We start from the raw sequence: 57,671 nt of genomic DNA, 5'->3' as shown, positions 1-57,671 counted from the left end.
GCGCCCCTGGACGCCGTCCAGGAGCTTCGCGGGCCAAGCATGACCCACCCGGTCATCAAATGCACATGCGTTCGACGACCGCAAGTGAAATCCGACATTACGCCGGTTTTCGCCCGGTCCGAGCAAACTTGGCGGCTTCGCTTCCACGCCGCACGGACCTTCGTCTTGCACTTGCCTTGTTTGGGGAAAGCGCGCTGTTATACCCTGCTGCGGCACCCGCGGCAACCGCGCGAAATACCCGGCCAAACGCAGTGCCCGCGGGTCTATCCAGCGCCCCGGCCCTGCCTTAGTCCCTACCGTTGCCGGCATGAAGGAAACGTGATCGACCGCCTGCTCATCGCCCTGCTTCATGGCTACAAACGTTGGATCAGTCCGATGTTAGGCCAGCGCTGCCGTTTCTATCCCAGTTGCTCGTCGTACTCGATGCAGGCCATCGAGCGCTTCGGCGCGCTCAAGGGCAGCTGGCTCACGGTCCGGCGCATCGCGCGCTGCCATCCCCTGCACCCCGGCGGGCACGATCCGGTGCCGCCCCTGGAACCTGGAAAGCACTCATGTCATCGACACTGATCGTCAACGCCCGCCTGGTCAACGAAGGACGCGAGTACGACGGCGACCTGCGCATCGAGGACGGCCGCATCGCCCAGATCGGCAGCGGCCTGGCCGCGCGCGGCAACGAAACCGTGGTCGACGCCCGGGGCCGGCGCCTGCTGCCGGGCATGATCGACGACCAGGTTCACTTCCGTGAACCGGGCCTGGAGTACAAGGCCGACATGGCGACCGAGTCGGCCGCGGCGGTCGCCGGCGGCCTGACCACGTTCATGGACATGCCCAACACCAATCCCCCGACCCTGGATGCGCAGGCGCTGGAGGACAAATACCGCCGCGCCGCCGGCCGCGCCTGGGGCAACTACGGCTTCTACCTGGGCGCCAGCAACGACAACCTGGCCGCGATCCAGACCCTGGACCCGCGCACGGCGCCCGGTGTGAAAGTGTTCATGGGCGCTTCGACCGGCAACATGCTGGTCGACGACCCGGTCACCCTCGACGCGATCTTCCGCGACGTGCCGACGCCGATCATTACCCACTGCGAAGACACGCCGATGATCGACGCCGAACTGGCGCGCTACAAGGCACAGTACGGCGACGACATCCCGGCCCGCTTCCATCCCGACATCCGCTCGCGCGAGGCCTGCAAGAAATCCACCGAACTGGCGATCTCGCTGGCGCGCCGGCACGGCACCCGCCTGCACGTGCTGCACATCAGCACCGCCGACGAGCTGGCGCTGTTCGAAGCCGGCCCGATCGAAGGCAAGCGCATCACCGCCGAGACCTGCATCCATTTCCTGCGCTTCGACCGCGACGACTACGAGAAGCTCGGCCACCTGATCAAGTGCAATCCGGCGATCAAGGACCCGGCCGACCGCGAGGCGCTGATCCGCGCGGTCGCCGGCGACGTTATCGACGTGCTCGCCACCGACCACGCCCCGCACACCCTGGAAGAAAAAGCCCGCCCCTACACCGGCGCGCCGAGCGGCCTGCCCTTGGTGCAGTTCGCGCTCAATGCCGCGCTGGAACTGGTCCACGAAGGCCATTTGACCACCGCCCAGGTGGTCGACAAATTCGCCCACGCGCCGGCCAAACTGTTCGACGTCGACCGGCGCGGCTTCCTGCGCGAGGGCTATGCCGCCGACCTGGTGCTGATCGACGACACGCCCTACACGGTGCAGCGCGAGGACGTGCTGTCCAAGTGCGGTTGGTCGCCGTTCGAGGGCCGCACCTTCCATTCGCGCATCGCCTCGACCTGGGTCAATGGCGTGTTGGCCTGGGACGGCAGCGCCCTGGTCGGCGCACCGAACGGACAGCGCCTGGCGTTCAATCGATGAGGGCAGTGCTCGCGGGCTCGATGCTGGTCGCGGCGTGGCTGGCCCCGGTGGCCTTCGCCGGTGCGCAAACCGCGCCGGTCGCGGCGCCGGCGCGCGCGCCGGCCGACACCCGCATCGTGTTTCCGCCGGCGGTGCAGCAAGGCGCGCTGGTGATCGGCAAGGTCCCGGCCGGCAGCGTCGTGCGCTACGGCGAGCGCGTTCTGCGCACGACCGGCTACGGCACGGTGGTGTTCGGCGTCGGCCGCGAGGCCAGCGGGACGGTGGCCGTGCAGGTCGAGACCGCGCCGGGTCGCGCCGAAACCGTACGCATCGCGGTGACGCCGCGCGACTTCCCGACCGAATACATCCAGGGCGTGCCGCCCAAGACCGTCAACCCGCCGCCGGAGATCGCCGCGCGCATCGAGCGCGAGCAGGCCGAAGTCACCGCCGCGCGCGCGCGCGACGACGACCGCGCCGATTTCGCCCAGCCCTTCGTCTGGCCGGTGCGCGGCCGCATCAGCGGCCGTTTCGGCAACCAGCGCGTCTACAACGGCCAGAAAGGTTCCGGCCATTCCGGCATGGACATCGCCGCGCCGACCGGCACCGCGATCGCGGCGCCGGCCGCCGGCGTAGTCACCTTCGCCAAGCCCGGCCTGTACCTGACCGGCGGCACCGTGCTGCTCGACCATGGCCACGGCGTCAGCTCGAACTTCCTGCACCTGTCGCGCATCGACGTCAAAGTCGGCGACCGCGTCGCCCAGGGCCAGACCCTCGGCGCGGTCGGCGCGACCGGACGCGCGACCGGCCCGCACCTGCACTGGGGCATGAACTGGTTCGACGTGCGGGTCGACCCGCTGCTGGTGTTGGAACGCGGGCAAGCGACCCAGGCGGCGAAAGCGCCGACGCCGTAAGAGCTATCTGGCGCTCAAGTGGCGCCGGGCGCCGAATACAGGCGACCGAGCGGCTCGTAGGAAGGCGAGCGTTCCAGCTCGCACAGGCGCAGCCACTTCGGATTCGGTTGGCGCGGCCCCGCCGCGAGCAGGCCGGCGCCGGTCGAGATCAGACCGAGCCGCGAACGCGCCGCGGTCGTGGCGATGTAGAAATCGCCGTCGTCGACGCCCGCGTCGCCGTCGAACGACGGCAACAGGCGGCGTTCCTCGGGCAACCACGGTGCGATCTGCAGCCACAACGCCGGCCAATCGATCTGCGGAAACGGCGCAGCGCGCGCCGCCATCGGGGTCAGCTGCGGCGCCAGGCGCCCAGGCGGCTGCACCGGGTTCTCGGCGAAGCACCGATAGACGAATTCGCTCGCGGTCATCGCATCGGCGCCGGCGCGGGCGACGCGCTGCAAGGCTTCGTACAGCACCCGGCGCAAGGCCGGTTGCGGCGGCAGCTCGCGCTCGCGTACCGCCGCGAGCACGCCGAGCGCGCGCAAAGGGTCGCCGGCATAGTTCGGCCGGCGCAAGGACAAGGCATGCGCCAGCACGGCGATGCGGTCGTTGTCCTGCAAGTCCTCGCCCTGCCCCGACAAGGGGCGGCGCACGTCCACCGCGACCACATCGGCTGCGCCCAGGCGTTCGTCCAGGGCCGGCTCGACCACGCCGCCGGCGCCGAAATCGATCACGCAACCGGCGCGGCCGACCAACAGCACATGGTCGTAGTCGCTGTCGCCGAACCAGGTGGTCAACGTCGCCAGCTCGTTACGGCTGCGCATCAGCAGCAGATCGCCGGTGCGCAACTGCGCCGCCGAGACCGTGGCCGGGCTCGCGCCGTCCGGCGGGTTCATGACACGACCTCGCGTTCGGGCGCGACGCTGTGGCCGGTGACGCGGTCGCGCCCGGCCGACTTGCTCGCATACAAGGCGGCGTCGGCGCGTTCGAGCAACTGCTCCGGGGTTTCGCCGGTGCGCAGCTCGGCCACGCCGAGACTCAGGCTGACCGGCAACAGGCGGCCGTCGATCGACAGAGGGCTGCCGCTGACCGATTCGCGCAGATGCTCGGCGACCCGGATCGCGTCGCGCAGATAAGTGTCGGCCAACACCACCAGCACTTCGTCGCCACCGTAACGGCCGAACAGGTCGTAGGCGCGCAAACGATTGCGGGTGCGCAGCGAAACGATGCGCAGGGTTTCGTCGCCGACGCGGTGGCCGTGTTCGTCGTTGATGCGCTTGAAGTGGTCGATGTCGAAGAACACCACCGACAAGGGCCGGTGCGAACGGTGCGCGCTCTCCACCGCGCCGCGCAGGCTTTGCGAGATCGCCGCGCGCGTCATCGCCCCGGTCAGGCTGTCGTAGGTGGCCAGGCGATTGGCGGTGTCGCGGTCGCGCCGCAGTTGCTGCAGTTTCGAGGTCAGGCCGAGCAACAGGCCGAGCCCGCCGAAGGCCAGGCCGACCGGGAAGGAATATTCCAGCCAGGCGTACTCCGGCCACCACTCGTGATTGGCGCCGACCAGGACCACCAGCAGCACCATCAACGGCGACCACGCCAGCAGCAGGAAATACGCCTCGCGCTGGCGCCGCCAGATCGCCACCACGGTGCAGTACAGCACCAGCGCGATCACCAACAGCAGGTTGAGATTGCCGAACAGCGCGCTGTGCTTCCAGGTCCGGAACAAGGACACCAGCAGCAGCGCGCCGAGCGAGACGCTGCAGTAATCGAGGATGCGTGCGACCTTCGGCTGGGTCGTGCGCAGGCCGAGGAAGAAGATCAAGAAGCGAATGCTGGCGAGCACCGCCGCGGTATTGAGCACGACGTTGGTGCGCCCGTCCGGGGCGATCTCGTCGAGCCAGGGAATTGCGCGCATCTCGCCGCCGTCGGCGGTCAGGGTCAGGATCTGCAGGACCAGGGTCAGGCCGAGGTAGGCATAGCCGCGCTCGCGCAGACCAGCCCAGAAACCGAACGCGAGCACCGCCGCCACCCCCATCGCGGTCAGCACCACGCTGCGCAGGCCCACGTGCAGCATGTCCTCGCGCTGGACCTTCGCCAGCGGCTGGATCGTCACCTTGGACGGCAGCACGTCGACCGTCAGCACGCGCAGGTACAGCGAGTCGCCGCGGCGCAGGCCCTTCGGCAAGGGAAAGACGATGAAGCGGGTGGAATGGCTGAAGTCGGTGTCGGGCCCGTAGATCGAACGCCGCATCGGCACCGCGTCGCCCGGGCGCCACAGTTCGATCTCGCGGCGATAGGGCCGGCTGATCACCAACTGCGGCGCATCGGATTCGGCGACGTCCTGGTCGGCCGTCACCCGCCACCACACCGGCTGGCGCCGCGGCGCCGAAATCTGGTTGCCGGCGATGCTTACGAACTCGCGATCGAATTCGCCCCCGAGTATCCGCGCCGGCACCGGGTCCTGGCCCAGGCGGGACAGACTCAGCGACGGCGACGCATAGGAGGCGCGGCCCGGCGAAGCCAGGCCCAAGGATTGCGCCGACACGATCGTCGCCACCCACATTCCCAGCAGCACCAACAGGGTCTGCCAGGCTCGACGCGAGGGTTTCCCCATGCCCCTTCCGGTCACAAGTCTGGTGAACCGAGCATAGCCCATGGGCCTCGCGCTCCGGGGGAGGGGGCCGTCACGGTTTGGGCCTCGAATCTGTGCACTCGCACACGCCTCCATGCATTGCCGCAGCGATCCTGCCGCGGCCTGGAGGAGATGCTACACGTCCGTTACGTCGCCGCGATGCCGACTATCCGTAGGACATCGCCGCGTCGCAGCGTCAGTCGCGGGCGCCCTGCCCGGTGACCCGGGCGACGGCGTCGTGCGCGTGCAGGCTTTCGAAGTGGGCGATCTGCGCGTCGAAACGTTCGATGCGCTTGTCGTGCGACAAGGCGGCGGCGACACGGCGCGCGGCGTCTTCGCAGAACATCAGGTTTTCGGCGTTGAGACGGGCGAAGGCTTGCTCGTCCTCGCGCTTGACCGCGGTCTGCACCGGCGTGCCGAGGGCGTGTTCGATCGCGTCGATCAGGGCCACCAGCGGGACTTCGTCGAAAGCCGGACGCAGTTCGACGCGGACGTCGGCGCGGCTGCGCTGGGCGTGCGGTGTCGCCGCCAGGCCGCGTTCGGACGCCAGCCAATCGCTGACCACCGCGGTCGACAACGGATGGGCGGCGGCGAAGTCGTCGGCGAAGCGTTCGGCGTTGAGCTGGCGCGACAGCGCCGCCGAGGCCGGACAGGTGCTGGAGTACTCGACCGCGAAACGCAGGCCCAGGTGCAAGTGACCGTCGAGCAGGCGCGCGTCGATCTCGACCGGGTAGCGCTTCCAGCCGGCGTTGTGGCTGGCGAGCGCCGGACGCAGCAGCAACTGCTCGTAGCGCAGGACCAGGCGCGCGGCGCTGGAAATGCCGCCCTGGCCGTCGACCAGGCTCTGCAGCACGCGACGCAGGCCGGCCGGGGTCACCGTCTCGCTGGCGAAGGCGTTCTGCAGATGCAGGTACATGCGCGACATGTGGATGCCGCGCGCGTCGGCATCGCGCAGATTCACCGAGACGTCGACCGAGGCCGCGACCTGGATCGAACTGCCGTCGGCCGCGGCGATCCGCAGCGGCAAGGCGATGTTGGACATCCCGACCCAATCGAGCGGTCGCGCCGCGGCGGCGGCGTCGAAGGCGACATCGGGCAGGACGGGCTTGAGTGCGGAGGGGGTCTTGGGAGGATTCACGACGGCAGACATGGGGGCGCGTGGGGGGAACGCAACGCCGTCATTCTAGCCGCAGGGGGCCGGGCGCCCCCTGCCCGGCCCTGCAACGGTCAGTTGCGGGCGCCGCGCCAGGCCGCCAGCAAGGCCGTCCACGGCGACAGCGGCCGGGCCGCGTCGCCGCGTTGCAGGCGGGTATGGGCCAGGGCCGTCCACAAGCGCCGCGGCACGGTCGAGCCGCCGCGGGCCGGCCACTGGGCCAGCAGTTCGCGGCTCCATTCGGCCGCCGCGCCCTCGCCCGGACGCGCCATGCTGCGCGCGACCACGCTCAGCGGCACCGCCGCGTCGCCCTGCAGGACCAGTCGCGCTTCCAGCAGCGAGGACAGGATCGGTGCCACCGCCGCTTCGGCCAACTGCCCCGGTACCGGCCCGAACAGGGCCAGGTCGATGGCGCCGATGGCCTCGGCCAGCGGGGTCAAGGCCTCAAAGGCCTCGTTACGGTCGCCCGGGCGTTCGCGGCTGTCGCGCAGCGACGGCAGCATCACCGCCAGCGCCTTCCACGGCGCCGCTTGCCGCTGCAGGGCCAAACCGAGCGGGTGCCGGCGACGGCCCTGGCTCCAGCCCTGCAGTTCTTCGATCCACCAGCCGAGCTTGGCTTCGCCGGGCGCGGCATCGCTGCCGCCCCAGGCGGCGTCGGTCAGTTCCTGCTGCAGGCTCGCCCAGGCCACCGCGGTGCCGCGCTGGGCGCGCGGCACGAACACTTCGGCCACCGACCATTCCGGCCAGCGCGCACGCCACTTGCCGGTGAAGTCTTCCAGCGCATCGTCGCGTTCGGCGGAGGCCGCTGCGGTCATCGCGTCGCCGGCCATGCGCCTGGCTCGCTCAAACTCGAAGGCAGCTCGACCAGCACGTCGCCCTGCCAGGCGATCGGGTCGTCCTCGGCCAGGCGATAGCCCCACAGCGCCACCACCGAGGCCATGCCGGCGGCGCGCGCGGCGACGATGTCGCGCTCGTCGTCGCCGACGTAGATGCAATCGCCGGGGCGCATGCCGATCAATTCGGCGGCATGGGTCAGCGGCAGCGGATCGGGCTTGCGCACCGCCAGGGTGTCGCCGCCGATCAGCACCGCGCAGCGCGTCTGCCAACCGAGCAACGGGATCAGCTTGCGCGCGAGGTATTCGGGTTTGTTGGTGACGATGCCCCAGACGCAGCCGGCCGCTTCCAGCGCCGCCAGCATCGGCTCGACGCCCTCGAACGGTGCGCCGTGCAGGCCGAGTTCGTTTTCGTACAGGTCGAGGAATTCCTGCACCCAGCCGTCGCGCTGGCCGGCGTCGATATCGGGAAAGGCCGCGCCGATCATGGCCCGCGAACCCTTCGACACGTGCGGACGCAAAAGGTCGAGGCTGATCGGGTCGCGACCGCGATCGGCGCGCATGCGGTTGGCGACGGCCAGCATGTCCGGCGCGCTGTCGAGTAAGGTGCCGTCGAGATCGAACAGCACCGCCTTCGGAAAGGCGCGTGCGTCGGCCTGGCCGAGCGAAGCGGCGGTCATGCGTCGAGCTCCGGCTTCAGCGCACAAGCCAGGTAGTTGACGTCGGTGCGCGAGATCACCCGCGCCGCGTTGCGCCAGGGCTCGTACATCAGGCCGCTGACGTCCTCCATCCGCAGGCCGGCCTCGCGCAACCAGGCGGCGAGTTCGGACGGCTTGATGAAGTCGCGGTACTGGTGGGTGCCCTTGGGCAGCACCCGCGCCACGTATTCGGCGCCGACGATGGCCAGCGCGAACGCCGCCGGGGTGCGGTTGAGGGTCGACAGGAACAGGCGTCCGCCGGGCTTGAGCAGGCGCGCGCAGGCGCGCACGACCGCGGCCGGATCGGGCACGTGTTCGAGCATCTCCATGCAGGTGATCGCATCGAAGCGGCCCGGCATTTCCTCGGCCAGGCTCTCGGCCGGCTGCAAGCGGTAGTCGATGGCGACGCCGGTCTCCAGGCGATGCAGCTTGGCGACCTTGATTAGTTCCGGCGCCAGATCGATCGCGGTGACCTGCGCGCCGGCCGCGGCCAGGGCTTCGCTCAGCAGACCGCCGCCGCAACCGACGTCAAGCACCTGCGCATCGCGCAGATTCGCGCGCTGGGCGACGTAGCCCAGGCGCGCCGGGTTGAGTGCGTGCAAGGCCTTTTGCGGGCCTTCCGGGTCCCACCAGCGATTGGCCAGGGCGCCGAACTTGTCGAGTTCGGCCTGGCTGAAATTATCGTGCTCGGCCGCGGTGCTTGCGCCCTCGGACGTGTCGGAGGGAGTGTGCGGGGTCGAATTGGCTGCGCTCATGACTTCCTGCCCGTCATTGCTGCGGATCGTTGCGGAGCGTTCTCTTCGCGCAGAGCGCGGGAGGATCGGTCCGGCGTGGCGCGGGCCGTGCCCGCGGCGTGTGGATCGATAGTGTGAAGCAAGCGCCGCCGATGCGCCGTCGAGGCTGCGCAAGCGCACGGCGACAGCACCGGATGGCGATCGCGTCGCGTCGATCGCGCTCAGCGCCGGATCGTCGCGATGCGTTCGCGCCATTGCCGGGCGTTCGCGACCAGGGCCGCGGTGTCCATGTCGATCAGCTCGCGCTGGCGCAGCTTGCTGCGCCCGGCGATCCAGACGTCGCTGACCTGGTGACGGCCGGTCGCATAGATCAACTGCGAGACCACGTGGTGCACCGGCTGGGTTTCGAGCTGGCCGAGGTCGACGCAGACCAGGTCGGCCTGCTTGCCGATCTCGATCGAACCGATCTTGGCTTCGAAGCCGAGCGCCTTGGCGCCGCCGAGGGTGGCCGCGCGCAGCGACTTGAACGCGTCCAGGGCCGAGGCGTCGTTGGCAACGGCCTTGGCCAGGAACGCCGCGGTGCGGGTCTCGCCGAACATGTCGAGGTCGTTATTGCTGGCGCAGCCGTCGGTACCGATCGCCAGGTTGACCCCGGCCTGATCGAGCTTGCACGTCGGACAGAAACCCGAGGCCAGCTTGAGATTGGATTCCGGGCAATGCACCACGCTGACGCCGCGCTCGGCGCACAGGGCGATCTCGGCGTCGGTGAGCTGGGTCATGTGCACCGCGATCAGGCGGTCGGTGACCAGGCCGAGCCGGTCCAGGCGTGCCAACGGGCGCTGGCCGTGCAGCTTGATCGAGTCGGCGACTTCCTGCGCGGTCTCGTGGGTGTGCAGATGGATCGGCAGGTCGAGCTGGTCGGCGAGCATGCGAATGCGCTCGAAGTTCGCATCGCTCACCGTGTACGGCGCATGCGGCGCGAACGTAGTCGCGACCAGCGCATCGTCGCGCCACAGGTCGTGCACTTCGCCGGCGCGGTCGAAATATTCGTCGGAGCTCTTGGCCCAGGCGGTCGGGAAATCGATCACCGGCAGGCCGACCCGGGCGCGGAAACCGTGGCGCTTGTAGACCGCGGCCTGCACATCGGGAAAGAAATAGTTTTCGTTGGCGCAGGTGGTGCCGCCGCGCAGCATCTCGGCGATCGCCAGGGTGATGCCGTCCTCGACGAACTCCGGCCCGATCACCGCGCCTTCGACCGGCCAGATGTGGCCCTGCAGCCATTCCATCAGCGGCAGATCGTCGGCGATCCCGCGCAGCAGGGTCATCGGGTTGTGGGTATGGGCGTTGACCAGGCCCGGGATCAGCGCGGCCTCGGGCCGCGACACCGTCTGCGCGGCGGCGTAGCGCGTGCGCGCTTCGGCGCTCGGCAGCAGGCCGACGATGACGCCGTCCTTGATCGCCACGGCATGGTCTTCGAGCACCACCGCATGCGGTTCGACCGGCACCACCCAGCCCGCTTCGATCAACAGGTCGCAGGCGATGGGCAGATGTTCGTGGGTCATATGCGCTCGCTCGTGAGGCTGTGGGCACCGGCCCGGCAGGCTCCGGTGGTGGCCGCCAGGCCGGCGGCATGGCGCCGATCGGGGTCGCTGCGCGGCCCGCGGTTGCGGCTGTACCAGCACCGATTGTGGGCCGGCGGGGTTACATCATGCTTTCTTTGCCGATGACGACCGCAAGCGGCCGGCCCGGCGCCTGGCTGGCGCCGGAAGGCGCCGCGGCCAGACCGCGGCCGCCGCAGCGGCCACGGTTCGCAACAGGCTTACTTCGCGCGGCTGAAATACTCGCCCGAGCGCGTGTCGACCTTGATGATCTCGTCCTGGCTGACGAACAACGGCACGCGCACCACCGCGCCGGTTTCCAGGGTCGCCGGCTTGCCGCCGCCGCCCGAGGTGTCGCCGCGCACGCCCGGGTCGGTCTCGACGATCTTCAGTTCGACGAAGTTCGGCGGCTGGACCATGATCGGCACGCCGTTCCACAAGGTCACCACGCAGGCTTCCTCGCCCTTGAGCCACTTTTCCGCGCCGCCCATGCCGGACTTGTCGGCCTGGACCTGCTCGAAGCTTTCCTGGTTCATGAAGTGCCAGTACTCGCCGTCGCTGTAGAGGTACTGCATGTCAGTGTCGATGACGTCGGCGGCCTCGAGGTCGTCGGTCGCCTTCATGGTCATTTCGACCACGCGGCCGGTCTTGATATTGCGGTACTTCACGCGGGTGAAGGCCTGGCCCTTGCCCGGCTTGACGTACTCGGTATCGGTGATGACGCAAGGCTCGTTGTTGACGAGGATCTTCATCCCGTTCTTGACGTCGTTCATGCCATAGCTGGCCATGCTGAAACTCCTGCGAATAATGAGTGTGGCGTTGCGATTGGGTTCCGGTCACCCCCGCACCGGGCGGGTCGGCGGTGGCCGCGGCCGTCGTCCGGTGCGATCCCGGGCCGGCCTGCGACGGGCCCAGGGGTCCGCGAAACCGGGACCTGCCTGTGGCGGCGGAAGGCTAGAATGTCGGGCTGCGCCGGCCCATCCGCTGCGATTCACCGCGGCGGCGGGACCCGGGCGCCGTAATCGGAACCCTGAAGGCTAGCCCCGCATGATACCCGCTGCTCAAGCCTCCTTACAGCAGGCCCCCTCGCCCGCATCCGCAGCCGTCGGCCAGACCCCGCCGGTCGCCGGCGCGCGCTGGCAGGCGCTGTGGCGCGACGCCGTGCGCGACCCGCGCGAGCTGCTGGCCCTGCTCGGCCTGTCCGATGCGGCCCTGGCGCTGTCGGATGCCGCCGCCGCGCAGTTCCCGCTGCGGGTGCCGCGCGGCTTCGTCGCCCGCATGCGCCACGGCGACCCGAACGACCCCCTGCTGCGCCAGGTCCTGCCGCTGGACGAGGAAATGCGGCCGATGCCGGGTTTCAGCCTCGATGCGGTCGGCGACGGCGCGGCCAAGGCCGGGCACGGCGTGATCCGCAAGTACAACGGCCGCGCCCTGCTGATCGCCACCGGCAGTTGCGCGGTCCACTGCCGCTACTGCTTCCGCCGTCACTTTCCCTATGCCGAAGAAACCGCCGCGGCCGGGGGCTGGCGCGACGCGGTCGCCGCGATCGGCGCCGACGCCGGCATCGACGAGGTCATCCTGTCCGGGGGCGACCCCTGGTCGCTGGCCACGCCGAAGCTCGAAGAACTGACCGAGGCCCTGGCCCAGGTCCCCCAGCTCAAGCGCCTGCGCATCCACACCCGTCTGCCGGTGGTCCTGCCCGAGCGCGTCGACGCGGCGCTGCAGGCCTGGCTCGAACGCCTGCCGTGGCCGGTCGCGGTGGTGCTGCACGCCAACCACGCCAACGAATTCGACGCCGAGGTCGAGGCGGCCATGCGCCGCCTGCGAGCCAGCGGCGCGACCTTGCTCAATCAGGCGGTGTTGCTGCGCGGCGTCAACGACAGCGTCGAGGCCCTGGCCGCGCTGAGCGAGCGCAGCTACGCCGCCGGCGTGTTGCCCTACTACCTGCACCAGCTCGACCGGGTGCAGGGTTCGGCCCATTTCGAGGTCGCCGACGAGCGCGCCCGCGCCCTGCACCGGCAGCTGGCCGCGCGCCTGTCGGGCTACCTGGTGCCCAAGTTGGTGCGAGAAGTGGCAGGCGACCCGGGCAAGCGTCCGTTGTAAGGTTGTAATCTGGTTGGGGTTTGATTGGGGAACGCCGAGGAACCGTACGCGGACGCAGATGCGCCCGCGGCGTACGTCCGCGGCGCGATCGAACTCCTCAACGGGTCACAGATTCTCGACCTTGCATGGACGAGGCCGGCGCTTCATGTCATAAAACCGGCCCACGGAGGTGGTCAATGCAATTCGGCAAAGACATGGTGCTGCGCTTGTTGATCGTCGACGACAGCGTCGAGGCGGCGGAGGCCATCGTCAGCGGGCTACGCAACAGCGGCATCGCGGTACGGCCGACACGGCCGGAAAACGAACAGGAAGTCGCCGCACTGATCCTGCAACATCCACCGGACCTGGTGCTGGCGGCGCGCAACTCGCGCAACGTCTCGCTGGCCAAGTTGATGCAGAGCGTCGACGCCAGCGGCAAAGACCTGCCGGTGCTGGTGCTGTTGGAATCGATCGACGACGCCGCCCTGCTCGGCGCGTTGGAGATCGGTGCGCGCGGCGTGGTGCTGCGCTCGAACGTCGCCCACGTGCAGAACGCGGTGCGCGCCGAATGGGCCGACCTGGAAGCGCGCCGCTCGCTGCGGCGCCTCGAGGCCCAGGTGCGCGAGACCGAACGCCGTTGCGACGCGCTGATCGACTCCTCGCGCGATCCGATCGCCTACATCCACGAAGGCATGCACATCCGTGCCAATGCCGCGTACCTGGAAATCTTCGGTTTCGAGTCCTTCGACGACATCGAAGGCATGTCCCTGCTCGACCTGGTCGCGCCTTCCCAGGTCGACGGCTTCAAGCAATTGCTCAAGCAGCTCAGCAAGGGCGAACCGCCGCCGCCGAGCTACGAGACCCAGGCCCGCGCGCTCGACGGCAACGCCTTCCCGGCGGTCATGGAATTCACCGCGGCCACCTATGAGGGCGAACATTGCCTGCAGGTGGTGCTGCGCCGCCAGGAGATCGACCCCGAGCTCGCCCGCGAAGTGGAAGCGCTGCGCCAGCGCGACCAGGTCACCGGCCTGCTCAACCGCGCCACCTTCCTGCGCGCGCTCGAAGACGCGGTGTCGGATGCGGCGCAGAACTCGGCCCACCACGGCCTGCTGCTGCTCGAACCCGACCATTACAACCAGCTGCTGCAGGAAATCGGCCTGGACCAGGCCGACCAGCTCATCGCCGCCTGCGGCGAGCGCCTGCGCGCGGCGATCGGCCCGGACGACATCGCCGCGCGTTTCGGCGAGCACCAGTTCGCGGTGCTGACCCGGCACAGCGACCACATGCACACCTCCAACCTGGCCGAAGGCATCCGCGCAGCGTTCGCCGACCACGTGCTGGAGACCGACAGCCTGTCGCTGAGCGCCACCGCCAGCGTCGGCGGCGTGCAGATCGGCGAGAAGATCGCCAGCATCACCGCAGTGCTCGGCAAGGCCAGCCAGTGCCTGCAGTCGGCCAGCGACGTCGGCGGCAACCGCACCGAGTTGTTCGACCCGGGCGCAGCCGACCGCGCCGAGGAAGAACGCATCGCCGCCTGGGTCGGACGCATCCGCGACGCCCTCGACGCCGACCGCTTCGTCATGAACTACCAGCCGCTGATCAATCTGCACGGCGAGCCGATGGAAATGTACGAGGCCTATCTGCGCATGCAGAACAGCCCCTCGGGCGAAGTCGGCGGCGAACTGGTGCAGCCGCTGTCGTTCCTGCAGATCGCCGAAGAACACGGCCTGCTGTGGGAGATCGACCGTTGGGTGGTCGGCAAGGCCATCCAGGTCATCGGCGAACGCATGCGCCAGGGCCGCCGCACCACCTTGCTGGTCAAGATCACCCAGGCCTCGCTGCAGGACGAAAGCCTGATCCAGCACGTGGTCGAACAACTGGCCAAGTACGGCGCCGACGGCAAGCTGCTGGTGCTGCAATTGCCCGAGTCCAAGGTCTTCACCAACCTGCGCGCCGCGCAGGAACTGCAGTCGCGCATCTCCCAGTACGGCGTACGCGTCGGCCTGGAGCAGTTCGGCGCCGGCCTCAACTCGTTCCAGCTGCTCAACCATTTCGACGCCGCCTTCCTCAAGATCGACCGCGGCTACATGATCGACCTCACCTCCAACCCCGACCACCAGCAGCGCGTGCGCGAAATCGCCGAAAAGGCGCGCGAACTGGGCCGGCAGACCATCGCCGAATTCGTCCAGGACGCCGCCAGCATGAGCCTGCTGTTCGGCGCCGGCATCGACTACGCCCAGGGCCACTTCCTGGCCGCGGCCGGGCCGGACATGGATTACGACTTCCAGTAATTCGGGAATCGGGAATCGGGAATCGGGAATCGGGAATCGGGAATCGGGAATCGGGAATCGGGAATCGGGAATCGGGAATCGGGAAAGGCTGAAGAACCGACCTCTCCGCCGCAACAAAAAACCGCCGAAAGGCGGTTTTTTGTTGGTGGCATCAGCCAACAGCGCCCTGCCTTTGCCGTCCCCCCTTTGAAAAAGGGGGGCCAGGGGGGATTTGCTTCTGCTCTCAGCCGCGCAATTGCGGCCTATCGCACCGACGACCTCAACGCATCACCACACCCGACGAACGCTGCTCCGGCGCATTGCGCAGCGCCTCGATGCGCTCCTCCAGCGGCGGATGGCTGCGCATCAGGCGCGACAACCCATGCCCCACCGCGCCGCTGATGCCGAAGGCCTGCACCTGGTTCGGCAAGGTGCTCTGGCCGTAGGTCTGCGACAAACGCTGCAGCGCCGCGATCATCTTGTGGCGGCCGGCGAGCTGGGCGCCGCCGGCGTCGGCGCGGAACTCGCGGTAACGCGAGAACGCCATCGCGATCATGCTGGCGATCAGGCCGAACACCAAGTCCAGCACCATCACCACCACGAAATAGAAGATGCCCGGGCCGCGCGACTCGCGCTGGCCGCCGAGCATCGCGTCGATCCAACCGCCGACGATGCGCGCGGCGAACAGCACGAAGGTGTTCAGCACGCCCTGGATCAGGGCCATCGTCACCATGTCGCCGTTGGCGACGTGGCTGACCTCGTGGGCGAGCACCGCTTCGGCTTCATCGCGGCTCATCGCCCGTATCAGCCCGGTCGACACCGCGACCAAGGCTGCGTTGCGGTTGGCGCCGGTGGCGAAGGCGTTGATCTCCGGGGCGTCGTAGACCGCCACCTCGGGCATGCCGATGCCGGCCGCCTCGGCCTGGCGGCGCACGGTCGCGACCAGCCACTGCTCGGTCTCGGTGCGCGGCTGTTCGATCACCTGGGCGCCGGTGGTGCGTTTGGCGATCCACTTCGACATCAGCAGCGAGATCAGCGAGCCGCCAAAACCGAACACGGCCGCCATCACCAGGATGCCGCCGTTGTTGCCCAGGCGGATGCCGAAGACGTTCTGCAGCACCGACATGACGATGCCGAGCAGGATCAGCACGGCCAGGTTGGTGGCCAGGAAAAGGGCTATGCGTTTGAACATGGTCGTACGGCTCTGTCTTGCCGCGCACCGTGCGCGGCTTCAGTCGACGTCCCTGTCCAATGCGGCGTGGTCGCCGCCTGTTCCCAAATGCGCGGCGTGGTCGCCGCCTGTCCTCGTGTGCGGCGCGATCGCCGCACTGGTCAAATGTGGCGAAACCACCGTTAATTCAACGAGAATCCCGCCATAACCCGTCCCAGCCGGAGCGCTCGTTCATTGTCCGGACATCCTTCACCGACCGCTTCGCCTGAGCGGATGCAGACGCCGTACCGGGGCCGCTTCGCGCCCTCGCCGACCGGCGACCTGCATCCGGGTTCGCTGCTGGCCGCGTTCGGCAGTTGGCTGCTCGCGCGCCATCACCGCGGCACCTGGCTGGTCCGTATCGAAGACCTCGACCCGCCGCGCGAAGTTCCCGGCGCGGCCGAGCGGCAGCTACGCGCCTTGGCTGCGTTCGGCCTGCACAGCGACGAGCCGATCGTGCGCCAAAGCGCGCGCGGCGGCCTCTACCAAGCCGCACTCGACCGTCTGCTCGACGAGGGCCGCGCCTTCTTCTGCCATTGCAGCCGCAGCGACCTGGCGGCGAACCACGGCATCCATCGCCGCTGCGTCGCCCACGCACCGCGCCACGGTCGCGCTGCGCCGCAGGCGGCGGTGCGCCTGCGCGTCGCCGACGGCGCCGTAGCCGGCTTCGACGACGCCCTGCTCGGCGCGCAGTCGCAGGACGTCGCCCGCGAGGTCGGCGACTTCGTCCTGCGCCGCGCCGACGGCTACTGGGCCTACCAACTCGCGGTCGTGGTCGACGACGCCGCGCAAGCCATCAGCGACGTCGTGCGCGGCGCCGACCTGCTCGACTCGACGCCGCGCCAGATCCTGCTGCAGGCCGCGCTCGGCCTGCCGACACCGCGCTATGCGCATTTGCCGCTGCTGCTCGACGCGCAGGGCCGCAAGCTGTCCAAGTCCGATGCCGCCCAGCCGGTCGACGCGGCCGATCCCCTGCCCGCGCTGCGCGCCGCCTGGCGCGGCCTCGGCCAGGATCCGCAGGCCCTGGACGCGGTAGCGACTGTCACGGAACTGCTCGAACGCGCACAGGTTTCGTTTAGTCCGGCACAGATTCCGAAATGTGCTAAGGCTCTCGCCGCGATGCACAACGATCCTTTGACGAATGCTGTCTAGAATCGGTCCGAGACCGCGCGGTCGCGGTCAAGGAGAGTACAGATGCAGTCACGCGTTGCACTCGTCACCGGCGGTACCGGTGGCATCGGCACCTCGATCGTCCAACGCCTCGCCAAGATGGGCCACAAGGTAGCGACCAATTTTCGAGACGAGGCCAAAGGGCGCGCCTGGCAGGCGCAGATGAAAGAACTGGGCATCGACGTGGCGATCGCCAGCGGCGACGTGTCCTCTCCCGAGCAGGCCGAGGCCCTGGTCCGCGACGTCGAGCGCCAGATCGGCCCGGTCGACATCCTGGTCAACAACGCCGGCATCACCCGCGACTCCACCTTCCACCGCATGACCTCGCAGCAATGGAGCGACGTCATCGGCACCAACCTCAACTCCTGCTTCAACGTCACCCGCCCGGTGATCGAGGGCATGCGCGAGCGCAAGTGGGGCCGGATCGTGCAGATCAGCTCGATCAACGGCCAGAAGGGCCAATACGGCCAGGCCAACTACGCCGCGGCCAAGGCCGGCATGCACGGCTTCACGATTTCGCTGGCCCAGGAAAACGCGAAGTTCGGCATCACCGTCAACACGGTCTCGCCGGGCTACATCGGCACCGACATGGTCATGGCCGTGCCCGAGGACGTGCGCAACAAGATCGTCGCCCAGATCCCGACCGGCCGCCTCGGCACGCCGGAGGAAATCGCCTACGCGGTCAGCTTCTTCATCCCCGACGAAGCCAGCTGGATCACCGGCGCCAACCTGTCCGCCAACGGCGGCCAGTACATGGGCTGGTAACAGCCAGGGGCTGGTAACAACCAGGGGCTGATAACAGTCGGGGTTGGTAACAGCCCGGCTTGGTAAAACCCGGGCTGGTGAAAGCCTTCGCCGCACCGGAGACCTGTTCAGGGTCTCCGGTTCCGGCGCGCGATCGTCCCGGCCTGCCCGCTTCGACGCAACACCGCCACGGCCGCGCCGCGCACTCGCCGTAGCCGATACCCTTCGCCGCCCCTGCAACCGGCGTCCGCGGCTACGCCCAGGCAGCCGAAACCCCGCGCGCGCAGGCTCCGCGACGGCCGGTCGACGCCGGAGCGCGGTACCTGTTGCAAGCCCTTGCGCCCTGAGCCATGCTGCAAGGCACCACGTTTTAGAGCCAAAGCTCCATGGCCTCGACCCGAATTATCAAGAAGTATCCGAACCGTCGTCTGTACGACACGGAGATCTCCAGCTACATCACCATCGAAGACGTACGGCAGTTGATCGTCGATGGCGAAGAATTCGAAGTCCGCGATGCGCGCTCCGGCGACGACCTGACCCGCCAGGTCCTGCTGCAGATAATTTCCGAACACGAGCAAGACGGCGAGCCGGTGCTCTCCACCCAGTTGCTGAGCCAGATCATCCGGTTCTACGGCGACTCGCTGCAGGGCTTCATGGGCAACTACCTGGAACGCTCGATGCAGGTGTTCCTCGATCAGCAGCAACAGTTCCGCAACCAGATGGGCGGCATGCTCGGGCAGACGCCCTGGGCGATGATGAACCAGCTCACCGAACGCAATTTGACCTTGTGGAAAGAGTTCCAGCAGAACCTGTCCGGCAACGTAGGCCAGCCCACGACGCCGAAGCAGAAGACCGACAAGCGCGAGCGTTGAGCCGCGCTTTTTTGTTGCGCGCCGCCTGACCGCCTGTCGCGGTCGCGGCGCGTGGTTTCTTGTCGGGCCGTCGGGGGACGGCCCAGGCGCGTGCATGCACCGCGCCTTTCGCATGAGATAAAACTCCATGAATAAACGCATCGCCGTCGTCAGTGGCGGCATCGGCGGTCTCGGCACCGAGATCTGCCTGTCGCTGGCCCGCGCCGGCCGCCGCGTCGTCGCCCTCGACCTGGGCACGCGCGAGGAACGCATCGCCGAATTCGCCGACCTCACCCGCGAGCTCGACATCCGCTTCGAAGCGGCCAACGTCGCCGACTACGACGACTGCGGCGCGGCCATCGAACGCATCGTCGGCGACGACGGCGGCATCGACATCCTGGTCAACGCCGCCGGCATCACCCGCGACGGCAGCCTGCGCAAGATGGACAAACGCGCCTGGGACGACGTGCTCGGGGTCAACCTCGACGGCGTGTTCAACCTGTGCCGTCACGCCGTCGACGGCATGACCGAGCGCGGCTTCGGCCGCATCGTCAACATCAGCTCGGTCAACGGCCAGACCGGCCAGTTCGGCCAGACCAACTACTCGGCGGCGAAGGCCGGCATGCACGGCTTCACCATGGCGTTGGCGCGCGAAGTGGCGCGCAAGGGCGTCACCGTCAACTCGGTCTCGCCCGGCTACTGCGAGACCGCGATGGTCATGGCCGTGCCCGAAGACATCCGCAGCCGCATCGTCGACAGCGTCCCGGTCGGCCGCCTCGGCAAGCCCAGCGAAATCGCCCGCACCGTCGAGTTCCTGACCGCCGACGACGCCGGCTTCATCACCGGCGCCAACATCCCGGTCAACGGCGGGCTGTTCATGAGTTTCTGAGGGGCCGGGAGTCGGGAGTCGGGAGTCGGGAGTCGGGAGTCGGGAGTCGGGAGTCGGGAGTCGGGAAAGGCTGCAGACCCGAAGCTGGCGCCGCAACAAAAAAACCGCCTCTCGGCGGTTTTTTTATGGCTGGCGAAGTCGCAGCAAACAACCCCTCTTCGCCCGTGCTGTTCCCCCCTTTGTAAAAGGGGGGCCAGGGGGATTTGCTGTTGCTGTTGCTGTTGCTGTTGCTGTTGCTGTTGCTCTTCCCTCAACGCAACGGCCGATTAGCGCAATTGGCCTGATAGAACTGCAGCGCCTTCGGCATCAACGCCTGCAAGGTCTGGATGCGGTTGGCCGGATCCGGATGGGTCGAGGCGAACTCCGCCGGGCGCTGGCCGCCGCCGAGCTGCGCCATGCGCTCCCACAACGGTATCGCCTGGCGCGGGTCGTAACAGGCCGCCGCCGCCAGCATCAAGCCGACCTGATCGGCCTGGGTTTCGTGATTGCGCCCGTACGGCAGCACCAGCCCGTACTGCGCACCGGCGCCGAGCGCGCCCATCACCATCTGCTGCTGTTGCGGGTCCATGCCGCCGACCGCCATGCCCGCGGCGATCTGGCCCATCTGCACCAGCTTCTGCTGGGCCATGCGCTGGGAGCCGTGGCGCAACAGCGCGTGGGCGATCTCATGCCCCATCACCACCGCCAAGGCATCGTTGTTCTGGGTCACCGGGAACAAACCGGTGTAGACCGCCATCTTGCCGCCGGGCAGGCAGAAAGCGTTGGCCTCCTGCGAATTGATCACCGCCACGTTCCACTGGAAGTTGCGGTAGTCGGTCGGCGCGGCCTGGCCGTTGCTCGCCGCCAAGGACTCGGTTACCTGCGGCACCTTGCTGATCAGGCGCTGGGCGATCTCGCGCACGCCCTGGCTCTGCGGCGCGTTGTCCGGCAGTAACGCGCGCTGCGCATTGGCATCGCCGAGCACCTGCTGGAACGCCTGCGCGCCGAGCTGTATTTCTTCGTCGGCGCTGGCGCCGTAATGGGCCTTTTCGCCGGTGTAAGGGTCGGTCTGGGCGCTGCCGAACCACGACCACGCCGCGTAGATCGCGAACAGCACCAGGATCCACCAACGGAACCCGCCGAAGCCGCGCCGCCCTTGCGCGCGACTCGCGCCACCCATGGGATCGATCCTCATGTCCACACTCCCCACTGCCACGGGCCCAGGCCCGATCCGTTGATTGCCGGCCGCGGCCGAAGCCGCAACCACCGTACCCGCCTGCCTCCTGCGAGCGGCGCGATTCCATCATGAACCCTGTCGCGGGTCCGCGCCCACCCAACTCAAACCCATCAACTTAAACCGAACAACTCGAACCGACCCGACTCAAATTTCCCGCACGATCCGGAACCCGAGCCGCCCGTTGGTGGTGTCCGCACTGGTGCCCTGCCGCCACGCCGCGCGCGACTGCGCCGGCGAGCTCGACCAGGAACCGCCGCGCAACACCCGCGTGCGGCAGCCCGGATTGAACCAGGCCGCGCCGTCGCGTGGGGCGCGGCGGTAGTTGTCGTGCCAGCAATCGGCCACCCACTCGCTGACATTGCCGGCCATGTCGTGAAGGCCGAATGCATTGGGCGCATAGCTGCCGACCGGCATCGGCCCCCAGGCGCCGTCGCCGAAGCCCTGGAAGGCGTTGCGCCAATGGCGCCGGCTCGGCGACGCGTCGAGGCTGCCGGTGAGGTTGCCGACCCGCGCCGGCGGCGAGCCGTCGCCCCAGGGATAGGCGCCCTGGCTGCCGGCGCGCAGCGCGTACTCGAACTCGGCCTCGCTCGGCAGCCGATAACGCTGGCCGGTGATCGCCGACAACCATTCGACATAGGCCACCGCGTCCTTGGCGCTGACGTGCACCACCGGCAGGTTGTCGGCAGCCGGGTTGCCGGCGTAGTCGGAGCGCCAGTCGACCCCGCCGCGCCGCACCAGGTTGCCGCTGCGTTCGTCGTAGGCGGTGGAATAGCCGCGCCGCGCCGCGCGGGCCCGGTGCTTGGTCGAATTCATGAAACGGCGGAACTCGCCGACGGTGATCTCGTAGCGCGACATCGCCACGCCGCGCTCGAAGCGGATATTGCGGGTCGGCCGCTCGGCGTCGCTCGACCCCGCCTCGCCAGTCTCGGCGCCCATACGGAACGCACCGTGCGGGATCACCACCATCGCCGGCCCGCGCCCGCCCAGGTTCATCGCATCGGTGAACACCTGGCCGGGGCGGAACAAGCCGTAATGGGTCGCCAGCTCGATGCGCTCGCGCAGTTCGGCCGCGGCCGGGTCGCCGGCCGGGGCGATCCGCAGCAAGGTCGCCAGATGCCCGCGGGCGACGTCGATGCCGCCGAACTTCGGCAGCGCGGCGATGCCCTGGTCGCGCAGGCCGCCGATCCGCGCCCGCCGCTGCGCCGCGATGCGCCCCTGGGCGGTGGACGCCGTATCGAACTTGGGCCGGACCTGCGCCGCCGCCGCAAGCCAGCGCGCGGCGCCGGCGTAATCGTCGCGGTCGGCGGCGAGTTCGGCGCGCCGGATCAGCGCACTCTCGGCCGCGGCGATACCCTGCAAGGCGCGCGCATCGTTCGGCCGCAGTTCCAAGGCCTCGCGGAACCGCGCCAGCGCCCCGCCCTTGCCGTTCTCGCCGACGCGGCCGGCGTTCAAGTCTTCCTCGCCCAGGCGGTTGGCCTCCTGGGCCTGGTCGGCACGGTCGACGCGTTCCAGATAGGCCACCACCTTGCGGTGCTCGGGCGCGGCCACCCGCGCCACCGCCGCCGCCTCGTGGGCGCCGCGCAGGGACAAGGGCTCGTCGTCGATGCCTTTCAACGCCGTGTCGCCTTCGACGAGCAACAGCGCCACGGCCTTATCCAGCCCCTTGGCGAAACGGCGGTCGTCCGGTGCGTAGGCGCGCAGGGCCAGATAGATCGGTATCGCCGAATCGGCGTCGGCATGCAGCCGGCCGGCGGCCAGCGCCGCCTCGCCGCGCTTGTTCAAGTCGTCCAGGTTCTCGGCCGTGACCGCGATGACCGGCGCCCGCCACGGCGGCACCGGCGACACCGCCTGGTCGGCGCTGATCGTCACGATCGGCGCACGCGCGCCGCCATCCTGCGACGACGCCTTACCGCCCCGATCGGTGCATCCGACCAGCAGCCCTATCGCGGCGATGCCTGACCACATCAATGCGCGCAACCTGCAACCTCTCCGGAACCGTCTTGGCGATCGATGGGACGCAGCATATCGCTTCGACCGCGGCGCCATGTTCAGGCAATGTGGTGATCCTGCAGAGGGCGGTTCGTCCCGGGCTTCGTCTTGTCCATGGCTTGCCTGCTCTGGCCGGCCTAAGCCGCCGCGCACCCGCCGCGACGCGTCGCCGCGAAAAGTAGGCTATTGTCGCCCGCCCCGGCAACCTCGACGCCGGCCACGCGAAAGAACCGAAACATGCCCGTCTGGATCAACACCCCCGCCGCGCTGCAAGCGCATTTCGAGGTCAAGCCCGAGCGCATCGGGCTGGACACCGAATTCATCCGCGAACGCACCTACTGGCCGCAATTGGCCTTGGTGCAGATCGCGATCGAGCGCGCCGACGGGGACGAACCGACAATCCTGCTGGTCGACCCATTGCGCCCCGGCATCGCCGAAGCGCTGGCGCCGATCCTCGCCGACGAGGCCATCCTCAAGATCGTGCACAGCCCGAGCGAGGACCTGGTCGCCTTCAAGCATGCCTGCGGCGTGGTGCCCAAGCCGCTGTTCGACACCCAGCAAGCCGCGGCCCTGGCCGGCATCGGCAGCGGCCTGGGCTATCAGAAGCTGGTCGAACAACTGACCGGCGTCGCCCTGGCCAAGGGCGAGACCCGCTCGGACTGGATGCGCCGCCCGCTGTCGCCCTCGCAGCTCGAATACGCCGCCGACGACGTGCGCCACCTGTTCGCCATGCTCGACGCCCTCGACGGCCTGCTCGCCCCGCTCGGCCGCCGCGCCTGGCTCGACGAAGACGCCGCCCGCACCGTCTTCAACGCCGAGAACGAAGCCCCGGAACGCTGGCCGCATTTGTCCATGCGCAGCGCCCAGTTCCTCGACCTGCCCGCGCAGCGCCGCCTGGTGCGCCTGCTGCGCTGGCGCGACGCCTATGCGCGCGACAGCGACCGCCCGCGCAGCTGGATTCTCGACAACGAACTCGCCGTCTCGATCGCGCGCCAGGTCCCGGCCGACCGCGATGCCCTGCAGCGCCAACTCGACGCCCACCCCAAGGCCCCGCGCAAACTCGGCGACGCCATCTGGGCCGCACTGAGCACCGAGCTGGCCGACGAAGACCAGACCCCCGACGCCGGCGTCGCCGAAACCCGCGACAAACAGCGCCTGCGCCAATTGCAGGAAGCCGTGGCCACCCGCAGCGCCGCCCTCGGCCTGCCCGACGGCGTGCTCGCTTCGCGTCGCTGGCTCGAAGCCCTGCTCGACCACGGCGACTGGCCCGACGCCTTGTCCGGCTGGCGCCGCGCCGCACTGGAGCCCGACCTCGCCCCCTTGCTGGCCCAGCAGAACTGAGCCCGAGGAACCGAACGCCAGGACTAGCGCCCCCCAGCCCGGCCCGCTACACTCGATCCCCGAAGTGGGGCGGTAGCTCAGCTGGGAGAGCGTCGCGTTCGCAATGCGAAGGTCGGGAGTTCGATCCTCCTCCGCTCCACCATTCAACCATCGAATACGGTACAGCGAAGGCCGATAAGCCACGCAAACGCGGGGCTTTCGGCCTTTTTTATGCCCAATGCAGGTCGAAAAAATCCAGCCACCAGTGGCGGCAAATAGCAGCAGGGAAAGTACCGCTTCGACAGCAAGAAGAAGTAGTTCACCTTCGGCAGCCCCCTAATACCAGCCTGGCCGACGCCCGAGAGAGGTGTGACGCCGTCCGCAACTCCTGGCTCGCATGGACCTCGGCGAGCGCCGCAAAGCGGCCAAGGCAGCAGGCGATGCTGCAGCCGCCAATTCCTCTGAAGTCACAGCCCACGAATGGTTCGCCTTGCAGAAGATCGAGTGGGCCGATAGCCACGCCGACAAATTCATCCGCCCGTTCGAAGAAGACATTTTTCCGTGGATGGGAACGGGATTCCGAAATCATGACCATAGAACGGTTGAAGCAACTTGAACGCATCGAGCAGCAGGGTTGCCAACGCTCGCGTTGCGACATCGGCCACCGCGCGAGAACACGTGCTGAACGCGCGCATTAACACGATTTATCTCCCTACGCTTACTTAGCCGAAAATAGCGAGAGCAACTAGCGCAACGCCTGTGAACGCAAATACAGCTACGAAAAGCCTGGCGAACCAAATGACCTTTGCCTCGCCGTCGTAAGCCCCAACACCAAAGCCCAACCAGCAAGATATCTCGGCGCCGCACATGCAAATTGGTGGCGCACCATCCGAGAATTTTTGCGATAGCTTCTTCGTCTGGGCCCTCAGAAATGGGTGATTCAAAGTTCATGATTACTTCGGGACACGCCAAAGGCTCACTTACTACGGAAACAATCAAGCGCCCAGTTGGGGCCGATTGATGAGCAGAACTCGCTCAGGTCCCAACAATTCAGTTGCTTCTGCCACCTCCCACTCCAATTTAGCCTCGCCCTCTTCAGGGCACCTCGAAACAGCGACTTGTACCTGCGAGAGGAGCCACGCGGCGGAGTCTTTCTAATCGGACGTAGTCACCTAAAGGCTTGGGAGAAAGCCCCCTCTATTCCCCAAAATATCTTGCAACACGCAGCGAATGATGAAGCCTCAGCCAGAGGAATCACGATCACTGCACCCTACACGGGCTTTAAGCGGAAGACTAACCGCACTCCTATTGGCGGGCCTGGCAGTTTTTCGTCGCCCTCAATCGCGCTGTAATTCGACCCGACGAGTATATCAAGTGGATTCCAGCGGAAGAAGTTCTCGTACTCAAGGAATGCAGAGAACATCGTTGATAAGTATCTAATAGTCGATGCAGCAAATAGAAGCAGGGACCCGCGAAAATCCAGGTTAGAAGGGCCGCCAAAAACAGAACCGCAGACCACAGGAAAGCCGAAGCTTGCTTCCAAACATCGCGAAGCTGTCGGCGCGAGGGATGATCCAGCCCTTCGGCTAGCAGTTCCTTGGCGCAAAGGGGCCCGTGCCCTGTCTCGCCTATACCCATCGAGCTCGGATAAAAAGGGTCGATCAATTTCACAAGGCGCCTCGGACGCTTGGCGCAGCGACGCTCAGGACTCGCCCAAGAACATACTATGAAGCGGAAAACCACGAATGGGTTGTTATATGTGGCGACTATGTCACTGGCCGCCACCAATTGCGTTCGACGTTTGCCCTTTGTGTAGGGTGTGTCCGCCGCTGGCCGCCTTTAATCGCAATTGCATCAGCCCTCATGCAAGCTTAAGCAAGGGAACGGCAAGGAGCCTTCGATGTCCGTCATCTCCCTGCGTCACTCAGTCCGAGACTTCGCAGTTGCCGCCGTGCCACGGGCCCATCGGATCGCGCACAGCTGGAATCGCTCATTCGTCGATTTCGACCCTCAGCGTGACAGGGTGGCGGGCGAACCGTTGAAGTACGCCAGAAGCACGGCAAGTAGCGGCCGTGAAGGGGGCTTCTTTCGGGCGTCACGGGCATCGCTGGAGTGTCAATGCTGCCCGAAGGAATGCAAACTTGCGAAGAGGCAGAGCGTGAGAGTTCAGCTGTGATGAGCATCCCGTCATCGTTCTTCCGCTATGTGGCGGGCAGATATCATGGCCGCCTTGCGGCCGCCAGGCATACCTCCATGACCGCATTCGTGTTGATGGCGACGACGGGCAAAGAGCCTACCCGAATCTCATTCTGGTTCGGCGCAGCTATTGGCGTGTTGCTCTACCCAATCCGGATAGTCAAGGCGGTCTTCGATTCGACGTTTGAAGCCATTGGTTTTCTCTTAGGTCGCCTCATCCTTTTCCAGCCTCTTCTCATTCGAATCCTTGCTGGACTCGCCACTCTCATCTTGGTCTGCTTATCGGTCTACAGCGAATCCAATTGGCTCATCGCATCTTTTGTAACATTGTTCGCCCTCGATATGATCCCCACCCTTGGCAAAGGTGGACAAGATGAGCCGCGACTGCTTACTGCTTCGGTAAAGTCGTATTCTGTTGCCGCAGTAACTTTTTGGGCGTGGCAATTCAACTGGCTGGCAGCCCCCCTTGGGTTCTGCTTGACTCGCCGTGCATTTCAGTTCCTCTACGAAGGAATGACGATTTGCGCTGCCCAGCGAGCTCAACTACGGCGCGACCGCAAGACAGAAGCGCTATTTCGATCCATAACTATGCAGAGAAGCAAATCAGAATTACGAGAACGAATGATCCTGTACTTGCGCCCATTTGCCATCACTGGCCGAATAAAGACGGACGATGGCGAATTTCTCGAGGCTGCCGACAACGCTGCCATTGTTAAGGAGCACGATGGCATCACCAAAGAATGGCGACGGACAATCATTCCGATAGTCAATCTTAACGTCGGCGTATCGGAGACAGCCTCTCTTTTCGAGCAAGGCAACGAACTCGAGTCAATCATCGAGCAAGCAATGAATGGCGCCGGCCACTTCATAGCACTGGGCAGTCCAGGCGAGGCACTCGGAGCCGGGCGCTTGCCTTCATCGGAATCCGAATGGCAGGAGACAATCCGACTAATGATCGAGGCAGCAACGATTTGCATTGCAATTCCGAGCGCAAATTCCGGAACGCGATGGGAGCTCGAATACTTGATAGACAACGGCCTCCTTGGCAAGTGCTGTGTCCTCATGCCTCCAGTGATCGGCAAGTTCTCCTACGAAACCGAATGGCTCGCCGCTCGCGAGGCGCTTGCGGAGAAAATCCCACTCCCTGATTACGATCCGAGGGGCGGACTGTTCCGTTTTGACGGCCAGACTTCAGCAACCCCTCCGACAATCGACGCAATACCCCAAGGAAAGGTGGAGATGTTCGCTCTTTGCATCCAATTGTTGTTTCCCGAACTGCCAAAATGGAAAGTCGACTCTGGTAGCAACTGGGTCCGCGCCGGCTTCGGGCTCAAGACGGCCACGTACTTCGGCAGGAGCGAAAAACCGTAGGATGCGGCAGAGAAGCTCCATATTTCGAAGCCATCGGAAACAGGCGCTTGGCTGGCACATGATCTCTTGAAATCGCCGCCTCACCGCGCCGGCAACACCCTTCGTCTTTCAAATGTCCATCCTCGTCACAGCGCCGGCCTCGTAGCTCACACGAAATCGCGACGCCGACCGGGAAGCTCGGTGTGCTGTCATTTGCCGAGGATCTTCATCGATAGATCAGCAGAATGCCACAGGCCCATTGAACGCCACTCTATGCATGTCCGGGGTCTTCCCTTGAGGACGTCTAGACCGTACGACGCCATACGCCCAGCATCAACTATTTCAATTGTCGAGCCGACCTTTGTGCTCCACTAAGAACTTAAGCGCCATAAATTTCCTCACCCGATAAATTCGTGCCAAAGATACTTACCCACCAGATTACATCCGATAAAATATAAAAGAGCTCATGAAAGTCCAACTCGTTATGTGAGCGTAAGCGGACAAAATAAGAGCACTACCCCATCGCCGTAGCACCCTCCATGCGACTGCGAGAATCCAACACCGGATAGCCCCACCATCAAGCCTAGATTCCCGTCATCATGGCTCCAGCCAGCGCGATAGGCGCTCTTGGCAACGGTCGATTCGAGTTTCCGCAAGTCGAGAGTGAATCCCAGCTTGCTCGCGACCTTAGCCAAAGCCAGCCGCCCTCCTGTGGTTCCATGGCATAGCGAATCATCCTCCAACCGCCCAAACCACTCGACGCTGCGCGCGAATGCAGTACGCACGTGCTCGCGCTGCCAGGCTTCCAGGTCGTCCCAAGCTTCAGCCCGCGCCAGCAAGAACCCCGCAGCACCGTTGCACCAGCCCAGCGAGTACTGCGGTTCGTCCATGCGGGTGTCCGGCCATAGGCCGATTTCGGGATTGAACAATCGGTCTTCGCGTCGCAGTGTGCGCAAGGCGAGTTGGTGCATGTTCGCGTCGCCTAGCGCTCGCGCGAGGTGGACCAGGGCGAAGGCGATGCCGCTGCCGCCGTGGGCGAAGCCGGTGACGCAGCGGTCGACGCCGTGCAGCCACCATTCTGGGCCGTCGACGGTGTCGCGGGCGGCTTCGGTCAGACGGTCGGCGAGTCGCCGGGCGACGTCGAGCAGGCGTGGGTCTGGGTGCTGGCGATGCAGGGCCAGGGCCACCAGGGCGATGCCGGCGGCGCCGTCGATGATGTCGTGGCGCGCGGGGTCCCATTGCGGTTCGCGGGCGAGGAAGGTTTCGAGCGCGAGCGATGCGAGTTCGTGGTCGCCGCGGTCGCCGGCGGCTTCGCTCAGGCTGAGGATCAGTCCTTCCATGCCGGAGTAGGCGCCGCTGCCGAGCATGGGGCTGCGTTCGACCAGGATGCGGCGGCCGGTGGCGATCAGGCGTTCGGTCAGGGCTAGCTCTTTGGCGTCGGCGCCGTGCGCGCAGCGGCGCGACAGGAACAGCAGCAGGCCGGCGAGGCCGGTGTAGAGGTCGGGGCCCATCGGCATGATCGCGAACTCGCCGCCGGGCGTGCCGACCGGCGGGCTGTAGGTCCACAGCACGCTGCCGTCGCCCTCCCCTGGCACCGCGCGCTCGGCGAGTACGGTGGCCACGGCGTCGGCGATGTCGGTCTGTTGCAGGCGGGGGGCGTCTTCGCAACCGAGCGCGGTGGCGACATAGCTCAGTTGTCGCGCTATCCAGCGTTCGTCGGCGAAACGCGCGAGGCGTTCGCGCACTTGCTCCAGCGCCGAGCGCTCGAAGAAGCCTTCGACGTTGCCGCAGGGGCTGAGCAGGTCACGGCTGTCGAGCTGGGCTTCGAAGTACGGAATGTCGAACTGCAGCATCTGTTCGCGTTCACTGGCGTAGAGATGGCGCAGGAACGGCTTGCTGGCTTCCTCGCGGCGCAGCTTGAGCAACAAGGCGTCGGTCTTGGCCGGGTCGGCCAGCGCCGGATGGGTGGTCTCGGCCAGGAACAGGCCGTACAGATAGGTGTGGCGCAGGATCTGGCGCGAACGCAGTGCGGCGTTGTCGCGCAGCAGGGCTTCGATTTCCTCGGCATGTTCGACCATGGCCGCGGCGGCGCGGCGATAGCCGTCGCTGAAGCCGTCGAAATGCGCGGCGAATGCGGCCGGCTCACCATCCACGCGCGGCACCGGGCTGTCGATCTGGATCGCTTCCTGCACCCGCGACAGGCGCATGGTCGCGGTCTTGGCGTCCACCGCGACCTCGCGCGACACCGGCGCGGCGACCTTGTCGCCTTGCGCAGCGCCGGAGAACACGCCTTCGCGGGTGCGGCGCAATGACACCACGCCGACCGACAGCACCGACTCGCCGAGGCGCCGGTCGAACTCGCGCTCGGCATCGAGCAGGGGCACGCCCGACGGTGGCTGCCGGTCGATGCGCGCGGTGTTGGTGAACAAGGCTTCGACGTCGACGAAGAACGGCTGCCCGTGCGCGTCGGTGACGATGTTCTCGAAGTGCAGGTCCGAGCCGCACAGCGCATGCGCAACCGCGGTGCAGACGCCGAGCGAACGGTAGAAGCGTTCGGCCGCCGCCCTGCCCTGGGCGCCGCCGCCACGCACGCCGAGTTGCCAGCCGTAATGGCCTCGGTCGATCGAGGCCAACACCGCCATGTCTTCGTCGACCAGGCGCTGCAAGCGTGCGAACAGCAGGTCCAGGCCTAACCCGCGCGGTTTGTAGTACAGGTCGATGCGCTCAAAGCGATAACGGACCGTGGCACGCGCGCTGCGATGCGGATCGCCCTGGCCGAACTCGACCCGCAAGGGCGCGTCGCCGGAGTGCAAGCCGAAGGCCGCCAAGGCGGGAAGATCGTCGGTCAAATGAGCCAGGTGCTCGCCGAAGAAGTCGATGAAGCCGGCGCAGAACCACTGCGCACGCTGATACAGAAACCCGTAGCGTTCGCGCAGTTCGCGCGCCGCGTCGCCGCCGGCGATGGCCTGCACGAAGGCGACGAACACCGGGTCGCCGACCGNCGCCACCGCTGCGCCGTCGTGCTTCGGCGCGGCCGCGGCGTAGCGGTTGAGTTCGAACACGAACACCTTCTGGAACATCCAGCAAAGCCGTTGCATCAGATAGTCGCTGGCGCCGTCGGCGATCGGCGTGTGGAACGCCGTCGGCAAACCGCTTGCGGCGACGCAGGCGGCAACCTCGCCGCGCAAGGCCTCGGCTTCCGCGCGGCAGATCGCGGCGATGTAGTAACGATCGAAATCCAGGCTGCTCATGTCATCGGGCTTCCGTGGCGGCGGCGTTCATCGCCGCCTCGTAGTGGGCGAAGGTCCAGGGTTCGCTCAGGGCGACGCGGTCGATGACCACGGTCGGCACCGAGGAAATGCCGTGGACGATGGCGCGATAGCGTTGCTGCTCGACCCGGCGGGCGATGTCGGGGCGTTGCATACAGGCGTTGAGTTCGGCGGCTTCGAACCCCGCCGCTGGCGCAAGGCGCTGAGCCAGTTCCATGCCGACGATGCCGGCGAGGTCTTGTCCGTAGACGCGGTCGTACAAGGCCTGAACATCGCTGCCGGGGCGTTGTTGCAAACAGGTCACCGCATGCGCCAGTTCGGTCGAACCTTCACGGATCGGAAACGCCAACACCCGGATCTTGGCGCCGCCGTTGTCGACGAAGCGCGCCATCAGCCGCGGCAGCATCTCGGCATGGAAGCGCTTGCACGCCGGGCAGCCGTAATCGGTGACCAGGACGATCTCGTGCGGCGCATCGCCGCGACCGAGCATCGGCAAGTCGTCGACCTGCATCCCCTGCAAGGGCTCGGAACGGCCCGCGGCCATCAGCACGAAGCCCAGTGATACCGCGAGCACCGCCACCAGGGCCGATGCCCCTATCCAGACCCACGGTCCCTTCATGTCTTCACCTCAGTGATGATGCAAACCGGCCACGGGGTCCAGGCGCGCCGCGCGCGCCGCCGGCCATACCCCGGTCGACAAACCGACCAGCAGCGCGGTGACGACCCCGAACAGACAACCCGACCAGGAAACGGTCGGCTCGCCGAAATAGCTGGAACCGGAGGTGATCGCCAGCGCCGCGGCGGCGCCCAAGATCACGCCCAGCACGCCGCCGAAGCCGGTCAGGATCACCGCCTCCAACAGGAATTCGAGGAAGACGTTGGCGCGCGAGGCGCCGATGGCACGCTTGATTGCGATCTCGCGGCGGCGCGCGTTGACGCCGGACACCATGACGTTGCCGATGCCCAACGCGGCAACCGCGAACACCACCGCCATCAACAGGAACAGGCCGGCGCGCACGCTGGCCAGGGTGTCGTCGAGATAGCCGCGCAGGCGTTGCGCGGTAACGACGATGAAGTCGTCCTCGCCGCCGACGACATGGCGCTGCTTGCGCAACTGCGACGACAAGCGCCGGCCGATGGCCTCGATGTCGTCCGCTTCGGAGAAACCGGCGTGGATCTCCAGATCGCTGAGGCTGCCGTCGGCGTCCATCGCCCGCACCAGGCCGATCGGCGCGACGACCAATCGCTCGGCATCGAAACCGAGCGCGCTGCCGGCGCCCTTGACCACGCCAACGACACGGCAGGAGCGTGCGGCTAGGTTGAGGTCGCGGCCGATCACCACAGCGCTGCCGCCCAGTTCTTCGGCGAGGCTGCGCCCGAGCAGGCATTGCCGGCCGCTGCCACGCCAGTCCTGCCGCGACGGCCAGGCGCCGGCGATCAGTTCGACCTCGCCGAGCCGGAAGTACTCGACGGTGGTGCCGTAGATCGCCGCGCTGCCCTTGCGCGCGCCCAGGGCCACCGGGTTGTTGAACGCGCCGTAGCGCAGCAGCGGCGCCACCGGCCGCTGGGCGAAGGCCGTGGCGACCACGCGCAGGTCGCGCTCGGACAAACGGTTGGCGCGGCCGAGCACCAAGGATTCGTAAGACGGATCGGAGCGCACGATCAGCACCTGCCGCCCCATCGATTCGAACGAACGCACCAGGGTGCGCGACAGGCCCTCCGACAACGACGCCACCGAGACGATGCCGGCCACGCCCAAGGCCACGCTGAGCATCGCCACCGCAGTGCGCACCGGGAAGCTACGCAACTGGCGCAAGGCCGCCTGGAAGGCTTCGCTGAGCACGAACCACGCGCCCGGCGCCGCTTCCACGGCCGATGCGGCAGCGCGCTGCGGTGCGCGCACCGAACTCGTGTCAGCGGGGCGCGTGGTCGCGTTCATTCGGCGCGCAACACCCGCTTCGGGTCTTTGCGCGCGGCCTGCCACGCCGGCGCCAGCGAAAACACCAGCACCAGCGCGGTGGTCGCCAGCGCGACCAGCGCGCAGGCCTGCCCGCTCAACACCGGCGCGGAGTCCAAGCGCAACACGCCCTGGAGCAAACCGGCGGCCATGCGGCCCAGCACCAGTCCCAACGGAATCGACGCCAGGCACAGCAGCAAGGCCTCGCATAGGAACAACGCCGCGATGTCGGCGCGGGTCGCGCCGATCGCGCGGCGCAGGCCGATCTCGCCGGAACGCTCGTCGGCGCTGAGGAACATCATGTTCATCACGCCCAGGGCCGCGACCAGCGAGGCCAGCAGCGAGATCCACGCCACCGTGCGGCCTTGGCTCTCGGTCGCCGCGCGCGCACTCTGCAACAACGCCTGCTTGGCTTCGATGCGGAAGTCGTCGGCGTCGTAGCGACCGCCGTACTTGCGCAGCAGCAGCGCCTGCAGCTTCGTTCGCAATGCCTCCATGTCGACGCCCGGCGCGGCCTTGACCACCAGGCGGCCGCCGTCGTCGCCGGGCCGGACCAGGCCGCTGGCGCCGGCCAAGGGCAGGAACACCGCATCGTCGTTGGAGACGAACTTGCCCGGCTCGTCGGTCGCCGCGAGCACGCCGCCGACCGCATACCACTGTCCGCCGATGCGCAGGAACTTGCCCAACGGCGCTTGCCCGGGAAACAAACGGCCGGCGATGCGCGCGCCGAGCACGCACCGCTTGACCGAGGCTCCGCGCCCGCTCAACGCCTGGCCCTGCCCGATCGCGACCCGGTCGATGGCGAAGTAGTCCTCGCTCACCGCCAACACCTGCGCGACCTGGCGCGTGCCCGCGCCTTCCAACAAGGTGGCCGCGCCCGACAACTCCTGCACCAGCGCCGCGCGCGCGATCCACTGCGGCATCCGCTGCATATCGTCGAGATCGCCGCGGCCGGGCACGAAGCCGCCGCTGGCGGTGGACTGGCCGCGGATCACCAGGGTGTCGTCGCCCAGGCTCTCGAAGCGTCGGCCGAGCACCTGCGCCATGCCGTCGGCGATGCTGACGACGGTCGAATACGCCATCACCGCCAGCACGATGGCGCTGGCGCACAGCAGGGTCTGGCGCGGACTGCGCGCCAGCGAGCGCGCGGCGTCCCACAGGTTGGCCAGCCAGCCGCGCATGCCGGTCGTGCTCAGGCGGCCGCGGACGCGGCGGCGTCGATCACCTGGCCGTCACAGACCCGGATCGTGCGTTGGCAGCGTTCGGCGACTTGCGGGGCATGGGTCACCACTATCAGGGTGCGGCCCTTGGCATGGATGCGCGCGAATACGTCCAGCACCTCGTCGGAGGTCTTCGAGTCGAGGTTTCCGGTCGGCTCGTCGGCCAAGATGATCTCGGGCTCGCCGACGATGGCGCGGGCGATCGCCACGCGCTGGCGTTCGCCGCCGGACAATTCGTCGGGGCGGTGCGCGCCGCGATGGGCCATGCCGACTTCTTCCAGCGCAGCCAGGGCGCGGCGCCCGGCGGCGGCACGCGCTTCGCCGCGATAACGCAGCGGCAGCATCACGTTCTCCAGCGCCGAGCAATTGCCGAGCAGATGAAAACTCTGGAACACGAAGCCGATGGTGCGATTGCGGAAACCCGACAGGGCCGCATCGTCCTGGCGCTGCACCGGCGCGCCGTGGATGCGGATCTCGCCGGCATCCGGCGTGTCGAGAAAACCGATGATGTTCAACAAAGTCGACTTGCCCGAACCCGAGGCGCCCATCACCGCGACGTACTCGTGTTGGGCCACGTGCAGGTCGACCCCGCGCAGCACCGGCACTTCGGTCGCACCGAGGCGATAACTCTTGCGGATGCCGCTGAGCTCAACCGCGTTCATACGAGATCACCCGCACCCGGGTGCCCGGTTTCAAGGACGGTTGGCCGCTCGCCGGCACCACGACCAGGTCGTCGGCATCGAGCCCGCCACGGATTTCCTGATGGGTCTCGTTGACGTCGCCCAGGCGCACGCGGCGCAGGCTGGCGACGCCGTCGCGCACCACCAACACCGCGCCGCTGGCGCCCTGCCCGACTTCGGTGCTCAACTCGACCGGATCGTCGCGCAGCGCGGCGATGGGCACGGTCAACACCGGCGCGGCCTTGCGGCTGGGAAACTCGACTCGACAAGTCATGCCAGTGCGCAAACTCGCGCGGCGGGTGTTGCGGATCTCGATCAGTACCTCGTAGTTCGCCGCACCGGCTGCCGGCGCGCCGCTGCCGGTGGTCGAACGCGCCGGCGCCATCGACACCGAACGCACCGTGCCCGGCAAGGGCGTCTCGTCGAAAGCCGGCACCACCACGTTGGCGACGGCGCCGGGGCGGATCTTCCAGACGTCGTACTCGCCGAGCTTGGCGGTGGCGACCAGCACGCTGGTGTCGGCGATACGCGCGACGGTCGAGCCGCTGAAGCTCAAGGCGCTCGGCACCGCGGTTTCGCCGGCGGATACGTCGATCGACAACACCGTGCCGTCGATCGGCGAACGCAAGATGGATTTGTGCAGGCTGTCCTGCACCTCGTCGACCAAGGCGCGCTGGTTCTGGATGCGCGCATGGCCTTCGCGATAAGCCGCATCGGCCTGGCGGTACGCCGCCTCGGCCTCGTCCAGGCCTTCCTCGCTGACCAATTGCTGCTTGCGCAACGCGGTGAACCTGCGCAGCTTGGCCGCGGCCAGTTCGCGGCTGGCGCGCTTGACTTCGAGCGAAGCCATCTCGCCGTCGCGCCCGGCCTCGCGCTGGGCCAACTGCGCCTGGTACTGCTGCGAACGCAGCTTCATCAACGGCTGCCCGCGCTTGACCTCGTCGCCCTGGCGCACGTAGATCTCCTCGACCGCGCCGAGCACTTCCGAGGTCATCGCCAGCTCGTTGCGATACGACAAGGTGCCGTCGGCGAAGACCGTGGTCGGCAAGGCGTCCAACGCCGGCTTCACGACCGCCACCGGCGCCACCGAGGCGACGGTGTTGCGCACCATCAACAAGCCGACCGCCAGCACCCCCACCGACACCGCGCCGACAGCAAACGCGAGGCGTCGCGGGCGCCGCTCACGCATAGACGGGACGTTCATGACGTTGTCCTCCTTGCGCGATCCGGCCCAGGTCGTGGACGCGATCGCCCGGCTGGATCCATTGGGTACGGTGGGTGACGATGATCTTCATGCCCGGCCACAGCCGCAGATGGCGCAGGATCGCGCCTTCGGTGGCGGCGTCGATGTCGCTGGTGAATTCGTCCAGGAGCATGATCGGTGCGTGGCTGTACAGCAGGCGCGCCAGGGCGATGCGCTGGCACTGGCCCGACGACAGGCTCTGCCCGACCGCGACCACCGGCGTGCTATAAGCCAGCGGCCAGGCGACGATCTCGTCGTGGATACAGGCCGCGCGCGCGCAGCGTTCGATGCGCTCGACATCGGCCTGCGGGTCGAACATCGCGATGTTCTCGGCGACGGTGCCAGCGAACAAGGCCGGATGCTGGTTGAGATAGGCCACCGAGGCCGCGGCGGCCCCGGTTCCGCCGCCGCGTTCGCCGTGGACGCGCACCTGGATGCTGCCGGCATCGGGCAACAGCAGTCCACCGATCAGCTTGAGCAAGGTGCTCTTGCCGCAGCCCGAAGGCCCGACGATGACGTTGAGGCCACGGTCGTCGAAATTCGCCGACACGTCCTCCAGCACCGGCGTGCCGGTGCCGAGATAGGAAAAGCCGACGCCGCTGACCGCGACCTGGCTCGGCCCGGCCCACGGCGGCGCCTGCGCATCGGTGGCGGGTGCGGCATCTTCGAGGCTCATCAGGCCCTGGATCGACTCGATGCGGTCGGCATTGATCCGCACCACCACCAGTTGCATGAAGAACATCTGGATCGCACGTACCGACGGTCCGGTCCAACCGAGCAGGAAGTAGCAATAGAACGCGGTCTGGTCGGACAGGTCGATGCTCGGGAAGGCTACGAACAACAGCAACAAGGCCGCGATCGGCACGACCTTGTCCTGATAGGCGTACAAGGCCTCGAACACGGCGTTGAGTTTGCCGCGCGCCTCCAACCACTTCTGGTGCTCGCCGAAGCGGTCCATCAGCCGGTCGGCGAACACCTGTTCCTTGCGGTTGACCTTGACGTCGACCGCCATGGTCAGGGTTTCGGCCAGGGTGCTGTAGTAGCCGGAATACGCCAGCACCTCGCCGCCGGTGAGGCGCAGCAGGCGCTTCCAGCACAGGATCAACACCACCGTCGACAGCAGGGTCAGGGCGAGGAACAGCAAGGCCACCGGCGCGCTCTGGAAGGCCAGCACGGCCAGGGTCGCCATCAACACGCCGGAATCGAGGATCAGCCCGGTGATGCGCGCCGACAGGAAATCGCGCACGCCCGACACCGAGTTGACCCGCGCGATCAGATCGCCGGCCGGCAACAGCGAGAAGATCCGCAGCGGCAGCTTCAACAGGCGGTCGACGAACCGGGTGATCAGCGATCTGTCCAAACGCAACTGGATCAACAACGACACTCGCGCGCGCATCCAGTGTGCGACCACGAAGGCGAGCGACAACACCAGCAAGCCCATGCCGAGACCGGTCGCGCTGCCGCTGCCGCCGTAGGCCAGGAAGGTCACCGCCCGGCTCAGCAGCCAGGGGAAAGAAATAGTCGTGGCGACGGTCAGCGCGATCACGCTGAGCAGGAACAGCCACAGCGACCAGTTCTCGCCCAGAAATTCTTTGAACAGCTGTCCCAGCGGCGAGGTCGAGACCTGCGAGCGCGCGGTTTCGTCGCGTTCGGCGCAGATGAATACGCCGCTCCACATCGCCTCGAATTCGGCGTGGGCCATGCGGCTCTCGCCGGTGGCCGGGTCCAGCACCGCCACGGTCTTGTCGTCGACCGCGCCGACCACGACGAAATGCTCGTGCCGCAGATGCACGATGGCCGGCAAGGCGGCGTGCCGCAGCGCCTGCACGGTGCCGTCGGTGGCCCGCAGCGCCTTGGGTTTGACCCCGCACATGCGCAACACGTCGAGCATTTCCTTGGCCGACATGCCGCGCTGGCTGACCGGATAACGCGCCGCCAGCGCCAGCATCGGCATGCGCAAGCCCAGGCCCGACAGCAGCATCGAGATGCAGGCGTGGCCGCAATCGGCGGCCGAGGTCTGGCTGACGAACTTGGTTTTCGTGGTACCGCGCCGCGATGGCTTGTTCACGCGCTGTCCGTCCAGGCAAGACGCCCCGAGATTGGGAAGCAGCGGACCTTGCAAGCGAGTTCCGGCAACGCACGGGCAAGCATCGGCGACACGCGCCCGCCGGCACACGCGACGCGCGTGTTCGCGCCCCGTCCGACGATGCGTGCACAACCCGACGCACGATGCCTGAAGCACCGCTGCGGGATTCGCTGTAAGGGCCGTACTTGAAAGGAGCCGCCCGTTACCGCCAGGCGGCTCCGGTTAACGGATCAGCAGTGGCCGACACATACCGAGTGGCCGTTGGAACAGCCGCACTCGCCAGTGAACGAACAAAGCCAACCGCAACCGCATACCACGGGTTTGCCACCGAACAAGGCTTCGAGATTGTCGTCCGAGAGTTCCTCGGCGAACGGCACGGCAGTCGTACTTGGATCCTGGACGAGATCGTGTTGCTGCAACATGGGGAAGTCCTCAGATTTGACCACCAGCGATGCGCTGAGTGGGTCGATGCCCCCTGACTTTCGACGTTGCACTTGTTATCACGATGCATCGAGCGGTTCCGTGGTCCGCGTCAAGATTCGTTTCGTATCGAACCCGGCCTCTTCGTTGCGGCTTGCACGCATGGCATTTGGCTATTTTTTTCGCATTGCGAAAACGGCATAACGAACCGTTGAATCGTGAACTCGACACGATTCCGCGCGGACTTGGCGGTCGATCGGACGCGTTCGCCAGCGATCATTGCAAACACGACCGTTCAACGCCGATGCGAGCACGCGTCGTTCCATCCATCGTTGAATACTCACCCGTCCGGTAACCAGGCGAGCGCGTCGCGATGCAGACGCTATCGACGCAGAACCAGCAGCCGCGCACGCGCACAGCGCCGACCCACTGCGGCGCTGATCGAGGCAGAGCGGTCAGCCGACGTTGCTGAAGATGCTGGTCACCGGCGCGATATTGCCGGCGTACGGCACCTCGACACCGGCGGCCTTGCCGACGGTCGCCCAGATCCGTTGCATGTCGACGAAACGCTTGCCGATCACCGGGTTGCCGGTGTGATGGTCGCGATCGGCCTGTCCGGTAATCTTGAGATAGCGCCCTTGGCCGTCGCCGCTCTTGAGCAGGCCCGAAGCCCCGCCCAGCATCACCAAGGGCATGTCGAGCATGTGCTCCGGCGCCCCATCGGCCATCTCGCTGGTGAAGATCACCAACGTGTGTTGCAGCAGGTTGTCACTCGGCACGTCCGGGTCGGCGTGTTTGGCCAACTCGTCGAGGAACAGTTTGACTTGGCGCGTATACCACTGCCGCGTGCCTTTCCACGGACCCTCGCCGGTATAGCGATGGGCGCAATCGTGCGGATTGCGGTCGTTGGTGACGTCGAGGATGTTCAACGACTCGGCCGAGCGGCCGACTTGAATCGTCGCCACCCGCACCACGCCGCAGGCCAGTGCGGTCGCGACGACCTGATGGTGAGCGGCCTGGACCTGGTTGCGGAACTCGGCCGAGTTGATCGGGTTGTGTTCCGGCCGCTGCGGATCGCATTCGAGCGGCGGCCGGGTGTCTTCGAGATCCTTGACCACTTTGTTGACCGCGTCGAGGTGGGTGGCGAGCTTCTCGCGTTGCGAACCGGCCAGTCGCGCGTTCAATTCCTGGATGTCGGCGAACACCGGAGCGAACACATCCTTGCTGCGGACTTGCTGGCCCCGGCCGGACCTCGCGGCGGATCGGAAAATGCTTTCGAACAGCAGCCCGGGGTCGTTCTGCGGAATGCGCATGCGGTTGTCGATCCACGAGACGTCCCAATGGGTGCCGTCGATACCGGCATGGGGGCCCGCGAATACCGCGCCGAGCGATGGGTCGGTGCCGGGCATCGCCGCGGCGAGCAGATTGTCGATCGAGGTCTTGCTCTCGGCGGAATCGCGCAGCACCCATTTCCAGCCGCTGTGGCCGACGTTGGCCGGCCCGAGGATGGTGCCGCGCAGGTACAGCGATTGATGACGGTAGGCCTCCAGCTCGCGGCTGACCTCGCCGAGGGTGAAGTCGCCGGTATCGTCGCCCTGCGCGTCCGGATGCCACAGACCGCGGCCGTCGCCGAACCCGCCGCCGGTGAACGAATCCACGGCCAGGCCGTCGGGCGTGACGAAGAACACCACCTTCAGGTTCGGCGCTTGGGTCTCGCCGCTTACGGCCATGCGCGCCAGACCGTACAGGCTCAAGGGCGCGAGCACGCCGGCGGCGGTCAGGCCGGCAAGGAAACGACGGCGATGCTTGAGAATGTCCATGGTCAATCCCGCTCTTTCTTGTAGAGGGTGGCGTTCGAGGTAGCCAATTCGTGCAGCATCTTGCGCAGCGATCCGGAACTCTTCAGCTCGTCGCCCATCGCCTTGATGGTGCCCGCGGTCAAGGCGTCGGAATGGTTGCCGAACGCATAGCGGAAATAGCTGTCGGCCATGCAGGTCAATGCGGTCGAGTTTCCGGGTATGAACCTGGCGATGTCGCGCACGTCCTTGATCTGCGCCCACTCGCCGTGGCCGACGTTGTCGACGAAGGGGCCAGCGGCATTGATGTCGACGTCCACTGGGAACAGTTCGTGGTTGTAGGCGCGTTCCTTGAGCCGATAGCGCCCGGCGGCGTCGTAGTGCTCCATCGACGCGCCGGTGTCGTTCATGAACTGATGGCACTGCCAGCAACGGCCGCCGGAGGCATGCTCGCCATTGACCAGGTCCCAGCGTTCGCGCGTGGTGATCGGGCGGTTCGGGAAGGTCGGCGTTTCCGGGTCGGCTTCCACTGGCTCGCCGAACTCGCGGCACAGCAGTTGCTCACGGATCATGATGCCGCGCTTCACCAGCGAAGTCGCCATATAGTCCGAGGTCGCCGCCTGGGTCAGGCCGTGATGCAGCAGGCCGCCGCGCTTCTCATCCACCTCGACCTTGCGCATCGCCTCGCCGGAGACGCCGGCGATACCGTAGTGCTGGGCCAGGGTGTGGTTTAGGAAGGTGTAGCGCGGATCGAATAACTCGGTCATCGTGCTTTCGCCGTCCAACAGCACGTGGCGCACGAACGCCGACTGCTCTTCGCGCATGGCCTGGATCACCGGGTCGCTCAGGCCCGGTTTTTCCTGCAGGTCGCCGGCAGTCTTGGTGTAGTGACGGATGAAACGGACGAACTGCGCGACCCCGCGATCGGTCGCGATCATCGCCGCGGCCTCCGCGCCGATCTGCTCCGGCGTCGACAGCCCTCCCGCTTCGGCCTTCTGCAACAATTCCAGGCTGGGCGTGGTGCCGAGGAAGGTGAACGACAGCGCCGTCGCCACTTCGCTCGGGGTGAGCTTGTAGGCGTTGATCCGGCCATAGCTGTCGTTGCCCAGCTCGGAGCGATAGAGGAAGTGCGGCGACAACAACATGCCCGCGACCATGTCCTGAAGGCCGTGCGCATCGAGCAAGGCGGTGTAGCGCTCGACTTCCTGCGCCGTCATCGGGCGACGGAACAGCTTGTGGCCCAGCTCGCCGACGAAGGATGCGGCCTGGGCTGTCTTGCGATAGCCCAGCGACTGCGGTTCGACCTGCCCGGCCACTTCCAGCGCTGCATCGTAATAGCGCTTGACGTCTTCGGCCTGGAGGACGCCGAGGTCGGCTTCGCCGGGATACTTGAATTGCTTGGCGGATTTGTCGGCAGGCAGTTTGGCCGGGTTGATCGTCACCCCGAACAGATCTCGCACGCTGTTGGCGTATTCGTTCGGCGTCAACTGGCGGATCTGGCGCTTGCCGAACGGGGTCTGCGGCCGCAGATACACGCTCCACACGGTGTCGAACAGGTAATCGGAGATCGACCCGGCGCAGACGCCGTCGCAATGCCCCTCGATGTTCATGCTCTGGATCTTCTTGACCAAGGCAACGCGGCCGGCCTCGTCCCAGTTATGCGCCTTGTTCGGGTCGTCGAAGTATTTGGAGTCGTGGCAGCCGCTGCAACTGCTCTCCAATACGGCCAGGCCGAGGTTGGCCTCATAGACATAGCTCATCGCAGGCAGGTCGATGCGCTCGCTCTCTTCGTTGACGTCCACGCCATGCATGCTCGGCTGTGGGCGATAGGTGGGGTAATAGGGATAGACCACCCGGTGCTTGCCGTAGTCGAGCATGACCTCCACCTGGCCGCCCCAGGGCACCGATACCTCGCGCACCGCCTCCTTGGCATCGATCAACTTGACCACCCAATGTTCGCGGGCCGCCCCGCCGGGCTTGGCCGGCGCATGGATCGTCATCGGCACTTCGATGTGTTCGGGGCGCTCCCAATACGTCAGGTCGATGGTGTGAGTCGGTTGCCCGGCCGAGAGGGTGAAACGATTCGTGCGCTTGATCGGAATCCAGTTACCGACGTCGTTGAGCCGCACCTGGTAATCGCCATAGGCCAAGCCGGCGATCGGCATGGATTCGCTGCCCCAGGCCGCATGGAACAGGCGCTTGTGGCCGAGTGCATCGATCAGATGCCCGCTGACCCGCTCGTCGGCGATATCCGGCGAAGGCGCCGGAGCGGGCGTGAGCGTCAATGCCGTGGCCGGCACCAGTGCCGGGTCGTAGGGGCGGATCCGGTAGATCGCCCCGGCCACGTCATCGGACACCAGCAGGCTGTGATCGGGCAGTTCCAGGAAATCCACCGGACGGCCGATGCAACCTCCCCGCAGACAGTTCGGGTCCGCGTTCGCGCGATCCTGCAGCCAACCATCGACCAACGGGATTTCATGGATCACCTTGCCGTTCTTGATCGTCAGCATGCGCAGCTGCAGGCCGGGCTCATCGCTGGTGCCGAGGGCATGGGTCGCCACCAACAAGCGTTGTGTCCCGGCCGGCGGTGGATAGCCGCTCCAGAACTTGACCCCCAGCGGCGCGGAGTTGGAAGCGATTTCGAAGGCCGGCGGGGTGTAGCGCGAAACATCGATCTGCCCCAAAGGGATGTCCGACAGCCGCAAGCCCTCCAGCCATTTACCGTCGTTGGCCGACCTGGGGTTTTTCTCTTCCTCGGCGGTGAAGCCGAGCGTGCTCCGGCCGAACACGTAGGGCACGCCGAAGTGTTCGTCGTCCTTGCCGATGCGATTGACTTCTTCCGAGTTGGGGAAGAGTTGGCGGTTGTTGTCGCTGAACCAGATCTCTCCGCTGGCCGGGTTCCAATCGAACCCCAGCGAGTTGCGCACGCCCTTGGCGACGATGGTCGCCCGCTTGGTGGCCAGGTCGTAACGCAGGATGGTGCCGTAGCGCGGGTCCGCCGGCACCATGCACAGATTGCAGGGGATGCCGACCGCGGTGTACAGCCCCTTGTCGTTGGCATCGTGCGGGTTGAATCGCAACGGGTGCTTCTGATGCCAATAGAGCCAGTCGACCGTGACGTCGACGGGGGGCAAGGGAAACGGCGTGTCGCCGCCCGGCAACTTCAACAGCAGTTCCGGCTTTGCCTCTGCGTAACTGTTGTCCGCATCCGGAACACGATAGATCGCATCGGCGGTGGAATAGAACAAGCTGCCGTCGCGATAGGCGACGCCATGCGGCTCCAACTGGCCCGATGCGACGACGTGGACACTCGTGGGTTTTCCCGAAGCGCCGTCCAAGGGCAAAGCGTAGATCTGCTTGGAGATCGGCGGCGGAAACACGCCCCCTACCCAACCGGAGCCGACGTAGAGTACGCCGTTGCCGAGCGCCATCTGCCTGGGCTGCGATATCCCCTCGGCGAACAGCTCGATCTTGACCCCGGGCAAGGGGCGCAGCTTGGCGACGTCCACGCGCGGCCGGTAACGCACGACGCGCGTCTGGTGCTCGCCTTCTTCGGCCTCGAACGACACCGTCATCGGCGAGTTCATCGGCGCGAAACCTTCGGCGACGTCCATGATCAACGCATAGTCGCAGCGTTTAAGTTCGTCGATCTTGAGGCTTTCGCCCCATACCGCCCGGATCGGTATGGCTTCGCTGCCGCAACGCAGAACGCCGCTCATCGTCGCCGGGTGCTTTCCGGCCGATCTGGTCCTGGAGTCGTCGCTTTCCGGCTCGGCGAATTCCACGGTCAGGCGATTGCCCTCGAACCCGCCCTCGTCGCAGGGGCCGAGGTCTTTCCAGGCCTCCGGCCAGTTCACCGCGCCGCTGTCGGCCGGCAGACCGGGGTTATAGACCTGTAACGCGCACCAGGCCCAACTGCCCGGCCCCAACGGCGCTTCCTCGTCCTTCCAACACTGGTACTGATGCCCCAGGTTGGTGACCTCCTCGCCGGCTTGGTAATTAGTACCGGCCTGGTATTGCGGAGCCGCGCAAGCGCCCGCCCCTGCCGCCCTCGCCGATCCCTTTCCTCCGGGCCCGTCGCCATCGCGCGAGCAGGCCGCGAGGGTGAGGGCGAGCACTACCGCCGCCAACGACCACGAAACCGCCTTGGATGCCTTCATGCTTCCTTTCTCCCAAACGCTAGCGATGCAAAGACGCGTCGTCAGGCCAGGCTTCGATCGGCGATGTTTTCGAGAACAGGGGCGCGCGCTTGCACGCCCCAGGATCGTGCGAGGCCAAGCCGGTTGGATACGGGGTGGGGGCGATGCTGTGCGCAACGACGGCCATGCGCAGCCGTCGCCTCGATGGTGCTTATCGATACATCGATAGGTGTTCGAATATCGCTGCGGCTAGCCGCGTTCGCAGCGCGAAACTATCAGCATGAATCGCAGGCAAACGTGATTAGCATCGTGGATTGGGCATGCGTGAGTCAGCGGCCGGTCGGTGTCGATTCGGCCGCGGTTCGATGCTCGATTCGCGGGGCGATTGCGCAGCCCGCTTCCACTACCTGGGCTGCATTACGAATGTGACCCAATAGGGAATGCGCCGGGCGCGAAGGCCGGCAATATCACATTCTTCCTCATCGCATCCACGCGATGTCCGTGGATACGACCGCGCTGGACTTACCCCGCATGGCCCAGCGCGCGGCGGGCGTGCGCTCCGCCCGCCGCCGTTCGGTTCAGACCTTCCACAACCGCCGCGCCTCCTCGGCGATGACCTCGGGGAATTCTTCCGGGAAGAACAGCTTCGCCCCGGGCACGCGGCGCACGCCGCGCGAGTTCGGAAACACGCGGTCGAGATACTCGGCGTCGCTCTGGGCGAAGACATCGTCGGCCGCCCCCCAGACCACACGTAGCGGCACCGTGCTGCGCCTGAGCTCGGCTTCGATGCCGGCCAGGGGATTCGGCTCGAAGGCGGCATGGAAGGCGTTGTACTGGGCCCGGCGCAGCGGCGTGCTCAGCAAGGGTGCGATGTAGTACTCGATGGTCTCGTCGGCGAAACCGGCGGGGTCGCGAAACACCGCCGCGCCGAAGGTCGAACGCGCCAGCGACTTGTCGGTCAGCCACTGCGCGGTCATCTCGTCGAGGGTTCCGGCGCGCGCCATCTCGACGATCGGCTTGACCTTGGCCGGCGGGCTGTCGGGTTCGACGTCGCAATTGGTCAACAGCAGGCTGCGTACGCGCCCGGGATGGCGCAACAGGAACAACTGCGCGACCGCGCCACCGCTGTCGCTGGCGACGATGTCGACCGTGCCGATCGCCAGCGAGTCGAGCAAGGACGCCAGCATCTCGGCCTGGGCGTCGGCGGCCAGCGACTGATGCTCGGGAATCTGCGAATACCCCAGCCCCATGAAGTCGGGTGCGAGGCAGCGCCGATACGGCGAAAGCCGGTCGATGGCGCCGCGCCACTGGTAGCCGTTGAGCGGCGCTCCGTGCAGGAACAAGGCCGCCTCGCCGGAACCGCGCTCGACATAGGCGACGCGACCGAAGCCGAGTTCGGCGTAGCGCCTCGCCGCGGCGAACGCGACGACGCCGGTGGCCGGCCTCGCCGCGGCGGCGGCGCGGCGAGTCGATGCCAGCGGCGCGCAGGCCCCGGCCACGCCGGCGGCGACCGCGGCTGCGGTCATCGCCATGAACTGTCTACGTTTCATTACAAAGTCTCCGTGCGACGGATGTCGTTGCGCCATGCTGGCGACGCGGCCGCAGGCGCGCGCGCACATACGGCCGACGCGCAGCACGCAGGGATGATTTTCGGCACTGTTGCGCGGCCGAGGCGCGTATGAGCATCCGCCCATGACCGACCGCCCCTCCTGCTATCCCGGCCCTTCGGCCGCGCTGCTCGCCAGTGCCGGCCCCGGCCGCGCGCCGCTGCTCGACGTGCTCAGCAAACCGGTGCCGTCGGGCCTGTTCGATTCCCCGCTGGATACCCGCCACGTGCTATGCCTGCACGAAGGCCATCCGGTGCCGGTGTCCTATCGCGTCCAGGGCCACGAGCGCCAGGGCGTGCGCATCCACGGCCAGTTCTGCGTGGTACCGGCCGGGTCGAGCACGCGCTGGATCGTGTCGAAGCCGGCGCGTTCGCTGCTGTTGCGGTTGACGCCGTCGTTGCTGCGCGAAAGCGCGGATGCGATGGGTTTGGGTGCCTACGATGCCGACCTCGCGCCGTCGATCCACATCCGCGACCCGCAGGTCGAACGCATCGGCTGGATGATGCAGGCCGAAGACAACGACGCGTATCCGGGCGGCCGCCTGTTCAGCGACAGTCTCGCCTCCGCGCTCGCGGCACGCTTGCTGGCGCTGCAATCGCGCAAGGCGCTGACAGCGGCCAAGCCCGGACGCGCCCTGCCCGCCTGGCGCCTGCGCCACGTGGTCGAGTACATCGAGGCGCACCTCGACGAGGATCTGAGCCTGGCCGAGCTGGCGAGCGTGGCCGGCTTCAGCCTGTCCCACTTCAAACCGCTGTTCAAACAGGCGGTGGGCATGCCGGTGCACCGCTTCGTGCTCGAGCGGCGCGTCGAGCGCGCACGTACGCTGTTGCTGCAAGGCGGCAAGAGCATGAGCGAGATCGCGCTCGAAGCCGGCTTCGCCCATCCCAGCCACATGGCCCGTTGCATGCGGCGCTTGCTCGGTGTGGGCCCCAGACAGATCGTGGACTCGCTGCACTGAGTGGACGGCGAGTATCGCGGGCACACCCTGCAGCCTTGTCCGGAACGCGAATACAAGCAAAAACAGCCCCGGCCAAAGCCGGGGCTGTTCGTTTTAACGGGCTGACGATGGCTAAACCTCGATCAGAACCTGATGCTCCAGCTTTCGAGCGTACCGGTGTCGCTGGCGTAATTGTCGCGCACGCGCAGCTTCCAGGTGCCGTTCAAGTCCTCGGTCGACAGATTCAGCGCCTGCGAGAGCCTGACGTCGTCGGCGCTGTCGCTGGTGTTATAGCTCTTCACCAGGTAAGTCGTACCGTCCGGCGCGACCAGGTCGATGCGCAGGTCGCCGCGGTAGCTGTGGTCGATCGCCACCGTCACCGTCGCATTGCTCGGCGCCTTGCCGGCGCGGCCGGCGACCGTGACCGGGCTTTCCAGCGTGGCGACGTCCTTGATCGCGAAGTCGGTGTCGTTGCTGTAGGTCTGCACGCCGGCAGGCGCGGCCACCGTGACCGAAGCGGTCTTGGTGTGGGTAGCCCCGGCGTTGTCGGTAACGGTCAGGCTGACGTTGTAGGTGCCGGCCGCGGCGTAGGTGCGACTGGGATTGGTCGCGGCCGACAGCGCGCTGCCGTCGCCGAAGTTCCAGCTGCGCGAGACGATGTTGCCGTCGTTGTCGGTCGAAGCATCGGTGAAGGTCACCGTCAAACCGTTGACCTGGCTGTTGAAATTCGCCACCGGATTGAGATTGCCGCCGGCCGCGCCGCCGATACGGATCGCCTCGACAATGGCCGCGTTGGCGTCGACCAGGCCGGCGCCGCAACCACCCGGGCAAGCGGCCAGAGCAATCGCACGGCTGGAGTCCTTCAAGGCCTGTTCCACCTGCGCCGGGGTCAGCGGGGCGGCGACGGCCGACTGCATCAGCGCCGCGATGCCGGCGACGTGCGGGGCGGCCATCGAGGTGCCGTGATTGAACTTGTAGTCTGCGACGCCCTGCGCTCGCAGACCGGTATTGCCGAGCGACAGAACCCCCTGCTCGAGATGATTGACGTCGCAGTAAGGTTCCCGACCGAGCGCGAGGAAGCGCAAATTCGGGCTGCAGATTTCGCCGCCCGGGGCGGAGACGTCAATGGTTCCGCCGTAGTTCGAGTAGAACGCGCGGTCGCCGTTGCGGTCGGTCGCCGCCACCGCGATCACGCGGTTGCAGTTGGCCGGAGTGAAGCCGGACACGTCGATGTTGCTGTTGCCGGCCGCGACCACGACTGTGGCGCCGGCGTCGGCGGCGCGGTCGATCGCGGCTTGATAGGCCGGGTCGCATTGCGCTGACGGGCCGCCCAGGCTCAGGTTGATGATCTCGGCGGGATTCGGGTTGTCCGGCACGCCATCGACATGCAGGCCCGCGGCCCACATGATTGCATCGGAGATGTCCACGGTGGTGCCGCCGCATCGGCCGAGCACGCGGATCGGGACCACGCGTGCGGCGTGCGCTACGCCGGCCACGCCGGCGGCGTTGTTGGTCGCCGCGCCGATGGTGCCGGCGACGTGACTGCCGTGCCAGCTGGAGTTCTTCGCTTTCGACAGGGCATTGCACTCGCGATCCAGCGCCAGCCAGTCGCCCTCGTCGTTCGGATTATTGTCCCGGCCGTCGTTGTCGCGCGAACGTACCGGGTCGGTGATGAAATCGTAGCCGGGCAACAGGTTGTTGGCGGCACTGAGCTCGGCGTGCGGGGTGATGCCGGTATCGATCACCGCGACCACGGTGCCGGCGCCGCGCGCACGGTCCCAGGCGGTGTTGATGCGCGCGCCGGCGACGCCGGAGTAGTGCCACTGCTCGCCGTAACGGGTGTCGTTCGGCTCCATCGTGTGGTTCCACACGCGGTTGACCTGCACCGACTCGACGTTCGGGTCGGCGGCCAGTTGCCGCATCAGCGTCTCGGCGTCGACCCGGTCGAGCTTGGTTTCGGCGCGCACCAGGTCGGAACCGACCGCCAGGCGTCGCACGTGCTTCATGGCGATCAGCCGGCCGGCGATCTTGGCGCGCACGGCCTCGCGCAGGGAGGACGCCACCTTGGCGGTGTCTCGGCGCTGTAGCGAGCCGTTGCGATACTTGACGATGAAGCCGTCGTAGCCTTGCGGCGCCTGCAGGCCATCCAGATGAACCTGGCCGGCGAAGGCCGGGGCGGACAAGGCGGACAAGGCCAATACCGTGGCGGCGGCCAGCGCGTTCTTGCGAATGCCGTTGTTCGTTGCAGTGGACATCTGGAACCCCTCTGAGCTAACGGAATATCGAGTCCCGGAGGACTCGCTGATGTCCGGCCTTCGTCGGCGGGCGACGCCATGAGACCGGTGTCTCAGGTGTAGTGGGATCGAGTCCCGCGCGGCTTCTAAGGAGATATCTCTTTTTCCTCATTTGTCGCGCGACGGTGGGTTTGCGCGGATGAATGGCCTTGGGCCGTGCCGTGGACGCGCGCGCAGCGGGCCGCCGCCACGGGCCGGACGAAGCTTGGGCCGCGTGACGGGGGCTTGCGCGGACAGGAGCCAATCCCCCTGCCCCCCTTTTTCAAAGGGGGGAATAGCCGAAACCGCAAACAAAACCGAAGCCGAGGCAGGGGCCGGAGCCCATGCCGCCGAAAACAAAACAGCCCCGGCCGGGGCCGGGGCTGTTTCGTCGTTACGGACTATCGGTGAGCTGTATCGATTAGAACTTGATGCTCCAGCTGTCGATCTTGCCGGTGTCGTTGGCGTAGTTGTCGCGTGCGCGCAATTTCCAGGTGCCGTTCAGAGTCTCGGTCGACAGGTTCAGGGTCACCGTACCGCGGATGTCGTTGGCGCTGTCGCTGGTGTTGTAGTTCTTCAGCAGATAGGTCGAGCCGTCCGGTGCGACCAGGTCGACGCGCACGTCGCCGCGGAAGCTGTGCTCGATCGCCACCGTCACCGTCGCGTTGCTCGGTGCATTGCCGCTGCGACCCGACACCGTGATCGGGCTTTCGGTCGTGTTGAGGTCGGTGATCGCGTAGTCGGCGGTGTTGCTGTAGGTCTGCACGCCGCCGCCCGGCGCGGTCACCGTGACCGAGGCGGTCTTGGTGTGGGTGCCGCCGGCGTTGTCGGTGACGGTCAGGCTGACGTTATAGGTACCGGCCGCCGCATACGCATGGCTGGGGTTGGTGGCGGTCGAAGCCGCAGTGCCGTCGCCGAAGTTCCAGCTGCGCGAGACGATGTTGCCGTCGCTGTCGGTCGAGCTGTCGGTGAAGGTCGCGGTCAGGCCGTTGACGGCGGAGCTGAAGTTCGCCACCGGCTTGACGTTGCCGCCCACCCCGCCCTGCGCCGCCAACACCGCGGCCGCGGCGTCGATCAGGCCGGGACCGCAGCCGCCGGGGCACTTGGCTGCGGTGATCGGGCGAGCGGTCTGGCCGAGGATCGCAAGCACTTGCGCGGTGGTCTTCGGCACCGGTGCCACGGCCTGCATCAGCGCGACCACGCCGGCGACGTGCGGCGTCGCCATCGAGGTGCCCTGCATGAAGTCGTAGCCGTTGCCGTTGACTGTCGACAGGACGCCCTGGTTGTCATGACTCCGGGCGCAGCTGGGCGCTTGCCCCAGCGGCAGGAATTCGGCCAAGGGCGAACAGGTCTCGCCGCCCGGCGCGGTGATGTCGATGCCGGCGCCGTAGCTCGAGTAGAAGGCGCGATTGCCGCCGAGGTCGCTGGCGGCGACGGTCACCACGTTGTTGCAGCTCGCCGGGGTCGCGCCGGAGACGTTGATGTTGCTGTTGCCTGCAGCCGCGACCACGATCGCGCCGGCAGCGGTGGCGCGATCGATCGCGTCCTGGTAGCTCGGGGTCTCGCTGCAGGGTTGGTCTCCGCCGAGCGAAAGGTTGATCACTTCGGCGGGATTCGCATTGGCCGGCACGCCCGGAACCGCGATGCCTGCCGCCCAAAGGATGCCGTCGACGATGTCCGAGGTTGCGCCCAGGCCGTCCTTGCCCATCGAACGAATCGGCACGACCTTCGCGCCATAAGCCACGCCGGCGACGCCGGCGGCGTTGTTGGTCAGCGCGGCGATGGTGCCGGCGACGTGGGTACCATGCTTGATGTTCGAGGAGTCGGTCGCATTGGCGTCGCGGCCGTCGCCGTCGTCGGAACGACCGCAGCCTGCGGTCGCGCCGACCGTGGCGCACTCGGCGGCGCTGTAGCCCACCGCCGAGGTGACCATGTCGTAGCCGGGCAGGATATTGGCGCTCAGATCGGTGTGCGCCAGGATGCCGCTGTCGACCACCGCCACGACCACACCGTTGCCGTTGCTGCTGTCCCAGGCGGCCGCCACGTTGGCGCCGACGGCGCTGTTGGCGTAATGCCACTGCTCGTTGTAGCGGGTATCGTTCGGTTGCATCAGCAACCGCATCGGCAGGTCGGGCTCGATCGAGACCACATTAGGGTCGGCCGCGATCTGGCGCATCAGCGCCTCCGCCTCGATCCGGCCCAGCTTGCGGTCGGCACGGACGACGTCGGCGCCGAGCGCCATACGACGGAAATGCTGAAGGCCGAACTTCTTGCCGCCGGCGCGGCTCGCCTCTATCCGGGCTACGGCCTTGCTCAGCGAGGAACTCAAGGCGGTCGTACTGGTGCGCGGCGCGCTGCCATCGCGATACTTGACGATGAACTGGCCGTACTCGCCCCCCTGCTTGAGGCCTCCCAGGTGCGCCTGCCCGGCGAATGCCGGAGCGGCCAGTGCGGACAGGGCCAACACCGTGGCGGTGGCCAATACGTTCATGCGAATGCCGTTATTCGATACAGTGGACATCTAAAGAATCCCCTCTGAGCTATCGGAATATCGAGTCCTGGGACGGACTCGCTGAATCCGGTCTTCGTCGGTGGCGGACGCTGCGAGACCGGTGTCCCAGGTGTAGTGCGCTCAGATGCCCTTTGACCTCTGACGAGAGATCACTTTTTTCTCATTTGTGCTCTGAAACGGTAGTACTGTCACATTAATAGGGCGGCGCTCCCTCGCGGAGACGCCTGCCCCCAGCGATAGGCATGCGGCAGGATGTTGCGGCCTGGCGATCGACCGCCAGCATCGACTTCGTAAAGCGGCTGAGGCTACCGATGACAGACACGCGCACGCCGCCCTGGCCCCCCGATTCGCGCTATCTGCGAACCGGCGACCTCGTGATCGACCTGCGCTACCGCCGGGTCTGTTGCGGCAGCGTCGAGGTCGAGCTGCCGCAGCGTCTGTTCGACTTGCTGGTGCTGCTGATGGCCGAGCCGCACACCCTGCATGGCCGCGCCGAGCTGTTCGCACGCCTGTGGCCGGGCCTGGTGGTCGAAGACGCCAACCTCTCGCAGAACATGTGGCTGCTGCGCAAGGCGCTCGGCGAACCGCGCAAGGCCTGGATCCGCACGGTGGCCAAGGGCGGTTACGTATTCGAACCTCCCGAACCGGTCGAATGGTTCGCCGAACTGCCGGCGCCGGCCGAACCTGCACCGGCTGTCGCAGCGTCGGCCGATACCGGCGACACCGTCGAATCGGCCGGGGCCCTCGAAGCGCGACTGGCCGAGGAACCGAGCGCACCGGCGACGGCCGCCGCGCTCGAACCTGAACCCACGTCGGAACCGGCAGTACGCCGAAGTACGTCGGCGGTGCCGCGCTGGAAGCGTTGGGCGCGTCCGCTCGCCTGGGCCGCTGCGGTACTGGCCATCGTCGCCATCGCCGGCTCGCTGCTGTGGTTGCGCGATTCCAAGTCGCCCCCCTCGTCGGCTGGCACGCTCCCGTTGACGGTGGCCCTGATCGAAGTGGAAGACCGCGCCAATGCCGCGCGCTGGCCGGTGAAGCTGTTGCGCGAATGGTTGCGTTGGAAACTCGGCAGCCTGCCGGAAGTGACGCTGCTGACCGAGGCCGACCTCGCCGCCGATGGCGAGACGAGCTCGCCGAAGGTGATCTTTCTGTCGTCCGGCGTGGCCAGCGGCGATGCCTCGCAAATACTCATCAGGGCCCGCTTCCACGACGAAGGCCAGGAACAGCGACTTGAAGTCACCGGACCGATCTCGCAGGTGCCGGCGATGGTCGACACGCTGTCGCAGCAGGTGATGGCCAAGCTCGTCCCGGGCCGCGCCGACGGCTGGCCGGCGCTGAACCTGGCTGCGCCGGCCGCGCGCCGCTACGCCGATGCGGTCGAAGCCATCGATCGGCGCGACTGGATCGCCGCGGCGGCGATCTCCAACGAAGTCGTCCGCCAGGCCCCCCGCTTCGGCCTGGCGCGCATGCAGCTGGCGCGCGCGCAATCGCGCCTGGCCCAGGCCACCGCGGCGATCGAGCAGATGCAGATCGCCATCGAGTCGACCAAGCCGGTGCCGGCCGAAGTCGAGGAATCGATGCGCGCCGAAGCCCTGGCGATGGACCCGCGGCGCCATCAGCAGGCACGCGAGGCGTTCGCGAAACTGGTCGCGCGTTATCCCGCGCAGTCGAACTACGCCCTTCAATACGCCCATTTGCTGTCGCAAACCGGCGAGCTGCAGCAGGCCTTGAAGATGCTGTCGGCGCCCGAATGGGAACGCAAGCCGATGGGTACGCGCATCGCCCGTCTGCTGCAGATCAGCGAAATCCACCAGTTGATGGGCGATCCCGAGCGCATGCGCGAATACGCGCGCAGCGCCGAGCGCATCACCCGCGAGGCCGGCGCCGGTTGGGAACTGGAACACGGCAACGCCCTGCTGATGATCGCGGTGGCCGACACCATGCAATATAAGGAGCGCGCCGACGTCGGCCAGTACGAGCAGGCGGCCCAGCGATTGGAAGCGGCCGGCAACCGCACCCGGGCGCTGTTCGCGCGCTTCCTCGCCGAAGCCACCGCCGCGCCGGACGCGGCCTCCGCCGCGCGCATGCAGACCTTGTTGGCGCAGGCCCGCGCAGGCGGCTACCGCCGTCTCGAGATCGATATCCTCGCGCGCGCCGCCGGCCAGCACTACAAGGCGGGCGACTGGCCCGGTTATCGCAAACTGCTCGAAGAAGCCTTGATGGTCACCCACGATTCCGGCGACGTGCTGATCGGCAACCGGCTCGCGATGGCCCTGCTCGTCGAGGACATCGTCGGCGCCCGCTTCGACAGCGCCGCCGAGCGCTTGCGCCAGTTGCGCAAGGCCGGCTTGCAGGGCCGCTGGGTCGTCGATCTGGCGCATTTCGAAGCGGCGCTGAGCTCGATCCACGGCCGCTACGCCTATGCCGTCGCGGTGCTGGACGGTGCCGAGCGCGAGCTGGCCAAGCTGCCGGACGGCGGCGCCGGCGAATTGCGCGCCCGCATCGCTTGCCTGCGCGCCGAGGCCCGCCTGCCGCTGGGCGATCTGCAAGCCGCGCGCAGCGACTGGTTGCGCTGCGGCGCCTCCGAGCAGCAATCCAACCAGGTCTCGCCCCTGGTCGGCCGTGCCCGCACCGAATGGCTCGGTGGCGACGAGCAAGCCGCGACAGAACTGCTGCGACATGCGCAAACCGAGCTGGCGAAGCTGGGCGATTCGCCCGAGGGCTCGGAAGCGGCGATCGAGATCGCCACGCTGTTGACGCGTACCGGCGCGCTCGCCGAATCCGATCGCCTCTACCAACGCGCCCTGCCCTTGATGCGCACGGCGCAATACCAGTGGTTGGTCGCCAGCGCCGAGACCGGCCTGGCCGAGAACGCCGCCGCACGCGGCGATTGGGCCGCCAGCCGTCGCCTAGTCGCCGATGCACGCAGCAAGATACCCGCCGATGCCTGGCCGTTGACCAGCCGCCTGGACTTGCTCGACATCGTCGCCGCCTTGGCCGGCGACGATAAGCAACGCGCGACGGCCTTGGCCTCGGCGCTGCACGCGAAAGCGCAGCGCAGCGGCGACCGCGTGACCCAGATGGAATTGCACAGCCTGATGCCGCACGGTGTGGTGGCCGCCGATTGCAGCCGCAACCATCGCGACAGCATGACCGCCAGCACCGGCATGCGCGGTGCGGGCCTGCTGTGGTTGAAGCCTAAATCGCAAGTGCTGGCGGCGGAACCGGCGCTAGAAACGCTGTCGCCTTGACCTCCAAAGCCTTCGCCGACAACGGCCAAAACAAATCCCCCGGCGCAGTTGCTCTATCCCGGCCTCGATATACGTGGGCGCCTGCCCCCTTTGTCAAAGGGGGCGAAATAACGTGTGCCTCCAAATCTTGTTCGCACAGTGCAAGGACCCCTGGGCCGCCCCTCCCGTTGGAGAGGGGCGAGCCGGTTCGCTGGAGGCCACGATGCTGCCGTCGCCCCCCATTTGGAAAATTGGGGGATGGGGGGTTGGCTCCTCGCAGCAACGGCCGAAGCAATCCCCCGGTATAACCGCTCTCCCCTTGCCGCCGTTCACGCGGGCGTCTGCCCACTTCTTCAACCCGGTCACGGCGACCGCGATCTTGCATGGTGCTGGGTGTTGCTACGTCGTACGGCGCCCTGGAACGAACAACCTCAAGCCGGAATGCCTTCGCGCTTGATCGCCGGAATCGGAATGCCGAGCGCGCGCATCTGCTGGTAGGGGTTCATGAACTCGCGGTTCTGCTTGATCTTTCCATTCTCCAGCAGGAAGGAATGGATGAAGTGGTTGCTGTAGTAGCCCGGCGGATAACCGGGGAACAGGATCTGCCCTTCGCCGTCGCACTCGACCCAGAAACGGTTCGGGTCCTGGGTCTCGAAGATCTGCACGTTCTTCCATTCCCAATCCGGGAAGCACTTCAGCGACCAGGCGCCGTGCGCCTTCAGGCCTTCGTGGCCGCGCGAAACGATGGGCTCGCCGGTGTCGTTGGTCCACAGGCCGCCGCTGCCGTCGGGCGTGAACAACAGATAGCGGGTCAGTCGCGTCTCGCCCTTGCGGCTCATATAGTCCTCGACCACCGCCCGGTGCCTGCGACGCAGATCGTCGTCGCTGCTGGCCTCGGAAGTCTTGAATGCATGTTCAATCATGATGCCGTCCTCTGTGTATGGCATGAGTCGATCGGTACAAACTGCTTGCCGGCCGGATGCCGCCGGGCCTCAGACTTTCCAGCGCGTAAGTTCGCCGCGCGCGACCACGGTCGCGCTGCCGGAGACGCGGATCGGCCCGATCTGCGCCAGCGAACCTTCGACCACCGCGTGCATGACCGAGCGGCGGCCCATCTCGACGCCCTGGCAAATCTCGATCGGCTGGCCGAAACCGAGTTGGCCGTGACGGATCAGGTGCAAGGCCAGCGGCCCCGCCGCCGAACCGGTCGCGGCGTCCTCGGCCACGCCGTAAGCCGGCGAGAACATGCGCATGCGCCATTGCGAGCCCGAGCCGGCGAAGCAGTTCGCGGCCATGTCGGGCAAGGTGGCGAGGATGCGCAGGTCGGGTTTCACCGCCGACAGCGCCGGGATGCTCGGCAAACCCACGAAGACATGGCGCGGCCCGTTGCGGTAGATCTCCACCGGCAAGGTCGACGAGGCCAGGCCGAGGCCTTCGAGCAATACATCGGCGAGTTCGTACGGTTCCCAGGCCGGAATCGGCTGCTGCATGCTCGCAGTGAGGATGCTGCCGTCGTCGCTGCGCTGGAAGGTGAAAGGCACCGTGCCCATCGCGGTTTCCAGGCCGAACCCGGCGGCATCGCATTGCTCGCCGAGCACGATGGCGGTACCGAGCGTCGGGTGGCCGGCGAACGGAAGCTCGTTGACCGGGGTGAAGATGCGCACGTGGAAATCGCCGTCGGCGCCGGGCGGGAACACGAACGTGGTCTCGGAAAGATTCATCTCCCGCGCGATGCGTTGCATGTCCGCCGCTTCCAGGCCGAACGCGTTGGTGAACACCGCGACCGGGTTGCCTTCCAGCGGCCGGTCGGTGAATACATCGGCCACTACATACTTGCCTGCCGTCATGATCAGCACATCCTTATGGTTGAAGCCTGCGATGGGTCCAGCCCGACGGCGCGGCGTCGTAGCGCAAACGGCTGTGCAGCCGGTCGTCGGAGGCCTGCCAGAACTCGACGATGGTCGGACGCAGGGCATAGCCGTGCCAGCCCTCCGGCCGCACCAGCGGAATCGCCGAGCGGGTCAGGCGCTGGGCCTGCAGACGCAGCGCCTTCTCGTCTTCCAGCAAGGCGCTCTGGCGCGACACGGTCGACATGGAATTGGCCTCGGGCGGCCGCTTGGTCCACAGCAGGTCCGACTCCGCGCCCGACAGCGGCCCGATCGGGCCTGACAACACGATCTGCTGCTTGGTCTCGCGCCAATACAACACGCCCGAGGCCCAGCCGTTGAAGGCGATTTCGCGGCCTTTCTGGCTTTTCGCATGGGTGGTGAACACCAGCGAATCGCCGGTGATCTCGAGCAGATGGACCATGCGGTTGGAGGCGCGGCCGTCGATGCCGGTGGTCGCCAGGGCCAAGGTGCCGGGATCGCGCACACGATTGTCGATGGCCTGGTTGAACCATTCGCGCAGCAGCGGGATCGGTAGCTCGGGTGGAACGTCGAAGATGGAAATCTCCATCGCCTCGGCTTGTGTGTGGTTGAGTTGACTCATGTCGGTTCGTCCGTTGAATGGGGGCTTGCGTGTTCGCATCGGGGTCCGCATCGCTGATCGCTCTGCCGATGGCCGTCGATGCCCGCGCCGAACGCCAGGCGCGGCGATTGCTCGTTTTGTTGCCGGCG

Annotated in this window: 40 protein-coding genes and 1 tRNA gene; 15 read left to right on the top strand and 26 right to left on the bottom strand. The window is 66.9% G+C overall.

The features are described from left to right. The first annotated feature begins 318 nt into the window (after window positions 1-318). The 3 genes from yidD to ACTJJK_RS04330 are packed head-to-tail and all read left to right on the top strand — an operon-like array spanning window position 319 to window position 2,773. On the top strand, window positions 319-567 hold the full coding sequence (gene yidD / locus ACTJJK_RS04340; RefSeq protein WP_031370542.1) for a membrane protein insertion efficiency factor YidD: 249 nt from the start codon (window positions 319-321) through the stop codon (window positions 565-567). Then, window positions 552-1,883: a dihydroorotase gene (locus tag ACTJJK_RS04335; RefSeq protein ID WP_057972797.1), complete on the top strand. Its 1,332-nt coding sequence runs from the start codon at window positions 552-554 to the stop codon at window positions 1,881-1,883. The genes yidD and ACTJJK_RS04335 overlap by 16 nt, the downstream gene beginning before the upstream one ends. Next, window positions 1,880-2,773, top strand: a complete 894-nt coding sequence (locus ACTJJK_RS04330; protein ID WP_223620612.1) for a M23 family metallopeptidase — start codon at window positions 1,880-1,882, stop codon at window positions 2,771-2,773. Before ACTJJK_RS04335 ends, ACTJJK_RS04330 begins: the two co-directional genes overlap by 4 nt. 14 nt (window positions 2,774-2,787) lie before the next feature. On the opposite strand, the gene ACTJJK_RS04325 is transcribed toward ACTJJK_RS04330, so the two are convergent. The 8 genes from ACTJJK_RS04325 to efp form a co-directional block, all read right to left on the bottom strand. Next, window positions 2,788-3,648, bottom strand: coding sequence for a hypothetical protein (locus ACTJJK_RS04325; RefSeq protein WP_440729567.1), 861 nt, complete (start codon window positions 3,646-3,648; stop codon window positions 2,788-2,790). Then, on the bottom strand, window positions 3,645-5,363 hold the full coding sequence (locus ACTJJK_RS04320; protein WP_440729566.1) for a diguanylate cyclase: 1,719 nt from the start codon (window positions 5,361-5,363) through the stop codon (window positions 3,645-3,647). Before ACTJJK_RS04320 ends, ACTJJK_RS04325 begins: the two co-directional genes overlap by 4 nt. 214 nt (window positions 5,364-5,577) lie before the next feature. Next, on the bottom strand, window positions 5,578-6,531 hold the full coding sequence (gene folE2 / locus ACTJJK_RS04315) for a GTP cyclohydrolase FolE2 (RefSeq protein WP_031370547.1): 954 nt from the start codon (window positions 6,529-6,531) through the stop codon (window positions 5,578-5,580). Window positions 6,532-6,608: 77 nt separating this feature from the next. Next, the gene (locus ACTJJK_RS04310; protein ID WP_440729565.1) at window positions 6,609-7,364 is read right to left on the bottom strand and encodes a phytoene/squalene synthase family protein; all 756 of its coding nucleotides are present in this window, start codon (window positions 7,362-7,364) and stop codon (window positions 6,609-6,611) included. Next, complete coding sequence (locus ACTJJK_RS04305) at window positions 7,346-8,047, bottom strand: phosphoglycolate phosphatase (RefSeq protein ID WP_440729564.1); 702 nt, start codon at window positions 8,045-8,047, stop codon at window positions 7,346-7,348. Before ACTJJK_RS04305 ends, ACTJJK_RS04310 begins: the two co-directional genes overlap by 19 nt. Then, window positions 8,044-8,820, bottom strand: a complete 777-nt coding sequence (ubiG, locus tag ACTJJK_RS04300; RefSeq protein ID WP_051884363.1) for a bifunctional 2-polyprenyl-6-hydroxyphenol methylase/3-demethylubiquinol 3-O-methyltransferase UbiG — start codon at window positions 8,818-8,820, stop codon at window positions 8,044-8,046. Before ubiG ends, ACTJJK_RS04305 begins: the two co-directional genes overlap by 4 nt. A gap of 200 nt (window positions 8,821-9,020) precedes the next feature. Then, complete coding sequence (locus tag ACTJJK_RS04295) at window positions 9,021-10,361, bottom strand: TRZ/ATZ family hydrolase (RefSeq protein ID WP_440729563.1); 1,341 nt, start codon at window positions 10,359-10,361, stop codon at window positions 9,021-9,023. 257 nt (window positions 10,362-10,618) lie between these two features. Further along, entirely contained in the window at window positions 10,619-11,185 is a 567-nt protein-coding gene (gene efp / locus ACTJJK_RS04290; RefSeq protein ID WP_031370552.1) for an elongation factor P, read from the bottom strand. A 259-nt stretch (window positions 11,186-11,444) separates the two neighbouring features. Between efp and epmB the strand changes: the two genes are divergently transcribed. Together epmB and ACTJJK_RS04280 are read left to right on the top strand one after the other, a co-directional pair. Next, window positions 11,445-12,500, top strand: coding sequence for an EF-P beta-lysylation protein EpmB (gene epmB / locus ACTJJK_RS04285; protein WP_440729562.1), 1,056 nt, complete (start codon window positions 11,445-11,447; stop codon window positions 12,498-12,500). 176 nt (window positions 12,501-12,676) lie between these two features. Beyond that, on the top strand, window positions 12,677-14,770 hold the full coding sequence (locus ACTJJK_RS04280) for a GGDEF/EAL domain-containing response regulator (protein ID WP_031370554.1): 2,094 nt from the start codon (window positions 12,677-12,679) through the stop codon (window positions 14,768-14,770). Window positions 14,771-15,029: 259 nt separating this feature from the next. On the opposite strand, the gene htpX is transcribed toward ACTJJK_RS04280, so the two are convergent. Beyond that, window positions 15,030-15,941, bottom strand: a complete 912-nt coding sequence (gene htpX, locus ACTJJK_RS04275; RefSeq protein WP_440729561.1) for a protease HtpX — start codon at window positions 15,939-15,941, stop codon at window positions 15,030-15,032. Window positions 15,942-16,193: 252 nt separating this feature from the next. Between htpX and gluQRS the strand changes: the two genes are divergently transcribed. The 4 genes from gluQRS (at window position 16,194) to phbB (ACTJJK_RS04255) (ending at window position 19,613) form a co-directional block, all read left to right on the top strand. Beyond that, window positions 16,194-17,111 carry a tRNA glutamyl-Q(34) synthetase GluQRS gene (gene gluQRS / locus ACTJJK_RS04270; RefSeq protein WP_440729560.1) on the top strand — a complete coding sequence of 306 codons (918 nt, stop codon included), beginning with the start codon at window positions 16,194-16,196 and terminating at the stop codon, window positions 17,109-17,111. Between the two features lie 42 nt (window positions 17,112-17,153). Then, entirely contained in the window at window positions 17,154-17,894 is a 741-nt protein-coding gene (gene phbB / locus ACTJJK_RS04265; RefSeq protein ID WP_031370557.1) for an acetoacetyl-CoA reductase, read from the top strand. A 365-nt stretch (window positions 17,895-18,259) separates the two neighbouring features. Further along, window positions 18,260-18,745 carry a polyhydroxyalkanoate synthesis repressor PhaR gene (gene phaR / locus ACTJJK_RS04260; protein WP_036147922.1) on the top strand — a complete coding sequence of 162 codons (486 nt, stop codon included), beginning with the start codon at window positions 18,260-18,262 and terminating at the stop codon, window positions 18,743-18,745. Between the two features lie 127 nt (window positions 18,746-18,872). After that, a complete protein-coding gene (phbB, locus tag ACTJJK_RS04255; RefSeq protein WP_031370559.1) occupies window positions 18,873-19,613 on the top strand; it encodes an acetoacetyl-CoA reductase in 741 nt (246 codons plus the stop codon). A 250-nt stretch (window positions 19,614-19,863) separates the two neighbouring features. On the opposite strand, the gene ACTJJK_RS04250 is transcribed toward phbB (ACTJJK_RS04255), so the two are convergent. Further along, the gene (locus tag ACTJJK_RS04250) at window positions 19,864-20,787 is read right to left on the bottom strand and encodes a M48 family metallopeptidase (protein WP_440729559.1); all 924 of its coding nucleotides are present in this window, start codon (window positions 20,785-20,787) and stop codon (window positions 19,864-19,866) included. 186 nt (window positions 20,788-20,973) lie between these two features. Beyond that, window positions 20,974-22,698, bottom strand: a complete 1,725-nt coding sequence (locus ACTJJK_RS04245; protein WP_440729558.1) for a formylglycine-generating enzyme family protein — start codon at window positions 22,696-22,698, stop codon at window positions 20,974-20,976. Window positions 22,699-23,055: 357 nt separating this feature from the next. On the opposite strand from ACTJJK_RS04245, the gene rnd reads away from it, so the two are divergent. The 4 genes from rnd to ACTJJK_RS04225 all read left to right on the top strand — a co-directional run bounded on the left by rnd (window position 23,056) and on the right by ACTJJK_RS04225 (window position 27,705). Continuing rightward, window positions 23,056-24,159 carry a ribonuclease D gene (gene rnd, locus ACTJJK_RS04240; RefSeq protein ID WP_440729557.1) on the top strand — a complete coding sequence of 368 codons (1,104 nt, stop codon included), beginning with the start codon at window positions 23,056-23,058 and terminating at the stop codon, window positions 24,157-24,159. 66 nt (window positions 24,160-24,225) lie between these two features. Next, window positions 24,226-24,301 (top strand) — tRNA-Ala (locus tag ACTJJK_RS04235). 234 nt (window positions 24,302-24,535) lie between these two features. Further along, window positions 24,536-24,754: a phage integrase central domain-containing protein gene (locus ACTJJK_RS04230; RefSeq protein WP_440729556.1), complete on the top strand. Its 219-nt coding sequence runs from the start codon at window positions 24,536-24,538 to the stop codon at window positions 24,752-24,754. A gap of 1,502 nt (window positions 24,755-26,256) precedes the next feature. Further along, window positions 26,257-27,705 (top strand): hypothetical protein, encoded by a 1,449-nt coding sequence (locus ACTJJK_RS04225; protein WP_440729555.1) that lies wholly within the window; start codon window positions 26,257-26,259, stop codon window positions 27,703-27,705. Between the two features lie 461 nt (window positions 27,706-28,166). Here ACTJJK_RS04225 and ACTJJK_RS04220 read toward each other — a convergent pair whose 3' ends face one another. From ACTJJK_RS04220 to ACTJJK_RS04175, 10 genes are all read right to left on the bottom strand, one after another. Next, a complete protein-coding gene (locus tag ACTJJK_RS04220) occupies window positions 28,167-30,935 on the bottom strand; it encodes a type 2 lanthipeptide synthetase LanM family protein (protein WP_440729554.1) in 2,769 nt (922 codons plus the stop codon). Between the two features lies 1 nt (window position 30,936). Continuing rightward, window positions 30,937-31,572, bottom strand: a complete 636-nt coding sequence (locus ACTJJK_RS04215) for a DsbA family protein (RefSeq protein WP_081930584.1) — start codon at window positions 31,570-31,572, stop codon at window positions 30,937-30,939. Window positions 31,573-31,581: 9 nt separating this feature from the next. Next, window positions 31,582-32,892: an ABC transporter permease gene (locus ACTJJK_RS04210; protein ID WP_031370565.1), complete on the bottom strand. Its 1,311-nt coding sequence runs from the start codon at window positions 32,890-32,892 to the stop codon at window positions 31,582-31,584. Then, window positions 32,889-34,091, bottom strand: a complete 1,203-nt coding sequence (locus ACTJJK_RS04205; RefSeq protein ID WP_440729553.1) for an ABC transporter permease — start codon at window positions 34,089-34,091, stop codon at window positions 32,889-32,891. The genes ACTJJK_RS04210 and ACTJJK_RS04205 overlap by 4 nt, the downstream gene beginning before the upstream one ends. Before the next feature lie 11 nt (window positions 34,092-34,102). Next, complete coding sequence (locus tag ACTJJK_RS04200; protein ID WP_031370567.1) at window positions 34,103-34,792, bottom strand: ABC transporter ATP-binding protein; 690 nt, start codon at window positions 34,790-34,792, stop codon at window positions 34,103-34,105. Beyond that, a complete protein-coding gene (locus ACTJJK_RS04195) occupies window positions 34,779-36,014 on the bottom strand; it encodes an efflux RND transporter periplasmic adaptor subunit (RefSeq protein ID WP_440729552.1) in 1,236 nt (411 codons plus the stop codon). The genes ACTJJK_RS04200 and ACTJJK_RS04195 overlap by 14 nt, the downstream gene beginning before the upstream one ends. Further along, entirely contained in the window at window positions 35,992-38,121 is a 2,130-nt protein-coding gene (locus tag ACTJJK_RS04190; protein WP_440729551.1) for a peptidase domain-containing ABC transporter, read from the bottom strand. The genes ACTJJK_RS04195 and ACTJJK_RS04190 overlap by 23 nt, the downstream gene beginning before the upstream one ends. Before the next feature lie 893 nt (window positions 38,122-39,014). Next, the gene (locus tag ACTJJK_RS04185; RefSeq protein ID WP_440729550.1) at window positions 39,015-40,379 is read right to left on the bottom strand and encodes a DUF1552 domain-containing protein; all 1,365 of its coding nucleotides are present in this window, start codon (window positions 40,377-40,379) and stop codon (window positions 39,015-39,017) included. A gap of 2 nt (window positions 40,380-40,381) precedes the next feature. Further along, the gene (locus tag ACTJJK_RS04180; RefSeq protein ID WP_440729549.1) at window positions 40,382-44,515 is read right to left on the bottom strand and encodes a DUF1592 domain-containing protein; all 4,134 of its coding nucleotides are present in this window, start codon (window positions 44,513-44,515) and stop codon (window positions 40,382-40,384) included. Between the two features lie 557 nt (window positions 44,516-45,072). Further along, a complete protein-coding gene (locus ACTJJK_RS04175; protein ID WP_440729548.1) occupies window positions 45,073-46,044 on the bottom strand; it encodes an alpha/beta fold hydrolase in 972 nt (323 codons plus the stop codon). Between the two features lie 142 nt (window positions 46,045-46,186). On the opposite strand from ACTJJK_RS04175, the gene ACTJJK_RS04170 reads away from it, so the two are divergent. Further along, window positions 46,187-47,059, top strand: a complete 873-nt coding sequence (locus ACTJJK_RS04170; RefSeq protein WP_223620577.1) for a helix-turn-helix domain-containing protein — start codon at window positions 46,187-46,189, stop codon at window positions 47,057-47,059. Between the two features lie 122 nt (window positions 47,060-47,181). Here the strand turns inward: ACTJJK_RS04170 and ACTJJK_RS04165 are convergent, their stop codons facing one another. After that, window positions 47,182-49,293, bottom strand: coding sequence for a S8 family serine peptidase (locus ACTJJK_RS04165; RefSeq protein WP_440729547.1), 2,112 nt, complete (start codon window positions 49,291-49,293; stop codon window positions 47,182-47,184). Between the two features lie 439 nt (window positions 49,294-49,732). Then, window positions 49,733-51,832 (bottom strand): S8 family serine peptidase, encoded by a 2,100-nt coding sequence (locus ACTJJK_RS04160; protein ID WP_440729546.1) that lies wholly within the window; start codon window positions 51,830-51,832, stop codon window positions 49,733-49,735. 302 nt (window positions 51,833-52,134) lie between these two features. On the opposite strand from ACTJJK_RS04160, the gene ACTJJK_RS04155 reads away from it, so the two are divergent. Next, window positions 52,135-55,074: a winged helix-turn-helix domain-containing protein gene (locus tag ACTJJK_RS04155; RefSeq protein WP_440729545.1), complete on the top strand. Its 2,940-nt coding sequence runs from the start codon at window positions 52,135-52,137 to the stop codon at window positions 55,072-55,074. A gap of 410 nt (window positions 55,075-55,484) precedes the next feature. Here the strand turns inward: ACTJJK_RS04155 and ACTJJK_RS04150 are convergent, their stop codons facing one another. From ACTJJK_RS04150 to ACTJJK_RS04140, 3 genes are all read right to left on the bottom strand, one after another. Continuing rightward, window positions 55,485-55,976 carry a PhzA/PhzB family protein gene (locus tag ACTJJK_RS04150; protein WP_031370577.1) on the bottom strand — a complete coding sequence of 164 codons (492 nt, stop codon included), beginning with the start codon at window positions 55,974-55,976 and terminating at the stop codon, window positions 55,485-55,487. 69 nt (window positions 55,977-56,045) lie between these two features. Beyond that, window positions 56,046-56,900 (bottom strand): PhzF family phenazine biosynthesis protein, encoded by an 855-nt coding sequence (locus tag ACTJJK_RS04145; RefSeq protein ID WP_031370578.1) that lies wholly within the window; start codon window positions 56,898-56,900, stop codon window positions 56,046-56,048. A gap of 13 nt (window positions 56,901-56,913) precedes the next feature. Beyond that, window positions 56,914-57,543, bottom strand: coding sequence for a pyridoxal 5'-phosphate synthase (locus ACTJJK_RS04140; RefSeq protein ID WP_031370579.1), 630 nt, complete (start codon window positions 57,541-57,543; stop codon window positions 56,914-56,916). Between the last annotated feature and the right edge of the window lie 128 nt (window positions 57,544-57,671).

It is taken from the genome of Lysobacter sp. 22409 (assembly GCF_052045105.1).
GTDB lineage: Bacteria > Pseudomonadota > Gammaproteobacteria > Xanthomonadales > Xanthomonadaceae > Lysobacter > Lysobacter antibioticus_B.
Note: the sequence above shows the minus strand (reverse complement) of the source record. Positions and strands in the feature narration are given on the sequence as shown.

What these genes read in the sequence shown, in the direction of transcription:
- ACTJJK_RS04335 (WP_057972797.1), top strand. Translation starts at nt 552, where the DNA reads ATGTCATCGACACTGATCGTCAACGCCCGCCTGGTCAACGAAGGACGC.
- ACTJJK_RS04170 (WP_223620577.1), top strand. Translation starts at nt 46,187, where the DNA reads ATGACCGACCGCCCCTCCTGCTATCCCGGCCCTTCGGCCGCGCTGCTC.
- ACTJJK_RS04250 (WP_440729559.1), bottom strand. Translation starts at nt 20,787, where the DNA reads ATGAGGATCGATCCCATGGGTGGCGCGAGTCGCGCGCAAGGGCGGCGC.
- folE2 (WP_031370547.1), bottom strand. Translation starts at nt 6,531, where the DNA reads ATGTCTGCCGTCGTGAATCCTCCCAAGACCCCCTCCGCACTCAAGCCC.
- ACTJJK_RS04305 (WP_440729564.1), bottom strand. Translation starts at nt 8,047, where the DNA reads ATGACCGCCGCTTCGCTCGGCCAGGCCGACGCACGCGCCTTTCCGAAG.
- phbB (WP_031370557.1), top strand. Translation starts at nt 17,154, where the DNA reads ATGCAGTCACGCGTTGCACTCGTCACCGGCGGTACCGGTGGCATCGGC.
- ACTJJK_RS04310 (WP_440729565.1), bottom strand. Translation starts at nt 7,364, where the DNA reads ATGGCCGGCGACGCGATGACCGCAGCGGCCTCCGCCGAACGCGACGAT.
- ACTJJK_RS04320 (WP_440729566.1), bottom strand. Translation starts at nt 5,363, where the DNA reads ATGGGGAAACCCTCGCGTCGAGCCTGGCAGACCCTGTTGGTGCTGCTG.
- efp (WP_031370552.1), bottom strand. Translation starts at nt 11,185, where the DNA reads ATGGCCAGCTATGGCATGAACGACGTCAAGAACGGGATGAAGATCCTC.
- epmB (WP_440729562.1), top strand. Translation starts at nt 11,445, where the DNA reads ATGATACCCGCTGCTCAAGCCTCCTTACAGCAGGCCCCCTCGCCCGCA.
- ACTJJK_RS04155 (WP_440729545.1), top strand. Translation starts at nt 52,135, where the DNA reads ATGACAGACACGCGCACGCCGCCCTGGCCCCCCGATTCGCGCTATCTG.
- ACTJJK_RS04230 (WP_440729556.1), top strand. Translation starts at nt 24,536, where the DNA reads ATGGACCTCGGCGAGCGCCGCAAAGCGGCCAAGGCAGCAGGCGATGCT.
- ubiG (WP_051884363.1), bottom strand. Translation starts at nt 8,820, where the DNA reads ATGAGCGCAGCCAATTCGACCCCGCACACTCCCTCCGACACGTCCGAG.
- ACTJJK_RS04295 (WP_440729563.1), bottom strand. Translation starts at nt 10,361, where the DNA reads ATGACCCACGAACATCTGCCCATCGCCTGCGACCTGTTGATCGAAGCG.
- ACTJJK_RS04140 (WP_031370579.1), bottom strand. Translation starts at nt 57,543, where the DNA reads ATGAGTCAACTCAACCACACACAAGCCGAGGCGATGGAGATTTCCATC.
- ACTJJK_RS04215 (WP_081930584.1), bottom strand. Translation starts at nt 31,572, where the DNA reads ATGAAGGGACCGTGGGTCTGGATAGGGGCATCGGCCCTGGTGGCGGTG.
- ACTJJK_RS04325 (WP_440729567.1), bottom strand. Translation starts at nt 3,648, where the DNA reads ATGAACCCGCCGGACGGCGCGAGCCCGGCCACGGTCTCGGCGGCGCAG.
- ACTJJK_RS04175 (WP_440729548.1), bottom strand. Translation starts at nt 46,044, where the DNA reads ATGAAACGTAGACAGTTCATGGCGATGACCGCAGCCGCGGTCGCCGCC.
- rnd (WP_440729557.1), top strand. Translation starts at nt 23,056, where the DNA reads ATGCCCGTCTGGATCAACACCCCCGCCGCGCTGCAAGCGCATTTCGAG.
- ACTJJK_RS04195 (WP_440729552.1), bottom strand. Translation starts at nt 36,014, where the DNA reads ATGAACGTCCCGTCTATGCGTGAGCGGCGCCCGCGACGCCTCGCGTTT.
- ACTJJK_RS04150 (WP_031370577.1), bottom strand. Translation starts at nt 55,976, where the DNA reads ATGATTGAACATGCATTCAAGACTTCCGAGGCCAGCAGCGACGACGAT.
- ACTJJK_RS04330 (WP_223620612.1), top strand. Translation starts at nt 1,880, where the DNA reads ATGAGGGCAGTGCTCGCGGGCTCGATGCTGGTCGCGGCGTGGCTGGCC.
- ACTJJK_RS04160 (WP_440729546.1), bottom strand. Translation starts at nt 51,832, where the DNA reads ATGTCCACTGTATCGAATAACGGCATTCGCATGAACGTATTGGCCACC.
- ACTJJK_RS04185 (WP_440729550.1), bottom strand. Translation starts at nt 40,379, where the DNA reads ATGGACATTCTCAAGCATCGCCGTCGTTTCCTTGCCGGCCTGACCGCC.
- ACTJJK_RS04200 (WP_031370567.1), bottom strand. Translation starts at nt 34,792, where the DNA reads ATGAACGCGGTTGAGCTCAGCGGCATCCGCAAGAGTTATCGCCTCGGT.
- ACTJJK_RS04145 (WP_031370578.1), bottom strand. Translation starts at nt 56,900, where the DNA reads ATGACGGCAGGCAAGTATGTAGTGGCCGATGTATTCACCGACCGGCCG.
- gluQRS (WP_440729560.1), top strand. Translation starts at nt 16,194, where the DNA reads ATGCAGACGCCGTACCGGGGCCGCTTCGCGCCCTCGCCGACCGGCGAC.
- ACTJJK_RS04280 (WP_031370554.1), top strand. Translation starts at nt 12,677, where the DNA reads ATGCAATTCGGCAAAGACATGGTGCTGCGCTTGTTGATCGTCGACGAC.
- phaR (WP_036147922.1), top strand. Translation starts at nt 18,260, where the DNA reads ATGGCCTCGACCCGAATTATCAAGAAGTATCCGAACCGTCGTCTGTAC.
- ACTJJK_RS04205 (WP_440729553.1), bottom strand. Translation starts at nt 34,091, where the DNA reads ATGCGCGGCTGGCTGGCCAACCTGTGGGACGCCGCGCGCTCGCTGGCG.
- ACTJJK_RS04180 (WP_440729549.1), bottom strand. Translation starts at nt 44,515, where the DNA reads ATGAAGGCATCCAAGGCGGTTTCGTGGTCGTTGGCGGCGGTAGTGCTC.
- htpX (WP_440729561.1), bottom strand. Translation starts at nt 15,941, where the DNA reads ATGTTCAAACGCATAGCCCTTTTCCTGGCCACCAACCTGGCCGTGCTG.
- ACTJJK_RS04210 (WP_031370565.1), bottom strand. Translation starts at nt 32,892, where the DNA reads ATGAACGCGACCACGCGCCCCGCTGACACGAGTTCGGTGCGCGCACCG.
- phbB (WP_031370559.1), top strand. Translation starts at nt 18,873, where the DNA reads ATGAATAAACGCATCGCCGTCGTCAGTGGCGGCATCGGCGGTCTCGGC.
- ACTJJK_RS04225 (WP_440729555.1), top strand. Translation starts at nt 26,257, where the DNA reads ATGCTGCCCGAAGGAATGCAAACTTGCGAAGAGGCAGAGCGTGAGAGT.
- ACTJJK_RS04165 (WP_440729547.1), bottom strand. Translation starts at nt 49,293, where the DNA reads ATGTCCACTGCAACGAACAACGGCATTCGCAAGAACGCGCTGGCCGCC.